The organism is Gordonia alkanivorans NBRC 16433 (genome assembly GCF_000225505.1).
GTDB lineage: Bacteria > Actinomycetota > Actinomycetes > Mycobacteriales > Mycobacteriaceae > Gordonia > Gordonia alkanivorans.
This window is the reverse complement of the sequence record NZ_BACI01000038.1, coordinates 57672-106055: the sequence shown is the minus strand read 5'-3', so window position 1 is coordinate 106055 and position 48384 is coordinate 57672. Positions and strand designations below refer to the sequence as shown.

Below are 48384 nucleotides of genomic sequence, written 5' to 3'. Positions count from 1 at the left end.
CTTAGGCACCCGCCATCCGCCGCGTCTCCGACGGCGCGACCCCGTACTTGCGTCGATACGCGGCGGCGAAGCGGCCGGTGTGCATGACGCCCCACCGGGTGGCGATGTCGGTGACGGTCGAGGTCCCGCCGCGAGTCAGCAGGTCGTTGTGGATGCACTCGAGCCGAACGTCGAGCACGTACTCCATGGGACTCATCCCCACGCACTCGCGGAAGCTCTGCTGCAGGCGTCGAGCGCTGACCGCCCCGATCTCCGCCAGCTCACCCACGGTCCACGGTCGCGCCGGGTCGGCGTGGATGGCGTGGATGGCGTCGATGACGCGCTTTACCATGCGCGGGCGGGTTCCGGCCATCGGCTCATCACTCTCGGGCAGTGCGGCCAGCACCAGGGCCGTGGTGAGCATGCCGCCCAGCTGCTCCGCCATTCGCGGGTTGCGCAACAGGATGCCCTCGCACTGCGCGACCTGCTGACGCGCCGACCTCAACAGCCCCAGCCATTCGGCGCCGGCACCGGTGCGCAGATCGAGCTGGCGGGTCAATGACCGGCCCGGGCGGCCGGCGATCCGGTCGATCTCGCGCTGCAGGTAGTCCCGCTCGACCTTGAAACCGATGATCTCGCAGGTCTTGCTCCAGTTGGTGATGACCGTCGAGGTGTCCGGCGGGTTGAGCGTCGCCTGACCTGGTTCGGAGACGATCTCCCGGCCGTCGGTGACCGACGCGATGCTGCCGGACAACGGAACGTTGATGGCCCATGCCCCTGGATGGTCGGTGTCGATCGACACGTCTGCGCCGAAACCGATCCGCGCGAGCACCGTCGGACCGATCGCCGTCGACTCCAGGCGGTAGTGGGAGGCGTCGTCACGGGACAGCGGCCGCAGCTCATGGGGGAAGTACGCGTCCGCGACGACTTCGTGGACCTCATCCCAGTCCGCGATCCCCGACCCCACGACACGACGGGGCGGCGGCGTCACCTGCGACACCGACACCCGCGGTTGGTTGGTCCCCGAAATGGGCGGCCCTGCGCTCACGTCGTCCAGCGTAACTGTGACCGCTGTCACTAACTGCCGTCGGGAGCGATCCAGATCGCAACGTTGCGCACATCGGATCGACGGTTCGCAATGCGGATCGACGGGATGTGATCGCGGTCATACGTTTGGTCGCACCGTCACACCAGACACCCCACCAGCCACTGCCAGAGCAAAGGAGCTGATCCCCATGGACCAACGCACGATGCGCAACATCTTCGGACAGTTCGCCACCGGCGTCACCGTCATCACCTGCGCGAACGACCAGGGCACCCCGCACGGCGCGACGGTCACCGCGTTCACCCCGATCTCGATCGAGCCCCGCCTCTGCCAGGTCACGCTGACCCGCAAGTCGAAGGCCTGCGGCTACCTCGACGACGCGCCGTTCGCGGTCAACATCCTCAAGTCGGATCAGCTCGACACCGCCATGCACTTCGCCGGCAAGCCGCAGGAACACGGGCCCGAATGGAGCTCGGAGTGGCTCGTCCCCGCGCTGGCCGGCAACGCCGCGACCCTCATCTGCAACCCCTGGGCGTCCTACGACGGCGGCGACCACGTCATCTACGTCGGCGAGATCGTCGGCGCCCACGTCGACACCGAGGCGGAGCCGCTCCTGTTCTACCGCAGCAAGTTCCACGACCTCGGCGAGACCTCCGGCGCCGCCGCCTACTGCGGCAGCCTCGACGATCCGCACAGCCGCTGGTTCGACGCGACCGCGCGGTTCACGCCGAGCTGCGTACCGCTATCCGCAGTCTCTTGACCGACCATCCGTCCACCGATCAACTCTACTGTCGCACAACCGAAGTGAGGATAACCATGACCGCAACCGACATCGCCCCCGACACCGAGACCACCGAAGCGACGATCGTCGACCGCTCGAAGGTGAACGTCGCCGCCGACAGCGAGGCGAACCGCACCGAGAACTTCGCCTCCAAGCCGATGACCGGCGACGAGTACATCGAGTCGCTGCGCGACGACCGCGAGATCTGGCTCAACGGCGAGCGCGTCAAGGACGTGACCACCCACGAGGCATTCCGTAACCCGATCCGGATGACCGCCCGCCTCTACGACGCCATGCACGACCCGGCGACCAAGGACAAGGTCACCGCCCCCACTGACACCGGCAACGGCGGCGTGACCATGCCGTTCTTCCGCGCACCGAAGTCTGCCGACGACCTGCGCGCCGACCGCGACGCCATCGCCACCTGGGCGCGGATGACCTACGGCTGGATGGGCCGCAGCCCCGACTACAAGGCCAGCTTCCTCGGCACCCTGCACGCCAACTCCGAGCTGTACGCACCGTTCCAGGCCAACGCCGAACGCTGGTACAAGGAGTCGCAGGAAAAGGTTCTGTACTGGAACCACGCGATCATCAAACTTCATCTCCCACTACGGACTCCCGATCAAGAAGAAGCAGTTCGCCCTGATCTGCACCGTCCCGATGGACGCCCCGGGCGTGAAGCTCATCTGCCGCTCGTCGTACACCCAGCAGGCCGCTGTGATGGGCACGCCGTTCGACTACCCGCTGTCGAGCCGCATGGACGAGAACGACACCATCTTCGTCTTCGACAAGGTGCTCGTGCCCTGGGAGAACGTCTTCATGTACGGCGACGTCGACAAGATCAACGCCTTCTTCCCGCAGTCCGGCTTCCTGCCCCGCTTCACCCTCCAGGGCTGCACCCGTCTCGCGGTCAAGCTCGACTTCATCGCCGGCCTGCTGATGAAGGCCCTCGACTGCACCGGCGCCGGCGGGTTCCGCGGCGTGCAGACCCGCGTCGGCGAGGTCATCGGCTGGCGAAACCTGTTCTGGTCGTTGAGCGATGCCATGGTCAACAACCCCGAGCCGTGGATCGGTGACACCGTCATCCCGAAGCTCGAGTACGGCCTGACCTACCGGATGTTCGCCCAGCAGGGCTACCCGCGCGTGAAGGAGATCATCGAGCAGGACGTCGCCTCCGGCCTGATCTACCTGCCGTCGAGCTCGGCGGACTTCAAGAGCCCCGACGTCCGTCCGTACCTGGACAAGTACGTCCGCGGTTCCGACGGCATCCTCGCCGTCGATCGCGTGAAGGTGATGAAGGCGCTGTGGGATTCGATCGGCAGCGAGTTCGGCGGCCGCCACGAGCTGTACGAGCGCAACTACGCCGGCAACCACGAGGGCGTGAAGGCCGAGCTTCTCATGTTCGCCGACGCCCGCGGCACCGTCGGGGAGATGAAGGGTCTCGCCGAGCAGTGCCTGTCCGAGTACGACCTGGACGGCTGGACCGTGCCGGACCTCATCGGCAACGACGACGTCAGCTTCTTCCGGAACCGCTGACCGACCCTCTCGCACAGCCCTTTCGAACAGGAGACATCATGACCACCATCGAGCGGCCCGCCCCGGTCGCATCAGCGACCACCGTCGAATCCCCGACCGCCGCCGGTTCCGGAAGTGCGGCCACCGCAGCGTTTGCGGGCCATCGGTTCACCGCCGACACCTCACCGGAACGTCTGTCGGCCATCGCATCCGAGGCCTTCGCCGGTTTCAGCGCGCTCATCGACAAGTACGAGATCACCTACGACGAGTACCGGGTCCTCAAGCAGTGGCTCATCGACGTCGGTGAGGGTGGTGAGTGGCCGCTGCTCCTCGACGTGTTCGTCGAACACGACATCGAGGAGGTCAACTCACGGAAGTACCAGGGCACCAAGGGAAGCATCGAGGGTCCGTACTATCTGCCGGATTCCCCGCTGCTGCCCGCACGCTGCACACTGCCGATGCGCAGCGTCGACGCCCGCGAGACACCGTTCGTGATGCACGGCCAGGTCACCGATCTCGACGGCAACCCGATGGCCGGCGCGACGATCGAGATCTGGCACGCCGACGCCGAGGGCTACTACTCGGGATTCGCGCCGCACATCCCCGACTGGAACCTGCGGGGCACGATCGTCACCGACGGTCAGGGCCGCTACGAGATCACCACCATCCAACCCGCGCCGTATCAGATCCCGACCGACGGTCCGACCGGCAAGTTCATCGAGGCCGCCGGGTGGCACCCGTGGCGACCTGCGCACCTGCATCTGCGCGTGGCGGCGAAGGGCCGGCATCCGATCGTCACCCAGCTGTACTTCACGGGTGGGGACTGGCTCGACAGCGACGTCGCCTCGGCGACCAAGCCGGACCTGCTCCTCGACCCGAAGCCGGACGCCGACGGCCGGAACGTCGTGCAGTACGACTTCGCACTCGACCCCGAGTAGCGATCCCCCGCGGAACGGGTACGCGAGCGGTCCGGGTTCTCCCCCTCTGGGGCCCGGGCCGCTTTGCGCTGGGTACGGTGTCTTCGTGGACGCGACGATCTATCACAACCCGAAGTGCTCGACCTCGCGCAAGGCGCTGCAGGCTCTGCGCGACGCCGGCATCGAGCCGACCGTCGTCAAGTACCTCGACGAGCCGTACACCCGTGAGCAGCTGGTGCAGCTGTTCGCCGACGCCGGGCTCACCCCCGCGCAGGCCGTGCGCAAGCGTGAGGCCCTCTACAAAGAGCTCGACCTCGCGTCGGCCACCGATGAGGCGATCCTCGACGCGATGGTCGAACACCCCATCCTCGTCGAGCGTCCGATCGTGGTGACCCCCAAGGGGACCCGCATCCCGCGGCCGTTCGAGAAGCTCGACGAGATCCTCTGAAGGGGCGTCGGTCCCCCGACACCCGGGACTTTGGTCGCGCCGATCGGCAGACCGATGACCGATGGGTACAGCTGTGTGCCAGAACGCGTTTCAGACGCTTCGGTCACCGGCGATCGCGACTAGCATCATGCACATGAGCTACGAAGCCAAGATGATCATCCTGTCCACCGAGAACCTGGACGAGTCCATCGAGTTCTACACCGAGACGCTGGGCATGTCGCTGAAGTTCCGCGACGGCGCCCACTTCGCCGCCCTCGACGGGGGGCCGGTGACGATCGCTCTCGCCACTGCGGTCGACCACCCGATCCCCGGCAAGGTCGTCGTCGGTATCAAGACCGCCGACGTCGACGCCGCGGCGAAGGCGATCGAGGCCGACGGCGGCGCCATCGTGAAGGGCCCGTACGACGACGCGCACGAGCGTCGTGCCGTGGTGTACGACAACCAGGGCAACGGACTCGTGTTCTACAGCCCGCTGAACCGCTAGGCCGCAGCCGGCAGCGGTTTCTGCACCGACGGCAGGGCCAGTGCCGCGATACCGCGCAGCAGCCCCTTCGTCATGTCGAAGTAGTCGAAGTAGTCGCGCCACACCACGATCCGTCCCTCACGGATCTCGAAGCGGCCGCACACCCAGAACTGCAGATGCAGCCGCCCGAAACGCAACTCGTCGACGCGTTCGGTGAGCACGACACCCGCCTCGTCGGAACTCACGTTGAGCATCCGGTAGTTGAAGCCCACCCACGACTTCTTCGCGACACCGCCGAGCACACCGGCCACCTTGCGCTTGCCGTTGATGGTCGGCAGCGAGACGTTGGTGTACGCGATGTCGTCGTCGATGGTCTCCAGCGCGCCTGCGATGTCCTCGCGCGCGAATGCGTCGAGCAGGGCCGTCACGATCTCGATCGGGGTCTGTGAGGTCATGGCAGCCCAGTATGCCGGGACCGCACCCGGCGAGGGGTGCGATGTGACATCTCGGCAGGTCCTCGACTATCCTTGCCACCGTTGTCTCGGCGAGGGTGACCCAGTCACCGTGATCGGCGCGACCATCGCAGTCTCCTCGGGTGCCCACGTGTGGCCCGGTGGGTGTCCGCGGTCGGAATGCGTGCCCGTTGCTCGTCGCGACGGACGAACGACCGCAACCACCGATCAGAGGAGATCCTCATGGCTACTCAGACCTCCAAGCTGTCTGTCAGCACCCGCACCGAGAAGGGCAAGGGCGCCGCTCGCCGCGCTCGCCGCGAGGGCAAGGTTCCCGCCGTGCTCTACGGCCACGGCACCGACCCGCAGCACCTGCACCTCCCGGCCCGCGACTTCGCCGCGATCCTGCGTAACAACGGCCTCAACGCCATCATCGAGCTCGACATCGAGGGCACCAGCCAGCTCGCGCTCACCAAGCAGGTCGACGTCCACCCGATCCGCAACTACATCGAGCACGCCGACCTGCTCCTCGTCCGTCGCGGTGAGAAGGTGACCATCGAGGTCGCCATCGTCGTCGAGGGTGACGCCGCCCCGGGCACCCTGGTCGTCTCCGACGCCAGCGTCGTCGAGGTCGAGGCCGACGCCCTGTCGATCCCCGAGCAGATCGCCGTCAGCGTCGAGGGTGCCACCGCCGGCACCGCCATCCACGCCTCCGATCTGGACCTGCCGGAGGGCGTCACCCTGATCGCCGATCCGGAGACCCTGATCGTCGCCGTGAACGAGGCCCAGGCCGCGGCCACCGAATCCGACGCCGACGCCACCGAAGGTGCCGAGGGTGAGGCTGCCGAGGCTCCCGTGGAGTCGGAGTGATCCGACCCCCGACTGCTCTACTCGAGTGGTGAAAATCGTTGTCGGACTCGGTAATCCCGGGTCCAAGTACGAGAAGACGAGGCACAACGTCGGCGCGATGGTCGCCGACGGCCTCGTCGACTCGGCAGGCGAGCGCTGGAAGGTTCACAAGAAATCCGGTGCGGAGGTCGCCGAGGTTCGCCTCGGCGGCCAGTCTGTTCTCGTGGCCAAGCCACGCGTCTACATGAACGAGTCCGGCCGGCAGATCGGCCCGCTGGCCAAGTTCTATTCGGTCGCGCCCGCCGATCTCATCGTCGTGCACGACGAACTCGACATCGACTTCGGTCTCGTACGCCTCAAACGCGGCGGCGGCGAGGGCGGCCACAACGGGCTGCGTTCGATCAGTCAGGCCATCGGCACCCGCGACTACCTGCGCGTGCGGATGGGTATCGGCCGTCCGCCGGGGCGTCAGGATCCCGCCGACTTCGTGCTCAAGCCGTTCCCGTCCGCGGACCGGGCCGAGGTCGAGCTGATGATCCGCAACGGCTGCGACGCCATCGAACTCCTGGTCTCCCAGGATCTGGAGAGCGCACAGAACACCGTGCACGCCTGGTAACCCGACAATCGATCGGTAACGATGTGCCACGGGAATGCGGTACTTCCCAGTAAGTGGCCGGGTGAGTACCGTCGTATGTCGGGTCACATAATCGGAAGGAAGACCATGGCAGTCATCGCGGACACCTCAGGGATCAACAACATCGGCATGCTCGGGATCGGCGCCTATCGCCCTGAGCGTGTGGTCACCAACGACGAGATCTGCGAGCACATCGACTCCTCCGACGAGTGGATCTACACCCGCACCGGCATCAAGACCCGCCGCTTCGCGCGCCGCGACGAGAGCGTCATGGAGATGTCGGTCAACGCCGGACGCAAGGCCATCGCCAACGCGCTGCTGCAAGGCTCCGACATCGACGCGGTCATCCTCGCCACCAACACGCACCTGCTCCTGACCCCGGCCGGCGCGACCAAGGTGGCCACCGAACTCGGCTGCAACGGCGTCCCCGCCTTCGACGTCACCGTCGGCTGCGCGGGCTTCGGTTACGGCATGGCCCTCGCGTCGGACATGATCCGCGGCGGCAGCGCCACCAACGTGCTGGTCATCGGCGCCGAGCAGCTCTCGGTGGCCCTCGACATGACCGACCGCACCAACTGCTTCATCTTCGGCGACGGCGCGGGCGCCGTGGTCGTCGGACCCACCGAGGAGCAGGAACTCGGCCCGGTGGTCTGGGGTTCGGACGGCTCGCAGTTCAACGCCATCCGCCAGGACTTCGACTGGGTGACCTTCCTCGACGGTGACCGCGTCCAGCGCCCCTACCTCCGCATGGAGGGCACCGCGGTGTTCCGCTGGGCCGCCTTCGAGATGGGCAAGGTCGCCGTCCGCGCCCTCGAGGCCGCCAAGATCGGCTCCGAGGACCTCGACGTCTTCGTCCCCCACCAGGCCAACGCGCGCATCAACGAGCTGCTCGCCAAGAACCTCAAGCTCCGCGACGGCGCCGTCGTCGCCAACGACATCGAGTACACCGGCAACACCTCCGCCGCGTCGATCCCGCTGGCCATGGAGGATCTCCTCTCCACCGGCAAGGCGCAGCCGGGCCAGACCGCCCTCCTCCTCGGCTTCGGTGCCGGACTCTCCTACGCCTCCCAGGTCGTCAAGCTTCCGCCGGTGCCGTTCGAGTAAGTCTCCTTCTTCCAGTTGCGGCAGTTGGTTCCGGTTTCCGGAACCAGCTGCCGCATCTGTTTTCAGGCACCGAGCGCCTGACGTACGCGCTCGACGACGTAAGCCGGACGTTCCCTGAGGTCCGCCCAGGTGTAGTTGAGGACCGTCCACCCGAGCGCGATGAGGTCGTTGCGACGACGCCGGTCACGCTGGAAGGTCTCGGCGTCGCGATGAAAGGCCATGCCATCGATCTCGACGGCGAGCATCCTCTCCGGGAACGCGACGTCAACGTAGTAGCCGCCGACCGGATGGTTGCACACGAAGCCGTCGACTCCGCCCTGCCGCAACAGGTCGACCGCGAGCCGCTCGGCCTCGGACCGCGCTCCGGCCTCGACCCCGGCAACCAACGCCGCGATCTCCGTCGCGTCCTCCTTCCTGCGACGACGCTCGGCAGCGGTCCGCAACTGCTCGATCGACACCCGACGCAACAGCAGCGCGGCGTCGAGGATGCTGCTGCCGCTCTCGACCGAGGCCTCCAGCACCGACAGGGGCAGCGAGGTGACGACGAGGTGGTCACGGGTGACCGTCTCGGCATCTGCGAGAGCCCGGTAGCGCACCTGGACTCCATCGACAGGCGATCCGTGCCGAGATCGCGGCGCAGTGACAGTGAACCTCTTGGGTGGCTCGTCGACGATGCCGTGCCACCACGCGGCACCGACGCCGGACAGCGCCGCGTCGTTGCCGACCGCGGCCACCGCGAGTCGGGCCCGGGTCCGCGGCGTAAGCGGATGATCAGCCAGCGTGTACACACCACGCGATTGCGGCGTCCACACGCCGGCCCCCACACGTCGGTGGATACCCGACTTGGTCAGCCCGAACTCCAGAGCTTCGGCGATCGTCACGACCCCGTCGCGCGTGAGCGCGTGGCGTCGGAGGCGGGGTGGCGTCTGCACGTCGATTGGACGCGACGACCCTCCCGCCGGTTCCCAGATCGTGGGTTTGCGGCAGTTGGTGCCGACTACCGGCACCAACTGCCGCATAGTCCGAACGCCATCAGTTTGGAGCCCCCCGACCAGCCGAGTAGCCTCGGATCTCGTGAGTTCTGACGTCGCAACCGAGGTCAAGCGCCGACGTACCTTCGCGATCATCTCCCATCCGGACGCCGGTAAGTCGACGATGACCGAGGCCTTGGCGCTGCATGCGCGCATGATCAGCGAGGCGGGTGCGATCCACGGCAAGGCAGGACGCAAGTCCACCGTCTCCGACTGGATGGAGATGGAGAAGGCCCGCGGCATCTCGGTCAGCTCCACCGCGCTGCAGTTCAACTATGCCGCCGAGCACAGCGACGACGGCATCCCGAGCGTGATCAACCTGGTGGACACCCCCGGTCACGCCGACTTCTCCGAGGACACCTATCGCGTGCTGACCGCGGTCGACGCGGCGGTGATGCTCATCGACGCCGCGAAGGGCCTCGAGCCGCAGACGCTCAAGCTGTTCCAGGTCTGTCGCCACCGCGGCATCCCGGTGATCACGGTCATCAACAAGTGGGACCGTCCCGGCCAGACGCCGCTCGAACTGATCGACGAGATCACCGAGCGCATCGGCCTCACCCCCACCCCGTTGTTCTTCCCGGTCGGCATCGCCGGCGACTTCCGCGGCCTGCTCGACCGCCGCACCGGCGAGTACGTGCACTTCACCCGCACCGCCGGCGGCGCCAAGATCGCCCCCGAGGAGATCATGAGCGCCGACGACGCGGCCGCGCGTGAGGGCGACGAGTGGACGGCCGCCGTCGAAGAGAGCGAACTGCTCTCCGAGATGGGCCAGGACCACGACCAGGAGATGTTCCTCGCCGGCCAGACCTCGCCGATGATCTTCGCCTCGGCGATGCTGAACTTCGGTGTGCGGCAACTGCTCGAGGTGCTCGTCGAGCTCGCTCCCCCGCCCGCCGGCCGCGTCGACGTCGAGGGCAGGGAACGTCCGGTCACCGACCCGTTCAGCGCCGTCGTGTTCAAGGTGCAGGCCGGAATGGACTCGAGCCACCGAGATCGCCTGGCGTACATGCGGATCGTGTCCGGCGAGTTCGAGCGCGGCATGGTCGTCACCCACGCGCAGACCGGAAAGCCGTTCGCCACCAAGTACGCCCAGGCCGTCTTCGGCCGGGACCGTTCCACCGTCGACACCGCCTACCCGGGCGACGTCGTCGGCCTCGTCAACGCGACCGCGCTGGCCCCCGGCGACACCCTCTTCGACGGCCCGAAGGTGCAGTTCCCGCCGATCCCGTCGTTCGCGCCGGAGCACTTCTCGACGCTGCGCGCGACCACCGCCGACAAGTACAAGCAGTTCCGCAAGGCGATGGACCAGCTCGACAGCGAAGGTGTGGTGCAGGTACTGCGCAATGACACCCGCGGCGACATGTCGCCGGTGCTGGCCGCGGTCGGCCCCATGCAGTTCGAGGTCGTCACCGCCCGCATGAAGGCCGAGTTCAACGTCGACACCATCATCGAACCGCTCGGCTACACACTGGCCCGACGCACCGACGCCGAGAGCGCACCCGAACTCGACCGGCAGCGCGGCGTCGAGGTGTTCACCCGCACCGACGGTGCGATCCTGGCGCTCTTCAGCGACAAGTGGCGCCTGCAGTACATCGAGAAGGAACACCCCGACCTGACGCTGCAACCCCTTGTCGCCGCGGCGGATTGAGCCGATGAGGCGTCCCCTCGTGCGCACCTCCGGTGTCGGCGCGCTTGCCGCGGTGTCCGCGGCTGCGCTCCTGATGTCGGGTTGCGCCGGAAATCCGGCACCGGCACCGACGTCGACAAGCACAGCCCCCACCCCGACCGCGCGCCCGATCGATCCCGCGAAATGCGCGGAGAAGCCGCCGCAGGGCAAGGTCGACCGCGGCGGGCACGACCTCCGATTCCGTTCCGGCGACATCCGGATCGCGATCACCGAGCCGGCGGCCACGACGTCCGGACTCCCGGCCGCCGGAAGCGGCGCGAGCGCCGACAAGGCGACGAGCTGCTACGAGTTCAACCGCTGGGGCCCGGAACGACCCGACGTCCCGCCGGACTCATTGTTGTTAGTGTTCAAGGGAATCGGGACCGACGGCGCCCAGATCGAGTTTCCCATCAGCGAATTGACCGGCGGCACGGTGCCACCCGTGGGCGGCGGACCGCGCCCCACCGCGGGTCCGCTGACCAAGCCGATCAACGCGCAGATCGGCGTCTCCGTCGACGGTGTCTACCACCAGTCCTCGGCGTGCCAGCTCAGCATCAGCGGGATGTCGGGCAAGCTCGCGGCCGGGTCGTTCACCTGCTCGGAGGCCTCCCGCGTCGACGCCAACCCGTTCGCCCCCGACGACGACGTGGCCTACGACGCCGACGAGTCGTCGACGAGCCCGCGGCCCGACACCGGCACCCCGCCGACCGTCGTACTGTCCGGGCGGTTCCAGCTCACGCCGTAGGTTTCGACACGGCTCGTCGCACGCGCTCACGCACCCACGATCCGCGCGACGACCGCCGGATCGACGTCGTCGATCGCGGCGGGGTCGAAGACCGGGTTGCGGTCCTTGTCGACCAGCACCGCCCGCACTCCTTCACGGAAGTCGTGGGTGGCGGTGATCTGTTCTGCCGCATGCAGTTCGCGGTCGAAGCACTCGTCGATCCCGGACTGCGCGCCGGCGTTGATCATCGCGGCCGTCACCCAGAGGCTAGTGGGTGAGGCCTTCTCGAGCAGGCCGATCATCTCCTCGGCCCACTCGTCGCCGATCGCTCCGCGCAGACCGCCGACGATGGCGTTGATGTTGTCGTCGGCGAAGTACTCCCCGACCTTGCGGAGGGGGACGTCGCTGGTTTCCGTGGTCCCCGAAGTCGCCAGCGCATCGGCCAGCGGATCTCCGGAACGGATCGACTCGGCGACGCCGGCGATATCGGCCGATGCCACGAAATGCGTTGCCAGGCCGACGGCCACCGCGTCGATGCCACGGATGCGCGCACCGGTGAGACCGAGCCACATGCCGACGCCCTCGGGCAGCCGCGGCAGGAAGTAGGTGGAACCGATGTCGGGGAAGAAGCCGATCGCGGTCTCGGGCATCGCGATCATCGCCTTCTCGGTGACCACGCGGATCTCGCCGTGCACGCTGATGCCGAGTCCGCCGCCCATGGCCGCGCCGTCGATGAGGCTCACGTACGGCTTGGGATAGTCGGCGACCATCTGATCCAGCCGGTACTCACTGCTGAAGTAACGGGTGATGGCCGCGGTGTCGCCGTCGAGCGAATGCTCGCGGATCGCCCGGATGTCGCCGCCCGCGCAGAAGGCGCGGTCGCTCGCGGAGGTGACGAGGACGGTCTCGATCGAGTCGTCGTCACCCCAGTCGCCGAGCGCGGCGTACATGTCGTCGATCATGGACTGGTCCAGCGCGTTCAGGGCTTTCGGCCGGTCGAGGACGATCTCGCCGACACCGTTGGACACCGAGGTGCGAATGAAGGACATGCCCCCAACCGTAGCGGTGAGGGAAGACAAGCCGGAGAAAACCCGTTGGCAGACCCGGACGCGTCCACTACCGTGGACCCCGCACACGCAGCCGACCCGAGGAGTGATCCCGCACGATGAAGAACTGAAGTGGCCCCGGCCGGCGCGCGATGTCGTTGCGACACCCGTCGGTGAACCCGAACCACTTCAGGAGATCTCGTGTCTACTCCCCTGCCCCTTTCTTCCCAGCCGTCGGTGGTGCTGTCCGATGTCTCATTCGTCTGGCCCGACGGCACCGCGGTCTTCGATCGCCTCAATCTCGCGCTGGGAGCGTCCACCTATTCGCTGATCGGCGCCAACGGCGCAGGTAAGTCGACGTTGCTCGGCCTGATCTCGCAGCGTCTCCGCCCGGCGTCGGGCAGTGTCAGCATCTCCGGGGCCACGTCCGCGCCGGAGGTGGGGATCGTTCCGCAGGACCCGCAGTCGGATCCGGAGTCGACGGTGTCGGCAGCTCTCGGCATCGACGGCATCCGCAGTGCGATCGGTCTCATCGAGGGCGGCTCGGTCGACGCCGACGACTTCGATGCCGTCGGTGACGACTGGGATGTCGAGGAGCGGGCGATCGGACTCCTCGCCCAGATGGGTCTCCCCACCGACCTCGACCGTCGGGTCGGCGCCATGTCCGGCGGCGAGGCGACGCTGCTGTCGATCGTCGCCGCACTCATGCGCCGACCCTCGGTCCTGCTGCTCGACGAGCCGACGAACAACCTCGACACCAGCTCACGGGCAAGGCTTTTCGACGCCATCGGCGCCTTCGCCGGCACGGTGATCGTCGTGAGTCACGATCTCGAACTTCTCGAACGCGTCGACGCGACGCTCGAGTTGTACCGGGGCCGGGTCCGGGTGTTCGGCGGCCCCTACTCGCATTACCGCGAGATCGTGGACGCCGAGCAGGAGGCGGCCGAGGCCGCGGTGGCAACTGCGGCCGGCGATCTCCGCAAGCAGCGTCGGGAGCTGGTCGACGCCCAGATCAAACTCGACCGGCGCGCCCGCACCGCGTCGACCGCTGAACGGGAGAAGCGGGTGCCGAAGATCATCGCGCACTTGCGTCGCGGTGAGGCGCAGGTGTCGGCGGGGAAGCTGCGCAACGCCCATCAGGACGACGTGGCTGCGGCCGCCTCCCGCCTCGACGGGGCGCGCGAGGAGGTTCGGAAAGATCGCACCGCCCGGATCGTGGTGCCGGAGGCCGACCTGGCCTCGCGGACCCAGGTCGTCACCGACGACCGGCTGCGCATCAACGGCCCGGAACGGATCGCGCTGGTGGGGCCCAACGGTTCCGGGAAGTCGACACTCATCGCCGACCTCGTCGCGCGCGAGGCGATCGTGGTGCCGTATGCGTATGTGCCGCAACAGATCGTCTTCGACAACCCGTCGATGTCGATCGCCGGCCTGGTGTCGGCACATCATCCGGACATCAGCACGCAGGAGGTGCGTTCACATCTGGCCCGGTTCCTGTTCCGGGGTGCACGTGCCGACCGCGCGCTCGAGGAGCTCTCCGGCGGCGAGCGTCTGCGTGTGGGTCTCGCAGACGCACTACTCGGCGATCCCACCCCGAAGCTGCTGATCCTCGACGAGCCGACCAACAACCTGGATCTCGACACGGTCAGCCAACTGGTCGCCGCGCTGGAGCTTTGGAGTGGCGCGCTGCTCGTCGTCTCCCACGACGCGGGATTCCTGGATCGGATCGGGATCGACCGTCGCGTCGAGGTGGGCGGGTCGTCACCAGAGCTGGCCCCCGACACATAGGCAGTTCCTCAGGGCGCCTGAGCCGCCCCCACTTTGAGCATGACGGGGCTCGCATGATCGGATGACTGTTGCGCGTCGCAACTCTTCGTCCGATGCGCCGGGAACGATGACGGCTCAGGAGGTCAAGGATGGCCACGATCGAGGTGACCGGTCGGCGTCAGCAGCAGGCTTGGGCCGACAAGGTGCTCCCCCCTGTCGAGGAGGTGCGCCCGGGTCTGTGGTCGATCCCGGTGCCGATGGGCCCCAACCCGTTGCGCTACGTCCTGGTCTACGCCCTCGCGCTGCCCGACGGCGGCCTGGCGCTCATCGACGTCGGGTGGCCGTCGGACGAGTCCTGGCGAGCCCTTGTCGACGGCATCCGCAGCACCGGTCACGACGTCACCGACGTGCGATCGGCGGCCATCACCCACTTCCATCCCGACCACTTCGGCTTGGTCCCGCGCCTGCTCGAACAGACCGACGTGGAACTGTTGATGCACCGCGCCGACGCGTGTCACCTCCGCTATCACTCCGACGACGAGGTGGAGAGTCAGCTCGACGACGCCCGGTGGGAGTTGCGGGTGCTGGGTGCACCGGCCGACGTCGCCGGGCTCGGGCTCGTCGACTTCGTGCGGCTGCCCGACGGCCGGACCGTCGACCGGGAGCTGACCGCCGACGCCCCGCTCGACATCCCCGGCTGGAATCTGCGCGCCATCTGGACGCCCGGTCACACACCTGGCCATCTGTGTTTCGCCGACGACGACGCGGGGATCATCTTCACCGGCGATCACCTGCTGCCGCGCATCAGCCCCAATGTCTCCACGAGTCCGATGCAGACGGAGAGCCCACTCGCGGACTATCTGGTGTCGCTGGCCAACACCGAGAAGATGCGGGACCACGAGGCCCTGCCATCGCATGAATACCGCTTCCGCGGTCTGGGCGCCCGGGTGACCGGACTCCTGTCGCATCACGAGGATCGTCTCACCGAGATCACCGAGGCGGTCGCGGCCCGGCCCGAGTCCACGGCGTGGGAGATCACCCAGGCCGTGAGCTGGTCCCGGCCGTTCAGCGACCTCAACCTCACGATGAAGCGGCTCGCGCTGCGCGAGACCGACGCTCACCTGCTGGTCTTGAGCGAGCGCGGAATACTCGCCTCGACACCCGCCCCCACCCTGGCCGATCTCGCCGACGTCACCGTCGAGCCGGTCCGGTGGTCGCTCTCGCCGGTGTCCGAACACCGCACCGCGTCGAGCCTGTCGCTACCGAACTGACCGCGACCCGTGTCCCCGCCGGTGGACGTCCCACCGGCGTTCCCCACCGATCAGAGGAGGATCCCCCATGAGCGCCGTGCTCACCGAGTTCGCCGACGGAGTCGCCGTCATCACGATCAACCGGCCCGAGGCGAAGAACGCCGTCAACCTCGAGGTGTCCGAGGGAATCGCGGCCGCCATCGACGAGCTCGAGTCGCGCGACGACCTCACCATCGGCATCCTCACCGGCGCCGGCGGCACGTTCTGTGCGGGCATGGACCTCAAGGCGTTCTCGCGCGGCGAGCAGGTGTCGCTGAAGGACCGCGGTTTCGGCGGTCTCACCGAGGCCCCGCCGAGCAAGCCGCTGATCGCGGCGGTCGAGGGCTGGGCTCTGGCCGGTGGCTGCGAGCTCGCACTGTCCGCCGACCTCGTCGTCGCCGCCGAGAACTCCAAGTTCGGCATCCCCGAGGTCAAGCGCGGTCTCGCCGCGGCCGCAGGCGGCCTACTGCGTCTGCCGAAGATCCTCCCCTACCAGGTCGCGATGGAACTGGCCCTGACCGGAGACCCGCTGACCGCCGCGCGCGCCCACCAGTTCGGCCTGGTCAACAAGGTCACCGCGCCCGGCGAGGCCCTCGCCGGTGCTCGTGAGCTCGCCGCGAAGATCGCCGCCAACGGCCCCCTCGCCGTCAAGGCCACCAAGCAGGTCACCTCGATGGCGATCAACTACACCGACAAAAACCTGATCAAGAAGCAGTGGGAGTACCTCACCCCGGTCTTCGCCTCCGAGGACGCGCAGGAGGGCGCCAAGGCGTTCGCCGAGAAGCGCGCACCGCAGTGGAAGGGCCGCTGATCAGCGCAGTGGAAGCACCACTGATCTCCGGAAAGGGCGATCACTAGAGTGACTGGGGTGGATCTGCACCTCGTGACCTACTTCGTCGCAGTCGTCGACCACGGTGGGATCACGAAGGCCGCCCAGTCGCTCTACATCTCCCAGCCCTCCCTGTCGCAGGCCATCCGGACGCTCGAGAAGCGTCTCGGCGTCACACTGTTCGACCGGACCGGACGCCGCCTCGAACTCACCGAGGCCGGACGCAAGCTCGACGACGCGGCGCGGCGCATCCTCGCCGACGTCGAGCGCGCCAGGCGCAAGGTCGATGCGGTCCGGGAACTGCAATCCGGACGGGTCGACGTGGTGACGTACGCGGCGTTCAGCATCGACCCGCTCGTCGACGTCGTCCGCCTGTTCCGGGAGCGCTTTCCCCGTCTCGCGGTACGTGTCCTCGCCGCCGACGGCCCGGCCGGCGTGCTCTCCGCGTTGCGGTCCGGCGACGCGGAGATCGGGGTCATCGACTCCTCGGCCGAGCACGCGACGTTCTCGGCCATCCCGATGACGGAGCAGGAGCTCGTGGTGGCGGCTCCCGACGCACTGGTCGCCGGACTCCCGGACACGGTGCCGCGCAGCGCCATTCGCTCGGTCCCGCTGGTCATCGATCACAGCGATCAGCACACCGCGGCCCTGCTCGCCGATCTCCTCGACGACGCCGCGGGCAATGTGGTCGTCGACTGTCCGTTGCCGGCGGCGGTCTGGAACCTCGTCGAACGCGGTACGGCCGCAACGGTTGTCCCGCGCACCGTGGCCGACAAGCAGCTGGCCGGTGCCCGGCAGCTCGTGCTCGATCCGCCGATGACGCGACCGTGGGGACTCGTGCTGCGTTCGGGGCTCCCCTCGCCGGCGGCGCTCGCCTTCATCTCCGCAGCCCGGGCCCACTCCGGTCTGAGCCAGGAGCCGACCGAGATCCCGGACTGGTAGGACACCATGGAATTACGCCAGGTCGAATACTTCCTCGCGGTCGTCGAGAACCAGGGCATCGGCGGTGCCGCCACCGCGCTGGGCGTCGCGCAGCCGACGGTTTCGCAGGCACTGCGTGCGCTCGAACGCGAACTCGGTGTGCAGCTGTTCCACCGCATCGGTCGCGGCATGGTGCTGTCGGCGGCCGGCCGCACGATGGTCGGTCCGGCCCGCCAGATCATCCGCGACGTCGACGCCGTCGGCGATCTCCTTGCCGCCGAGGAGGATGAACTCACCGGGCACCTCGACCTGCTCGCGTCCCCGGCCACGGCCGTCGGCCCGGTTGTCGACCTCATCGCCCGCTTCCGTGCCACCTATCCGCGAGTGTCGGTGCGCCTCGGCGAGTTACGCGATGAGACGCGGGCGGCGTCGTCCATCGAGGACGGACACTGCGAGTTCGCCGTCGCCCATCTGCCGATCGCCGGTGACGCGCTCGAGGTCATCGAACTCGGCGAACACGAGTACGTCCTCGTCTACCCCGAGGGCGCCGAGGTCCCCGACGGGCCGATCCCGCTGGGCAATCTCCCGACGTACCCGATGGTCTTCGTGCCGCGTGGGCAGTCGGTGGCCGACGAACTCGAGGAGGCCATCCGCGTCGGCGGGATCCGACCGCCCCTCGCCGTATTGTCCGAACATCGCGAGGAGCGACTCCCCATGGTGCTGGCGGGAATCGGCGGCACCCTGCTGGAACGTTCGATGGCCGACACCGCCGTCGACCGCGTCGTCATCCGCGAGACCGAACCCCGCTTCGTACGACCGTTCGCGATCGCCTTCGACCCCGCCTCCCTGTCCCCGGTGGGCCAGGCCTTCGTAGAACTCATTCGCGCGCAGGTGGGTTAGCGGTTTCGATACGGCTCGTCGCAAGCTCCTCGCCTACTCAACCAGCAGAAGGTACGCCCGCGCCGGCCGAGCAACACGACGCCCCCACCCCGCCAGCCGAAGAAAGACACCCAGAAAACAAGGCGACGCCCCACCCCGCCGGCCGAGTAGCGTCGACCGAGCGGAGCGAGGGCGCCGCGTATCGAGGTCCGTCAGGCAACCCGCTCGAAGACCGCGGCGAGTCCCTGGCCGCCGCCGATGCACATCGTCTCGAGGCCGTAGCGACCCTCGCGGCGCTGCAGTTCACGGGCCAGTGAGGCCAGCATGCGACCGCCGGTCGCGCCGACCGGGTGACCCAGCGAGATACCCGAGCCGTGGACGTTGGTGCGGTCGAAGTCGCCTCCGGAACCGAACCGCCCGAAACCCCATTCGCGGGTGACGGCGAGCGCCTGGGCGGCGAAGGCCTCGTTGAGTTCGATGAGGTCGATGTCGGCGAGGGTCAGACCGGCCTTGGCCAGCGCCTTCTCGGTGGCCGGCACCGGGCCGATACCCATGGTGCGGGGCGGGACGCCGGCGAGACCCCAGGACACGAGCTTGACGAGCGGGCGGAGGCCCAGCTTCTCGGCGACCTCGGTGGTGGTGACGATCGCCATCGATGCGGCGTCGTTCTGTCCGCTGGCGTTGCCGGCGGTCACGGTGGCCTCCGGATCGGCCTTGCCCATGATCGGCTTGAGCTTGGCCAGCGACTCCAGCGAGACGTCCGGGCGGGGATGCTCGTCGGTGTCGATGATCTGGTCGCCGCCGCGGCCGGGAACGGTCACCGGGATGATCTCCTCGGCGAGGACTCCGTCCTTCTGGGCACGCACTGCGCGCGTGTGGGATTCGACGGCGAGCTCGTCCTGCTCCTCGCGCGAGATCTCGTACTCCTTGCGGAGGTTCTCGGCGGTCTCGATCATGCCGCCGGGCACCGGGTAGTTCTTGCCGCCTGCGGTCGAGCGGGCGCGGACGAGGCTGTCGTGCATGGCGATTCCGGTGCGCGCACCGCCCCAGCGCATGTCGACGGAGTAGAAGGAGGCGTTGCTCATCGACTCGGCACCGCCGGCGACGACGAGATCGTTGTCGCCCGAGGACACCTGGTAAGCGGCCTGGATGACGGCCTGCAGACCCGAGCCGCAGCGACGGTCGATGTGCATGCCGCCCACTGTGATCGGCAACCCGGCGTCGAGTGCGATGACGCGGCCGAGGGCCGGCGCCTCACTGTTGCCGTTGCAGTGCCCGAGGATCACGTCCTCGACCTTCTCCGGGTCGATGCCGGTGCGCTCGAGCAGTCCCTTGAGCGCGGTGACACCCAGGTCGACTGCGGTGAGGCTCTTGAACATCCCGCCGTAGCGGCCGATCGGGGTACGTACCGGCTCACAGATGACGACGTCTCGCATGGTTGACCTTTCGCGAAAATCGGGGTGGAAGAGTTTGGGTGAGAACAGGTCTCACATGAAGCGGCCGCCGGTCACCTCGAGCACGGTGCCGGTCATGTACGACGACATGTCCGAAGCGAGGAACAGTGCGACACTGGCGACCTCGCCGACCTCGCCTGCACGGTGCATGGGGATCTCCGACATCTTCTGGTCCCAGGCCTTCTGCGGCATCGCCTCGGTCATCGCCGAGCGGATCAGGCCGGGCTGGATCGCGTTGACGCGCACGCCGTGGTGGGCCATCTCCTTGGCCGCGGCCTTGGTCATGCCGACGATGCCCGCCTTGGCGGCGGAGTAGTTGGTCTGGCCGACCATGCCGACCTTGCCCGACAGCGACGAGATGTTGACGATCGCTCCGCGCTTGGCCTCGCGCATGATGGCGGCGGCCTTGCGGGTGCCGTTCCAGGTGCCCTTGAGGTGGACCGAGATGACCAGGTCGAAGTCCTCTTCGGTCATGGTGCGCATGGTGGCGTCGCGGGTGATGCCGGCGTTGTTGACCAGGACGTCGAGCGAGCCGAAGCCGTCGACCGCCTCGGCGAGAAGCGCGTCGACCTCGTCACCGTTGACCACATTGCATTTCACGGCGCGGGCGACGTCGCGGCCGCCGAGCTTGTCGGCGGCGGCCTGCGCGGCGTCGAGGTTGAGATCACCCAGGACCACCTTGGCGCCCGCGTCCACGAAGGACCGGGCGATCTCGAAGCCGATGCCCTGGGCGCCACCGGTCACGACGGCGGTACGTCCCTCGAGGAGCGGCTGGGCGGTGGTGGATGACATCTTCGGGTCCTTCCCATGGGGGGTTCTGGTGCAGACACCAGCGGCTGGAGGCGCCGGGTGATGTCAGTAATCTAACCCGCGAATACGGCGTCGAACGCGTTCGTTTCATACGCAACGGCTATCGGAGCGATCCCGGTTTCGTATTGGACCCCTCACCGTGGACGCGCAAGAGTGGCACCATGACCGGAGTGATGCAACAACCGACCGCCACCTCTCAGGTGAGCGCGGAAGACTTCGCCGACATCCTGGCGGCGACTCGAGAATTCGTGCGTGAGGTCGTCGTGCCCCGCGAACAGGAAATCCTCGACACTGACGCGATTCCCGAGGATATCCGCCAAACCGCCAAGGACATGGGCCTTTTCGGTTACGCGATCCCGCAGGAATGGGGCGGGCTCGGACTCGACCTGACCCAGGACGCCGAACTCGCCATGGAACTCGGCTACACCTCGCTCGCACTGCGCTCGATGTTCGGCACCAACAACGGCATCGCCGGCCAGGTGCTGGTGAACTTCGGCACCGACGAGCAGAAGGCCGCCTGGCTGGAGAGGATCGCCTCCGGTGAGGTCGTCGCCTCCTTCGCACTGACCGAACCGGGCGCCGGTTCGGACCCCGCGGGCCTCCGCACCAAGGCCGTTCGCGACGGCGACGACTGGGTCATCTCCGGCGAGAAGCGCTTCATCACCAACGCCCCGCTGGCCGATCTGTTCGTCGTGTTCGCCCGCACCCGCCCGGCAGACGAGAACGGCACCGGCATCGCGGTGTTCCTCGTCCCGGCCGACTCAGCCGGACTCACGGTCGGTGCCAAGGACCGCAAGATGGGACAGGAGGGCGCCTGGACCGCCGACGTCCACTTCGATGGCGTGCGTGTCCCGAACGCCGCGCTCATCGGCGGCAGCGAGGACGTCGGTTACAAGGCCGCGATGATGTCCCTCGCCCGCGGTCGCGTGCACATCGCCGCACTGTCGGTCGGCACCGCCCAGCGTGCGCTCGACGAATCGATCGCCTGGGCCGCGACCGCCACCCAGGGCGGCCGCCCGATCGGCGAGTTCCAGCTGGTCCAGGCCATGCTGGCCGACCAGCAGACCGGCGTGATGGCCGGCCGCGCCCTGGTGCGCGAGGCCGCCCGGGCCTGGGTCGACAACACCGACCGGCGCGTCGCCCCGTCGGCCGCGAAGCTGTACTGCACCGAGATGGTGGGCAAGGTCGCCGACCTTGCCGTCCAGATCCACGGCGGCAGCGGCTACATGCGCGACGTCCCAGTGGAGCGCATCTACCGCGAGGTCCGCCTGCTGCGTCTCTACGAGGGCACCAGCGAGATCCAGCGCCTCATCATCGGCCGCAACCTCTACAAGCAGGGCACCAAGAACGCCCAGCGCTGAGCTACGGAGAGATATAGCCCGAAACCGCGGTGAGCGCGGTTTCGGGCTATAAAACGGTCCGGGTCAGGCGTGCGTCAGACGCTCGCGCAGGGCGACCTTCTGGATCTTCCCGGCTGCCGAGGTCGGCAGTTCCTCCACGACGACGACGTCGCGGATCTTCTTGTAGGGCAACACCTGTTCGGCGACGAACGCGGTCACCGCGTCCTCGTCGATGACGTGGCCGCCCTTGGGGACCAGGAACGCGACCGGTTCCTGACCGATCGGTCCGGCCTCGCGTCCGACCACCGCGGCGGCCGCGACGTCGGGGTGGGTCACCAGGATCTCTTCCAGCTCACGCGGATACACGTTGTAGCCCTTGTAGATCAGCATGTCCTTGGCGCGGTCGCAGATGTAGATGTAGCCGTCGGCGTCGCGGAAGGCGATGTCGCCGGTGTCGAGCCAGCCGTCGACGAACTGTTCCGCGGTCTTCTCGGGATGTCCGAGATAACCGTCGGTGACCTGCGGCCCGCGGACCCAGAGCTGTCCCCGCTCCCCGGCCGGCAGGACGACGGCCGGGTCGTGGGCGGCACGGATCTCCACCTCGGTGTCGAAAGTCGGGAGTCCGACGCTGCCGAGCCGGTACTGGCCTTTCGCGGTGAGCGGCGCCGAGGAGACCAGGCACGTCGCCTCGGTGAGGCCGTAACCCTCGACGATCGCCGCCGCGGGAAACGCCTTCTCGAGCTGCTCGAGCGTCACCAGGTCGATCGGGGCGGCGCCCGAGGAGACCACCCGCACCGAGGTCAGATCGCGCGACTCGACGTCGGGGTGGACGGCCAGTGCATGCCACATCGCCGGGCTGCCGGTCACATACGACGCCCGGTGCTGCTCGATCAGCGCGAGCATCCGCCCGGGTTCGAATCGTCCGGCGAACACATGCGTTGCGCCGCACAGCAACAGGAACGTCATGTTGATCAGCGCGTGGGCGTGGAACAGCGGTGACACGACGACGGTCGCGGCATCACCCGGGACCACTCCGCGATCGGAGCCCGCACGCGGTGTCAATCGCAGCAGACCGTGGTCGCCGACCTCGATCGCGTGCCCGGCACGCCACCCGATCATCTGGGTGGCGTTGCCCAGAACGTTGCGATGAAGAACCCGAACGCCTTTCGAGACGCCGGTGGTCCCACCGGTGAACGCCAGATGCGCGACGTCCTCGGAGGTCACGGTGACGGCGGGAGCTTCAGCGTGCCCGGCGACGAACTCGTCGAGCGAGGTTACCCGCACGCCCTCGGCCCCCAGGCCCTCGACCGCCGCGGCCGAACCGTCGACGACCACCACGGTGGACAGCGGCGAGTCGGCGGCGGCCGACAGGAGCCGACCGGACTGTTCGAACTGCGTGAAGCCGGCCACCGCACCCGTTTCGACGATCTGACGATGCAAGCCGGGTACCGGCTGCAACGGGTTGACGAGGGTGACCGTGGCACCGGCGCGCAACGAACCGTAGTAGGAGACAACGAATTCGATGCTGTTGGTGAGGTAGATCAGCACCACGTCTCGTTCGGCGACACCCGCCGACCGGAGCGCCGACGCCACCGCCGCCGACCGCGCGTCGAGATCGGTGTAGGTCAGCGTCGTCTCGCCGTCGACCACCGCCGCACGGTCGCCGTACAGCGCGGCCATGCTGGCGGGGACGACCGCCATGCTCGTGTCCGGGTAGTTGAGCGTCGTCGGCGTGCCGCCGCTCATCGCGGTGCCATGCGGATCGCGCCGTCGAGTCGGATGGTCTCGCCGTTGAGGTACGCGTTCTCCAGGATGTTGGCCGCGAGCTGGCCGAACTCCTCGGGGCGGCCGAGACGCGACGGGTTGGGGATGCTCGCCGCGAGGGATTCGCGCACGTCGTCACGTAAGCGGGCCAGCAGCGGGGTGTCCATGGTGCCGGGCGCGATGGTGTTGACGCGGATCAGCTTGCTGGCCAGGTCGCGGGCGGCCACGAGGGTCATGCCGACGATGCCGGCCTTCGAGGCCGAGTAGTTGATCTGGCCGATCTGGCCCTCGAACGCGGCGACCGAGGCGGTCATGACGATGGCGCCACGCTCGCCGTCGATGGGTTCGAGGCGCGCGATGCGCTCGGCACCCAGCGACAGAGCGTGGAACGAGCCGACGAGGTTGAGCTTGATGACGAACTCGAAGTCCTCCGCCGATCCGGCCTTGCCCTCCTTGTCGAGGATGCGCATACGACGCCCCGCGCCTGCGCAGTGCACGAGTCCACGCAGTCCACCGCGCTCGTCGGCGACATCGAGTGCGGCCGCGAACTGTTCGGCGTCGGTGATGTCGGCGGCGGCGAAGGACGCCGCCGAACCCAGACCGTCGGCGACGGACTGGCCGTCGGAGGACGGGAGGTCGATCAGGGTGACCAGGCCGCCGGCGTCGACGACGCGCTTGGCGGTGGCGAGGCCCAGACCGGAGGCGCCACCGGTGATCGCGACCGAGAGTCCCTTGAGTTCCATTGTGCTGTTGTGCCTTTCGAAGTGGGGTGACCCGGATCAGGGGTGTAGGTCAGAGGAGTTCGAGGATGGTGGTGTTGGCCATGCCGCCGGCCTCACACATCGACTGGAGGCCGTAGCGGATCCCGTTGTCGCGCATGTGGTGCACGAGGCGGGTCATCAGGATGGCACCCGAACCGCCGAGCGGGTGGCCGACGGCGATCGCGCCGCCGAGCGGGTTGAGTCGCTCGATGTCGGCGCCGGTCTCGGCCTGCCAGGCCAGCGGCACCGGCGCGAAGGCCTCATTGATCTCGAAGGCCCCGATGTCGTCGATCGACAGACCGGAACGCTTGAGCGCCTTGGCCGTCGACGGGATGGGGCCGGTCAGCATGATGACCGGGTCGTCGGCGGCGACGACCGCGGTGTGGATTCGGGCGATCGGCGTCAGGCCATGCGATTTCGCCGTCTCCGACGACATGATCAGCAGTGCACCCGAGCCGTCGGAGATCTGCGAGGAGTTGCCGGCGTGGATGACGCCGTCCTCGGCGAACGCGGGCTTGAGCTTGCCGAGCGACTCCAGGGTGCCGCCGCGGCGGATGCCCTCGTCACCTTCGAGCACACCGGGGATCGGGGCGAGCTGACCGTCGAATGCACCGCGGTCGACGGCGGCGGCCGCGAGTTCGTGTGAGCGCAGGGAGTACTCGTCGAGGCGGGTGCGGTCGAAACCCCACTTCGAGGCGATGGTCTCCGCGCCCAGGCCCTGGCTGAACTTGTCGATGCCGTAGCGGTCGAGGACGGTGGCCGGCTGGTGCTCGCCGTTGGGGGCCGAGCTGCCCATCGCGACCCGGCTCATCGACTCCACGCCACCGGCGATGACGACGTCCTGCTGGCCCGAGATCACCGCGGCGGCGGCCTGGCTGACGGCCTGCTGACTCGATCCGCACGCACGAGTGACGGTGGTGCCGGGGACCGATTCCGGCCATCCGGCCGCGAGGATCGCGGTACGCGCGATGTTGCCGGCCTGCTCCGACGACTGGCTGACGCAACCCCACACGACGTCGTCGACGATCGCGGGTTCGACCCCGGTCCGCTCGACGAGAGCCTCGAGGACATGGGCGGACAGGTCGGCCGGGTGGATTCCGGACAGGGCTCCGCGGCGGCGTCCGATCGGGGCGCGGACGGCGTCGACGATCACTGCATCGCGCATGAGGTCTCCTAAGAATGTCGGGCAGTGGATGTGCGTTGTGGGTGGAACCGAGGACGTCCGTGAGCGGAAGTCACCCGTCCTATCGAGCCGACCACGAACGGGTCTGGCGGACAAGTCGATTCCCGCTCACGGACGATGAGGCGCTGCCTATGGGCGAGGTGCTTCCTCAGGCGGTCAGGACCGCATGCGGGCGCAGACGCTTGCGGTCGCGCACCGGGTTGGCGAAGACCAGCGTCAGCACGGCACAGACCGAGGCGACCAGTCCGAGCACCTGGAACGCGGTGGCATAGCCCTCGGCCGGGGTGGCCGCGGCGTCGACGATGACACCCGTGGCGTACGGCGCAACGAGGCCGCCGATGGCCATGATCGCCAGGAAGACACCGAGGGTGCCGGCGGTCTGGCGCGGCGGACAGATCTCCGCAACAGCTGCGTTGAACAGCGGGAACACCATGGCGGCGAACCCGTAGCCGACCGACAGGATCAGGACACAGATGATCGGGGTGCTGATCGACGGCAGCAGGAAAAGCATCACACCGGAGATCAGGACGCCCACCGACGGGACGACGATGCGGAGCACCCGCGGTGACGCGCCCTTGGTGATCATGCGGTCGCTGGTGACCGAGCTCAGCAGCATCAGGGCGAGGCCGACGATCGACGGGAACGCGAACATCGAACCGGACTGCAGCTGGCTGTATCCGAGGCCGTCCTCGAAGTACGACGGCAGCCAGGTCAGCACGACGGACACCAGTGCATAGACACTCATGACGAGCAGGGCTCCGGTGATGAAGGTCGGCGCGAGGAAGATCTTGATCCACGGGGTGGCCGGCTCGGCGTCGGCCGGGGAATCCTCACCCTTCTCACTGTCGTCGACCTTCTTGGTCTTGCCGCTCGCGATGTAGGGTCCAGGGCGCCAGACCGAGAGCCACACGACGGCCCAGACGACACCGGCGGCGGCCAGCGCGAACAGTGCCCAACGCCAGCCGAAGCTGACGGTGATCACGGTGAGCAGCGGCGCGATGGCGATCTTGGAGATCGACGCGGAACCGGCCAGGAGTGCACCGGGCAGCGCGCGGCGGGCGGGCGGGTGCCAGGCATAGGCGGCCGTGTGCAGCAACGCCGACGACGGCCCCTCGGCGAGGCCGAGGAACAGCCGGCTGATGAGGAGGACCGCAAAGCCCGCGACCGCGATCATCGGGAGCATCGCGGCGGCCCAGCACAGTCCGAGGAGGACCAGCGACCAGCGCAGCGTCATCCAGCGGTTGAGCAGGCCGGCGAAGAACCCGCCGATGGTGAAGGTGAGGAAGAACAGGCTGCCGACGAGGCCGATCTGCGAGGCGCTGAGGCCCAGTTCCTCACGCAGCGGCTTGGCGATGATGCCGAGCACGGCCTTGTCGGCATAGTTGATGACGTACAGGCTGACCAGCAAGGAGGTCAGGCTCCAGGCGGTGAGCCGGGATTCGCCGAGCGGGCCGACGCCGCCGCGCTGGGCGGCGAGCGTCTCGAAGTCGGAGGTGGTGGGAGCGTCGGCAGCGGCGGAGGCCGAGGGCTTCCTGCCGGGGCCGGATCCGGAGGCGGTCGTGACCGTCATAGGGGTGTACCTCTTCCAGGGGGAATGGAATCGGGGGTCTGGGGGACGATGCGAATCAAGTGTGGTGGATCACATCTGCACCCGATTGAACGGGGCGTGTTCCCATCGCCGCAACAGGCGCTCGATGAAGGCTCCGACTGTCGCAGCCTATGTGTCAGGGGTCACAACGCCGTGAACAGGCCACATTGGTCAGCCCTATCGGAGGGTTAGGCGCGAACACTGTCCGATCCGCTTCCGGAGACGGTCGTGGGTCATTGGCCCGCGCTATCGCACCCTTAGCGCATCGCGTCTACTTCCGCCGGACGCCGGACGGCATGCTTGGGTATGTTGCGTCCCACATCCGCCCGTCGGTGCGACCCGCACCGCCCACTCACGGGAGAGAACTCACCACCATGACCCGTCTCGCGCAGACCCTGGGCCTCACCGAGATCCAGACGGAGATCGTCGCCAACGTGCGATCTTTCGTCGACAAACAGATCATCCCGAATGCGCAGGAACTCGAGCATGCGGACGAGTACCCGCAGGCCATCGTCGACGGCATGAGCGAGATGGGCCTGTTCGGCCTGATGATCCCCGAGGAGTACGGCGGCCTCGGCGAATCGCTGCTCACCTACGCACTGTGCGTCGAGGAACTGGCCCGCGGCTGGATGAGCGTCTCGGGCGTCATCAACACCCATTTCATCGTCGCGTACATGCTGCGCCAGCACGGAACCGACGAGCAGAAGCAGCGGTTCCTGCCGCGGATGGCCACCGGCGAGGTGCGCGGCGCGTTCTCCATGTCGGAACCCGAACTCGGCTCCGACGTCGCGGCGATCAAGACGACCGCCAAGCGCGACGGTGACGACAATTACGTGATCAACGGTCAGAAGATGTGGCTGACCAACGGCGGGTCGTCGACTCTGGTTGCGGCCCTTGTCCGTACCGAGGAGGGCGAGGAGCGCCCGCACAAGAACCTGACCACGTTCCTGGTGGAGAAGCCCGCCGGTTTCGGCGAGGTGGTCCCGGGCGTGACCATCCCCCGCAAGCTGGACAAGATGGGCTACAAGGGAATCGACACCACCGAACTCGTCTTCGACGGCTACCGCGCGCCGGCCACCGACATCCTCGGCGGCGTGCCCGGCAAGGGTTTCGCGCACATGATGGACGGGGTCGAGGTCGGCCGCGTGAACGTGTCCGCGCGGGCGTGCGGAATCGCCCAGCGCGCCTTTGAACTCGGCGTGAAGTACGCCCAGCAGCGCTCCACCTTCGGCAAGCCCATCGCCGAGCATCAGGCCATCGCCTTCTCGCTCGCCGAGATGGCGACCAAGGTCGAGGCCGCGCACCTGATGATGGTCAACGCTGCGCGGCTCAAAGACTCCGGCGAACGCAACGACGTCGCCGCCGGGATGGCCAAGTACCTGTGCAGCGAGTACTGCGCCGAGGTCACCCAGGCGTCGTTCCGCATCCACGGCGGCTACGGCTACTCCAAGGAGTTCGAGATCGAACGCCTGATGCGCGACGCCCCGTTCCTGCTCATCGGCGAGGGCACCAGCGAGATCCAGAAGCAGATCATCTCCAAGGGACTCCTGCGCGAGTACCGCGAGCAGTAATCAATCCCCCTCTTCCCCAACACCTTTAGGAACTGACCATGCAGCGTCGCATCTTCACCGAGGACCACGAGGCCTTCCGCAAGACGATCCGCGATTTCATCGCCAAGGAAGTCACGCCCGTCTACCACGACTGGGAGAAGCAGGGGCACCCCCCGCGCGAGTTCTACAACCGGCTCGGCGATCTCGGCGTCCTGGGCATCGAGGCCCCCGAGGAGTTCGGCGGCGGTGGCGTCAGCGACTTCACCTACTCACTGGTGATCGCCGAGGAGACCTCCGCGGCCGGCGTCACCTTCGGCAGCTATTCGGTGCACTCGAACCTGATCCTGCCCTACCTGATGGAGTACGGGACCCAGGAGCAGAAGGAGCGCTGGATCCCCGGATTCTGTTCCGGCGAACTCATGTTCGCGATCGCGATGACCGAGCCCGGCACCGGTTCGGACCTCGCGAACATCGCGACCACCGCGAAGCTGTCCGAGGACGGCTCGCACTACGTACTCGACGGCGCGAAGACCTTCATCACCGGCGGCGCCCTCGCCGACCGCATCCTCGTCGTCGCCCGCACCACGCCGTTCGATCCCGAGAACCGTCGTGCGGGACTGTCGATCCTGGTGGTGGACACCAAATCCGAGGGCTTCGCGGTGGGCCGCAAGATCGAGAAGATCGGGCTCAAGGCGTCCGACACCGCCGAGCTGTCCTTCGACTCGGTGAAGGTGCCGGTGGAGGATCTGCTCGGCGAGGAGGGCGCCGGCTTCACGTACCTGAGCCACAACCTCGCGCAGGAGCGTCTGACCATCGCGATCGGGGCGTCGGCCACCGCCGCCGCGGCCGTCCAGCACGCCATCGCCTACACCAAGGAACGCGAGGTCTTCGGCAGGCCGGTCGCGGCGTTCCAGAACACCAAGTTCGTGCTCGCCGAGTGCTCGGCCGAGGTCGAGGCCATCCGCGCCATCGTCGACCGTGCACTCGAGCTGCACAACGAGGGCGAACTGACCGTCCCCGATGCCGCGCGCGCCAAGCTGTTCGCGACCGAGACCGCGGGCAAGGTCATCGACAAGTGCCTGCAGCTGCACGGTGGTTACGGCTACGTCCTCGAGTACCCGATCGCCCGCCTGTACGCCGACACCCGCGTCACGCGCATCTACGGTGGCACCAGCGAGGTCATGAAGACGATCATCGCGAAGGATCTGGGGCTCTAGGTTCCCGCTCTCGCCCAGAGTGCGGGATGAGTGCTGGATTCCAGCACTCATCCCGCACTCTGTGTTTGGCGTAGAGCGTATTCGACCTGCGCCGCAACGTACCCCGGCTTCTCCAGCAGGTCCGCCCAGGTGAAGTTGAGAACCGTCCACCCGGCGGTGATCAGGACGTTGCGTCGGGTGCGGTCGGATTGGAAGACCTCAGTGTCGCGGTGGTAGGCCATCCCGTCGATCTCGACGGCCACCTTCTCGGCAAGGAAGGCAAAGTCGATGACGTAGCCTGCGGCGGGATGATTGGCGACCCACCCGGTGATGCGGTGCTCCTCGAACACGTCGACGGCGAGTCGCTCCGCAGCAGATCGGGCACCCGACCCGACCAGGACGAGCATCTTTCCCATCTCGGCAGCGCCCTGGCACTTGCGTCGACGTTGATACACCGCGACCAACGCCTCGACCGTCACCTTCTCGCGCTGGAGTGCCCGATCGATCACGTCCATGCTGTCTTCGACAGCGCCCTCGAGGACGGACAGTGGAAGCGCCGTCACGCGAAGGCCCTTGTGAACGACGACGTCCGCGCCGCTCAGGGTTCGCCGGATGACCTTTCTGCCCTTCACTGCCGTGCCCTTCCAACTCTTGGGACCGGTGACCGTGACGACGGCGGGCCGCTTGGTCGCCACACCGTGCCACCAGGCCGCTGCCAGCCCGCTGAGTACCGCGTCCTGAGACACCGACAACGTCGCGACCCGGGTTCGGGAGCGGTTGGTGACCGGATGATCAGCCAGGCGGTAGAGCCCGTGCGCCTCACGAACCCACTCCCCGGACTTCACCCGACGCGCGATCGCGCCGTTGCTCAGGCCGTGCTCGTGAGCCTCGTCGACGGTGACCAAGCCGTCATGGGCGAGGGCGAGGGTGCGGAGCGCCGTCGGTATCACCATGCTTCGTTGGACGCATATGGGCCGTTGCTGGTTCCGAAGTAACGCCGTCCCCACATAATGCGAAATCAGTGCCGAGAGGCAGCACCAATGACGCACTCTGCGTACGGGCGTGATCTGCTTGCCTTAATATTCGCTGAGCGAAGCAGTGGGTCGGGACGTGGGAAAGTGCGGGAAACAGTTGGTGCGGGAGTCTAAGCGCGGGGTACGTCTGCTGGCGGCGGTCTTGATCACCGCATTCGTGACAGCACTGGTGGCCGCAACGGCATCCCCCGCGCAGGCGGCGCCCGCCCGCTACACCGGCGGCCCGTACATCGCCATGGGCGACTCGCGCGCGTCGGGCGGGTTCTTCACACCGACTCCGGGCTACTTCGACGGCTGCAAACGGTCGGCGCTCAACTATCCGAAGTACGTGGCGGCGATGACGCTGCCGCGGCGCTTCGTCGACATCTCGTGTGCCGGGGCGCAGTCCGCGCATCTCTATCGCGCCGCGCAGCACACCCCGCGCGGGGCGAAGACGGCCCAGCTGAACCTGGTTCCCCGCGATGCGCAGCTCATCACCGTCAGCATCGGCGGCAACGACATGCAGTGGGCCGCGATCCTCTCGCAGTGCAAGATCCGCCAGCCGCTCACCGACCGACGCTGCCGGAACAATCCGCGCCTCGAGAACGAGGTCCGGTGGCGCGTGCAGCGCATGGAGGACCGCGTCACCCCGGCGCTGCGGGCGATCCGCAAGAAGGCACCCCGCGCACAGATCATCGTCGTCGGCCTCGGCGGGTTCATCGGCAACAGCGGTTGCTGGCCGCTGATCCCGCTCAGCGATCCCGACGCCCGGTGGATGCGGCAGGTGTTCCACCGCGCCAACGACGCCCTGCTGCGCGCGACGACCAAGGTCGAGGGCCGTTTCGTCGACGCCAATCGCGGGTCGCTCGGGCACGATCCGTGCAATCTGATCACGCCCTGGTACGAGAGCGCGCTGTCGAACCGGATCGCGATGCCCTATCACGTCAACCAGGCGGGAGCATTCGCGATCGCCATGATGATCAACGGCGCGATCCGCCGGTAGCTCGCACATGACCGGTCACTAACCTGGTCGGCGTGGCTCATCTTCTCGGCGCGGAAACCCTAGGTCTGGAATACCCGACGACCAAGGTCTTCGACTCGGTGTCCCTCGGCGTCAACGAGGGCGACCGGATCGGCATCGTCGGGCGCAACGGCGACGGCAAGTCGAGCCTGCTGGCGATGCTCGCGGGCCGCAAGCAACCCGACTCCGGCCGCGTCACGGTGCGCGGCGGGGTGCGCGTCGGCGTCCTGGACCAGGTCGACCGCTTCGACGACGACGAGACCGTCGGACACGCCGTCGTCGGCGACCGTCCCGAACACGAATGGGCAGGCGACGCGAAGGTCCGCGACGTGATCGGTGGACTGCTCGGCGACGTCGACTGGAATGCCACGACGGGTTCCCTGTCCGGCGGTCAGCGCCGCCGCGTGTCGCTCGCCCGGCTCCTGGCCGGCGAACACGACGTCCTCGCGCTCGACGAGCCGACCAACCACCTCGACGTCGAGGCCATCACGTGGCTCGCCGACCACCTCAAGCGCCGCTGGCCCGCCAACGCCGGCGGACTGCTGGTCGTCACCCACGACCGCTGGTTCCTCGACGAGGTCTGCACGGTCACCTGGGAGGTGCACGACCGGATCGTCGAACCGTTCGAAGGCGGATACGCCGCCTACATCCTCCAGCGTGTGGAACGTGACCGGCAGGCCGCGACCATCGAGGCGCGGCGGCAGAACCTGGCACGGAAAGAACTCGCGTGGCTGCGCCGCGGCGCACCGGCCCGCACCTCCAAGCCGAAGTTCCGCATCGACGCGGCCAACGCCCTCATCGCCGACGTCCCGCCCGTCCGCGACAAGGTCGCCCTCCAGTCGCTGGCCACCGCACGCCTCGGCAAGGATGTCGTCGACCTCCTCGACGTGTCGGTCTCCTACGGCGACCGCGACGTCCTCGACGGAGTCGAATGGCGCCTCGCCCCGGGTGAACGGACCGGCATCCTCGGGGTGAACGGTGCAGGAAAGTCGACGCTGCTCGGGCTCATCGCGGGCACGGTCGAAGCGACCGGCGGAAAGGTCAAGCGCGGCAAGACCGTCAAGGTCGCCACCCTCACCCAGCGCCTCGACGACCTCGACCGCTTCCTCGACGACCCGGTCCGGAAGGTGATCGCCGACCTCCAGACCACCTACACCTTCGGCTCCGGCTCGAAGGCGCAGGAGCTCTCCCCCTCGCAGCTGCTCGAACGCCTCGGCTTCGACAGTGCCCAGCTGTCCACCCCGGTCAAGGACCTGTCCGGTGGTCAGAAGCGTCGTCTGCAGTTGCTGCTCATCCTGCTCGATGCCCCGAACGTGCTGATCCTCGACGAGCCGACCAACGACCTCGACACCGACATGTTGGCCGCCCTCGAGGATCTCCTGGACTCCTGGCCCGGCACCCTCATCGTCGTGTCGCACGACCGGTACTTCCTCGAGCGTGTCACCGATCAGCAGTTCGCCGTGATGCACGGCAAGCTGCGCCATCTCCCCGGCGGTGTCGACGAGTTCCTGAAACTCCGTGCAGCACAGCAGAAGGAATCTGCGTCCGCGACGCCGTCGGGCTCAAGCGGCTCGTCGAGCGAATCCACCTCTGCACTCAGCGGCGCGGAACTGCGGGCAGCGAACAAGGAGCTGGCGGCACTGGAGCGCCGGATCGACAAGCTGCACAGCAAGATCGACGAGGCCCGCACCGCTCTCGCCGACCACGACCAGTCCGACTATCAGGGTCTGGCCGCCGAGACCGAACGCATCCGGGAGATGGAGTCCGAACTCGCCGAGATCGAGGAACGCTGGATGGAGCTCGGCGAAGCCCTCGAGTGATCAGCCGAACCCGCCTAACGACCGAAGGCCTCTCGGACGGCCGCCATGACATCGGGCAGTGACCCGTCGACGACGCTGCTGTGGTCGGCGCGGGCATAGGTCTTCAGGTCGACGCTCGTGCCGTTGCGCTCCATCGCCGACCGCAGCGAACGGCTCAGCGGATACGGCAGGACCGGGTCGAGGATGCCGTGGGCGATGGTGACCTTGGCCGGGTAGCCGGCGGTCGGGACCTCGGCATAGGCACGCAGCGCGTCACGGAACCTCTGATCCTCGGTGAACGACGACGCGACAAGCGATCCCGGCGACACCGACCGCAGCGCGGCGACGACGTCACCGTTGCAGCGGGCGCGGGACCGGTCCAGGAACCGTTTGCCGCTGTCGGTGAGAAAGTCTTCGATCTTCAATTCCGGCTGCGAATGGTCGAGGCCCGCAAGGGTGTAGAGGAACGGCGCGCTCAGGACGTTGAGGGCACCGAGTCCTGGAATCCGGGGTCCGAAGAGACCGAACAGGTTCTCCAGAGACGACACCGGGGCGATCGCGACCGCACCCTTGACCGGGAGCTCCGGGGCATACGCCGGTTGACGGTGCGCCGCATGCAGAGCCGCGTGGCCACCCTGGGAATGTCCGACCGACACCCAGGAATCGCCGAGCGCGGCGTCGACCGACCGTGCAGCGCGGATCATGTCGATGACCGAGTACGCCGCGGCGGCACCGCCGAGATAGTCGGTCTCCCCGGCCGATCCGAGTCCGGCATAGTCGGTGGCGGTCACCGCGTAACCGGCGTCGAGCGCGGCCCGCACGGGTGCTTCGACCCCGTCCCCCAGCCGGTGCTTCGTGGGCGCACAATCGTCGGCGATACCGACGGTGCCGTGTGCCCAGGAGACCACCGGCCATCCCCCGGCCGGCGGTGTGCCGCGCGGGACCCAGAAGACACCGGTCGCCATCGCCGGACGTCCACGCTGATCCCGCGTCGCATAGGTCAGACGGGTGCCGGCAGCCGCTGCCGACGGGAGCTGATCGTCGGAGACGTCGGTGGTGGCGAAGACGAATCCGTTGTCGGGGGCCGCGGCCGACGACAGCGGCGTCGATACGAACGACCCGAGGCCGACGAGCACGGCGACGAAAAACGTCAACACGGCGGTCAGGAGTCTGCGGAGCACCCGCACTACTGTAGTGACTCGCCCGAGAAGACGAGGTCAGGGAGTTGTGCCGGTCTCAGTCCGTGCCGAGGACGCGGGTTCCCGGTGCGGGACCACTCGCGGTGCGGACCGCGCGCGCGACGCCCGCTCCCGACAGCTCGGCGGCGACGTTCACCGCGGATTGCTCGTCCGCACACAGGAACGCACACGTCGGGCCCGATCCCGACACGATCCCGTTGAGGGCACCCGCGTCCACCCCGGCACGCAGCGTGCGACGCAGCGTCGGCTGCAGACTCAGCGCGGCCGGTTGGAGGTCGTTGTGCAGCAACGGTGCCACCGCGCGGGGATCACCGGAGGCGAGCGCCTGCATCAGGTCGTCGGGGGAACGCAGGAAGTCGCCCTCCTCGTCGACGTCACCAGACCTGGTGTCGCGCAACCGGTCCAGCTCCTTGTACACCGCGGGCGTCGACAAACCCTCGCGCGCGAGGGCGAGCACCCAGTGGAACTCGCCGCGGGAGAGCACCTGCATCAGCTGCTCACCGCGGCCGGTGCCCAGCGCCGTGTTGCCGTGGAGGGCGAACGGGACGTCGCTCCCGAGACCGGCTGCGATCTCGGCGAGTTCGTCACGCGAGATGTCGAGCTTCCACAGATGCGCGAGCGCCACGAGAGCCCCGGCCGCATCCGCGCTGCCGCCCGCCATGCCCCCGGCGACCGGGATCGTCTTCTCGATCCCGATCGCGACGTACCCCGCACGGTCCGCCCACCCGGCCAGGGCCTGAGCCGCACGGGCCGCGAGGTTGGAGGCGTCGGCGGGCACCGAACCGGCGCCCTCACCACGAACTGTCACGGACAGCTCGTTGGCACGCGCGACCCGGATGTCGTCGTGCAACGAGAGCGCTTGGAACACGGTGACCAGATCGTGGTACCCGTCATCCCGGCGCGGGCCCACACCCAGGTGGAGGTTCACCTTCGACGGGGCGCGCGCGGTGACCGAGTCGGTAACCACCGACAGCGACGTTCGCGACACAGTGAGTCAGACTAGTCGGGCCGATACGGATACGCGCTCAGGGCTGCTCCGCGGCGATCTCAGGGCCGCCATCCGCGGCGCGCGAGTTCACCGACGTGGTCGACGACCAGGACGGCCCCGGCATCGCGGAGCTCGGCCTCGGCGAATCCCCCGGACCGGACCGCGACACACTCGGCGGGGAGCCGATGTGCGGAGGCGACATCCCACACCGTGTCCCCGACCACGATCGCCCGGCCGCCGCCGGCCTCCGTCAGCGCCACTTCGAGAATGTCGGGTGCGGGTTTCGAATCGTCCGCATCGTCCGACGAGGTGACCGCCGCCAGGTCGTCCCGCTCGAAGCCCATCACTTCCAGTGCGGCATCGGTGAATTCGGCCTTCCCCGACGATGCCAGCGCCACCCGGTAACCGGCATCGAGCAGGCCCCGGACGAAGTCGACGGCACCGGGCAACGGCCGGACGTCGGGTACCAGCTTCCGATAGTGGCGCTCCCAGTCGTCGCGCAGCGTGTCGCCCAGCGACTCCTCGACCTCGTCGCCGCAGATCTCGCCGACGAGGCGGTCGCCACCCATTCCGATGGCGCGGTGGACCTCCCACCACTGCGGGGTGAGATCGTGCGCGGTGAAGGCCTGCATCCAGGCGAGCGCGTGGAGATACGTCGAGTCGATCAGTGTCCCGTCGACGTCGAGCAACACGGTGTCAACAGAACCGCTCTCGTTGGCCTGGGTCATCTGCACCTGCTTTCCGGGTCGGAGCACTGCGAGCCGTCCGTTTACCCGAACGGCTCGCCGGCTACACCGGAGCGACCGATCTCGACGAGAGACCCGCAGAGGAGTTCTGATGACAACCCGATTCGGGTACACCCTGATGACCGAGCAGGCCGGCCCCAAGGACCTCGTCCGCTATGCCATCGGAGCCGAGGGCGCCGGCTTCGACTTCGAGGTGTCCAGCGATCACTACTTCCCGTGGTTGTCCTCGCAGGGGCACGCCCCGTACGCGTGGTCGGTCCTGGGGGCGGTGGCCCACGCGACCGAACGCGTCGAGCTGATGACCTACGTCACCTGTCCGACGATCCGCTACCACCCGGCCGTCGTCGCGCAGAAGGCCGCGACCCTGCAGATCCTCGCCGACGGCCGCTTCACTCTCGGGCTGGGCTCGGGTGAGAACCTCAACGAGCACGTCGTCGGCGCGGGCTGGCCCGCGGTCACCGACCGCCAGGACATGCTGGCCGAGGCCATCGAGATCATCCGCAAACTGCACACCGGCGACCTCGTCGATTTCCGCGGCGAGTTCTTCCAGGTCGACGCCGCGCGCATCTGGGATCTCCCCGATCAGCCGGTGCCGATCGGCGTCGCCGTGGCCGGCGACTCCGGGATCGAGACCTTCGGACCGCTGGCCGATCATCTGATCGCGGTCGAGCCGAACGCCGACCTCATCTCCGCATGGAACGCGCAGGCGGCCACGGGGACGGTCGACGGCACGGGCACCCGCGCCATCGGGCAGATCCCGATCAGCTGGGGCCCGGACCGCGATGCCGCCGTCGAACGGGCCCACGACCAGTTCCGCTGGTTCGCCGGCGGCTGGGACGTCAACGCCGACCTCCGCACCACCGCGGGCTTCGCCGCCGCGACCCAGTACGTCACCCCCGACGACGTCGCGGCCAACATCGCGTGCGGCCCCGACCTCGATCAGATCGTCGACGCCGTGAAGCCGTTCCGGGAGGCGGGATTCACCGACATCGCACTGGTGCAGATCGGCGGCGAGACGCAGGACGACTTTCTTCGAGACGCCGCCCCGGAACTGCTGGAGAAGCTGCGCGCGGCGTCGAACTGAGAACTCAGACGGTCCGGGCCAGGCGCACGAAGTCGTCGACGTCGAGTTTCTCGCCGCGGATGCCGGGATCGATGTCGGCGGCGCGCAACCGGCGCTCGGCCTCCGCCGGGGAGCCCGCCCAGCCGGCCAGTGCCGACCGCATCGTCTTGCGGCGCTGGGCGAACGCGGCGTCGATCACGGCGAACACCGTCCGCCGGAACACCGTGTCGATCGGATAGTCGTCGGTGCGCTCGATGCGCACGAGACCGGACTCGACCTTGGGTTCGGGCCAGAACACGTTGCGCCCCACCGCACCTGCGCGACTCACGCGGCCGTGGTACCGGGCCTTCACGCTCGGCACGCCGTAGGTGCGGCTGCCGGGCGGGGCGGCGAGCCGGTCGGCCACCTCCGCCTGGACCATCACCAGGGCGGTCGTGATCTCGGGGAACAGTCCGAGCAGGTGCAGCAGGACCGGGACCGACACGTTGTACGGGAGGTTGGCGACGAGGGCGGTCGGCACGACGGGCAGGTCGTCGCGGGTGACCTGCAGGGCGTCGGCGAGCACGACGTCGAAGTTGCCGCTCTGCGCCGGTGCGTATTCGGCAACGGTCTGCGGAATCCGTTGCGCCAGAATCGGATCGATTTCGATGGCGACGACCCGGCCGGCGGTGCCGAGAAGGGCGAGGGTCAGCGACCCGAGTCCGGGGCCGACCTCGAGGACGACGTCGTCAGAACCGACGCCGGAGGCCGTGACGATCCGGCGAACGGTGTTCGCGTCGTGGACGAAGTTCTGACCGAGTGTCTTGGTCGGCCGTACACCGACTTCGGCGGCGAGATCGCGGATCTGCGCGGGGCCGAGGAGCCGCGGTGCGTCGCCTGTCGTGTCGTCGTTCAGCGCAGACCCAACTTGGACGTGCACGACGGCCATGCGCCCCAGCCCTGTACGGCCTGGGTCTTCTTGGCGATCGCGATCTGCTCTTCGCGGGTGGCGAGGTCGGCGCGCGGTGCGTACTCGAGGCCGCCCCAGCGCTCCCAGGTGTTCTGGTCGAACTGCACGCCGCCGTAGAACCCGTTGCCGGTGTTGATCGCCCAGTTGCCGGTGGCCTCGCACTGCGCGAGGGCGTCCCAGACGGAGCCCGGCGGGACGTACGGCGCACCGGGCTTGGTGCCGATACGGACGGTGGCGGCGACGGGCTCACTGAGCACCTCGCTCGTCAGCTTGTCGCGCTTGACGACTCGTCCGTTCACCTTGGTGACCTTATACGTCACACGGGCCTCGCCGGGGGCGCCCTTCTTCTCGACGACCTTGCGGTCGCGGACGAGGGTGGGATCTTCCTTCTTGATCTCCGGCGGGGCGACCGGCTCGGTGACGGTGACGTCCTCGGTCTTGATGCGCGTGACGATGATCTTCAGGTCGGGGGTGACCTCGGTGTCCGCGGCCGGGACGACCTTGTCCTCCGCACCGAGCGGCGTACCGAGGGCCTTCAGCAGATCCTCGACCGTGTGGGCGGCGACGACCGGGCGCTTCTTGGCCGGGCCGTCGACCAGCTGCACCGGCTTGGGAAGCGCGACGTCGATCTTGCCGCCGTCGACGGGCAGTTCGTCGCTACCGAAGTCGGCTTCCTCGGCAGCGTGCTCCAGGCCCCGCTCCTCGAGCAGCTGGTCCACGGTGGAGGCGTTGGTGATGATGGTCTCGCGCTGGCCCTCGATGTCGAGGGTGAGCTTCTTCAGACGGTTGACCTTGATGGTCTGTCCCTCGCCGAAACCGGAGTCGAGCGACGGGCTCACCTTGTCACCGTCGGCCGGGGCGAGACCCTCGGATTCGAGCAGGCTTTCCACCGACATCGCCATCGTGGACACCTGGCGGGTCTGGCCGTCGACGTCGATGGTGACGGTCTTGTGCATCGCGACGCCCATGACACCACCGGCGGCGACGGTGGCGCAGACGGCTCCCACCGCCAGGCGGGCACGCAGGGAATCGGTCCCGTTGATCTTGGAGAAGACCGACGTGGGCGACACTGAGGGAGGCAGAGAAGGCAAGGCACAACAATCTGGTCGGGAACAAGGCGCCGCGGCGACCGGAGGACCCATCCGAGCTGTCGGGATGCATGTGCATCACAAGCGGGAACCGCTGATCGCCGGATGTATCGCTCTGGCCGAGCGGATCACAGTACGATAACGAACCGGCCAGATTATGGCAAAGGGATGTTGTAGGCGCGCCGCGCATTGGCGCCTGACAGACGCGCGATCTCCTCCTCGGACACCCCTCTGACCTCGGCGATCGCCCGCGCCGTGTACGGCAGGCAGTACGACTGATTCGGCTGGCCACGGTAGGGATGCGGGGTGAGGAACGGCGCATCGGTCTCGACCAGGATCTGTTCGTCGGGCACGAGTTCGGCCGCGACGCGCAGCTCGTCGGCATTGGCGAAGCTCACAGTTCCGGCGAAGCTCAGGATGTACCCGCGGTCGACGCATTCGCGGGCAACGTTCCGGTCACCGGAGAAGCAATGCATGATCACGGTCTCGGGCGCGCCCTCGGCGGCCAGGATGTCGAGCAGATCCCGGTCGGCCTCGCGATTGTGGATCATCAACGGCTTGCCGACCCGCTTGGCGAGGTCGATGTGCCAGCGGAACGTCTCGTGCTGGACCTCCGGCGACGCGCAGTCGTCGGACTTACCGGGCCAGTAGTAGTCCAAACCCGTCTCACCCACCGCGACGACCCGTGGATGACGGACCATCTGCTCGAGTTCGGCGGCGGTCTCGTCGTCCAGATCACCCGCATGCATCGGATGCAGCGCGACGGCCGCATAGACCCGGTGGTCCCACTCCGCCGCCGCGACTGCCCAGCGGGCGTCGACCATGTCGTCGGCGACAGTCACCACCTGATCGACGCCGACCGCCTGCGCATGGCCGAGGATGGCGCGGACCGACTCGGCGTCCCGCCCACCACACGCCGCGAGGTGGGTGTGGGCGTCGACGAGGCCCGGCAACGGCGTCGGGTCCGGCGGCGGCTCGCGCCGGCGACGCTTCTTGGCCGCCTTGTTGCTCAGGGTCTCGGCAGGCGCGTCGGCTGAGGCGTCGCTGGCGTCGCTCATGGCAAACACCTTGGCACAGCCCGGCGACGCCGCGTGCCCGGCTACAGCGCGACTGTGCCCTCGATCACGGTGGCGGTGTCACCACCCACCCAGATGTCCTGGCCGTCGTCGTGGATGTGGACGCGTCCGGCGCGACCGATGGCCCCACCCTGCGCGGCGACATAACTCTCCGGTGCCTGTCCGGTGGACCGCAACCAGGTCGCGATCCCCGCGTTGAGGCTGCCGGTGACCGGGTCCTCGGGGACTCCGATCCCCGGGACGAAGGCCCGGACCTCGGCAAAGACGTCGCCCGCATCGTAGAGGCCGAGCAATCCGACCTTGTGGTCGCCGAGCGCGGCGATGTCGGGACGGACCTCGAGCACCCGCTCCCCCGAACCCAGCTGGATCACCATCCACTCGGGACCGTTGTCGACCCATTCGGCCGCGACCACCGCATCCCGATCGACGGCGAGTGCCGCGACGACCTCGTCGACGACATCGGGATCGACCGGACCCGACCGGCGCAACGGCGGCGCGGCGAAGGCCAGTCGAGGACCCGATCGGCGGATGTGGACGAGCCCGACGCCGCACTCCTGCACGACGTCCTCACCCTTCGGCCGGCCACCCGTGGTCAACCAGGCGTGCGCCGAGCCCAAGGTCGGGTGGCCGGCGAACGGCAGCTCCCCGTCGGGAGTGAAGATCCTCAGCTGGTAATCGGCGGCCGGATCGGTCGGCGGCAGTACGAACGTGGTCTCCGAGAGGTTGGTCCAGCGGGCGAAGGCCGCCATCCGGTCCTCCGCGATAGGAGCACCGGGGCCACCGCCGTCGACGACCACCGCCACGGGATTGCCCTCGGTGCCGGTGGACGAGAACACATCGACCTGAGCGAAACGACGAGTCATGTCGCCATCGTCTCATCGGGGTTCGCCCGTCGGCCACGAAGTTTTCCGGCGGCGGGGACCGGCCAGTAGGGGTCCGCGCCGGTTAAGGTCGATTGACCGACACAAACGGACGGATGATCGATGACCCCCGGACCCCTACACAGGACACAGCTGGCCGTCGAGGTGGCCGACTACCTGCGCACCCGCATCATGACCGGTGTCCTGCGCCCGGGAGACTTCGTCCGGCTCGACGAGACCGCATCGGCCCTCGGGTGCAGCGTCACCCCGGTCCGCGAGGCGCTCGCGACCCTCCGCGGCGAGGGACTCGTCAAGCAGGCCCTGCATCGCGGGTTCATCGTCGAGACGCTCACCCGCGGCGACATCGTCGACATCTTCTGGATGCAGGCCGAGCTCTCCGCGCGCCTCGCGAGTCATGCCGCCGAGAACCCGGACCTGGACGAACGTCTGGGCGAACTGGCTGCACTCGTCGACGACCTCGAGACGGCCGTGGGCTCCGGCCGGGCCGACCAGGTGCTGACCGCGGAGTTCGCCTTCCACCGCAAGGTGCACCTGATGGCCGAGAGCAAGAAGCTCGCCTGGTTCCAGTACTCGGCGAGCAAATACAATCCGCTGCAGCTGTATTCGAGCGACACGGAGTGGGGTCTGTCCGCCGCGGCCAGCCACCGACGACTCATCGAACTGCTGCGCAAGGGCGACACCGAAGGCATCAAGGCCGAGATCGTCGCCGCCTTCGAGGACGCACGCGACCGCCTGATCGCGCAGCTGGAATCGATCGGTTTCTGGGACGACGGCCGTTCACCGACAACCGATGCCCACTCGGTCAGCTCCGCCTGACGCGCGCTATCGCGCTTCATCGCGCCTTACCCGACTCAGGCGGGTAGCGTTGCGCATCGTGTTGGGATTGCCAGAAGTGATCACTGTCGCGCTCTTCGATCTCGACGGGGTCCTCACCGAAACCGCGGTACTCCACCGCAAGGCCTGGAAGAAGACGTTCGACGCCTTCCTCGCCGATCGCGCGGGCGGCGTCGACGCGCCCGGCTTCGTGGAGTTCACCGACCAGGACTACCTCGACTACGTCGACGGACGTCCCCGTGAGGACGGGGTACGAGCCTTCCTGGCGTCGCGCGGGATCACCGACGTCGACCCCGCGACCGTGACCGCGATCGGAAACGGCAAGAACGACATGTTCCTCGTCAGCCTCGCCGAAGACGGCGGCCAGGCCTACCCAGGGTCGGTGCGGTACCTCAACGCGGCACGCGATGCCGGTCTCCGGATCGCGGTCGTGACGTCGTCGAAGAATGGAGGACCAGTGCTCGAAGCTGCCGACCTGTCGGGTTTCGTCGAGGTCCGCGTCGACGGTCTCGAGATCGCCGCACGTGGACTCAACGGCAAACCCGCTCCCGACTCTTATCTGCTGGGAGCCGAACTGATGGGCGTCGAGCCCGCTGCGGCCGCGGTCTTCGAGGACGCCATCTCCGGCGTACAGGCCGGTAGCGCAGGCGAGTTCGGCTTCGTCGTGGGCGTCGATCGTGTCGGCGGAGGTCAGGCCGAGGCGATGCGCGCCGCCGGCGCCGACGTCGTCGTCAACGATCTCGACGAATTGCTGCCCGCATGAGCGCGGACAAGCCACACGGGTTCGAGATCCACCCGTGGCAGCTGAAGTGGAGCGGCGGAGTCGATCTCGACATGCTCGGCCGCACCGAGACGTTGTTCGCGTTGTCCAACGGGCACATCGGCTTACGCGGCACCTTCGAGGAGGGTGAACCGGTCGACCATCCGGGCACCTACCTCAACGGCTTCTACGAGTTGCGCGGCCTCCCCTACGCGGAGAGCGGCTACGGTTACCCCGAATCGGGCCAGACGGTCGTGAACGTGACCGACGGCAAGATCATCCGCCTGCTCGTCGAGGACGAGCCGATGGACCTTCGGTACGGCCGTACCGAAGAGCACGAACGGACGCTGGACTTCCGCACCGGCACGCTGCGTCGTCACACCCTGTGGACGTCGCCGACCGGGCGCACCGTGCGCATCAAGTCCGAACGTCTCGTCTCGTTCACCAAGCGCACCATCGCGGCCATCCGCTACGAGGTGGAACCCGTCGACGAGGACATGAAGCTCGTCCTGCAGTCCGACCTGCTGGCCAACGAGCCGGTCCCGGCCCCCGGCAACGACCCGCGTCTCGCGGCTGCGCTCGACGCCCCGCTGGTGTCGGATCTGGCGACCTGCCGCAACTACTGGGGCATGCTGGTCCACCACACCAAGCAGTCCGGTCTGCACATCGCCGCCGGCATGGACCACGAGATCTACTTCCCGGACAAGGCCGACACCTTCATCCGCGCCGATGGCGACCTCGCCCGCCTCACGATCGCGGCGAACGTGCCGAAGGGCAAGAGCCTGACCCTCACCAAGTACATGGGTTACGGCTGGTCGGCCCGGCGCTCGGTACCGGCGCTGCGCGCACAGGTCGACGCCGCGCTGGCGATGGCGATGGAGACCGGCTGGGACTCCCTGAAAGCCGACCAGGTCCGCTACCTGGAGGACTTCTGGCGCGACGCCGACATCGAACTCGACGGGGATCCCGAACTCCAGCAAGCGGTTCGGTTCGCACTGTTCCACGTGCTACAGGCCGGCGCGCGCGGCCAGTCGCGCGCGATCCCGGCCAAGGGGCTCACCGGTCCCGGCTACGACGGTCACACCTTCTGGGACACCGAGAGTTTCATCCTGCCGATGCTCACCTACACGGTGCCCGCCGCGGCCGGCGAGGAACTCCGCTGGCGTCACGCCACCATGGACAAGGCGAAGGCCCGCGCCGCCGAACTCGGCCAGCGCGGCGCGATGTTCCCGTGGCGATCGATCAACGGGGACGAGTGTTCGGGCTACTGGCCCGCGGGCACGGCCGGGGTGCACGTGTCCGCCGACATCGCCAACGCCACCGCCCGCTACCTGCGCGCCACCGACGACGAACAGTTCGAAACCGAGTGCGGCGTCGAACTTCTCGTCGAGACCGCCCGTTTGTTCGCGGGTCTCGGCCATCACGACGTCAACGGGAAGTTCCGCATCGACGGCGTGACCGGGCCGGACGAGTACACGGCCGTGGTGAACAACAACGTCTTCACCAACCTCGCGGCACAGCAGAACCTGCGCGACGCGGTGGCCGCGGTGCACCGTCGTCCCGACCTCGCCGAACAATTCGGGGTGACGACAGCCGAAGCGGCGCACTGGGAGTCGTGCGCCGACGACATGTCCATCCCCTACGACGAGGCGCTCGGGGTACACCAGCAGTGTGAGTCGTTCACGCTGCTCGGGGCGTGGGATTTCGAGTCCTCGGTCGGCCGGTACCCACTGTTGCTGAACTATCCGTACTACGACCTCTACCGCAAACAGGTCGTCAAGCAGGCCGACCTGGTCTATGCGACCTACCTGTTCGGCGACTCGTTCACCGCCGAACAGAAGCTCCGCAACTTCGACTACTACTACCCGATCACCGTGCGCGACTCGTCGCTCTCGGCGTGCTGCGAAGCGGTCACGGCCGCCGAGGTCGGCTACCTCGACCTCGCCTACGATCTGTTGGCCGAGTCGGTGTTCACCGATCTGCACGACCTGCACAGCAACGTCAACAGCGGCTTGCACATCGCCGCACTGGCCGGGGCGTGGACGGACTGCGTGGCCGGTTTCGGCGGCATGCGCGACTTCAGCGGAAAGATCACCTTCGCGCCACGGCTGCCCAGCCGGTTGACGTACATGTCCTTCCGCATGATCGTGCGGGAGTCGAAGTTCGTGGTCGCGGTGGACAAGGAGCACGCCACCTACCGGTTGCTGTCCGGACCGCCGATCGATCTCTCCCACCACGGCGAGCAGTTCACCCTCACGTCGGCACCGGTGAGCATGAAGATCCCCGACCTCGAGTATCGGGAACCGCCCAAGGCGCCTCCGGGGTGCGAGCCCTACCGTCGCGAGATCTGAGCGACCCCTCACCCTCCTCGGCATCACGCTTCTTGACCTTGACACCGTGACAGGGTCTGTAGTGGGTGTACGAGGAGGTGTTGACGATGACTCAGACGATCACGACCGCACTGCACGCACCCGACCCGTCGACGCGTCTACGCGCGGCGATGGCGGCGGGAACCGAACCCGACCCGCTCCTGGTCGACGACCTGATCGCACGCTGCGCCGTCGAACCGGACTTCTTCGTCCGGGACATGCTGACGTGGGCGCTGACGAGGCTTCCCGCGCAGGTGACGGTGCCGCGACTCGTCGATGAACTGGTCTCGGATGCGCCGCAGGCCCGCAGCCAGGCGCTGCATACATTGTCGAAGGTCGGCGACCGGTCCGCGTGGCCGGCCGTCACCGCCGATCTGTTGCACGACGCCGATCCCGAGGTCGCGCGGACCGCATGGCGCGCCGCGGTGGCCCTCGTTCCGGCGGGCGAGGAGCTCGCACTCGCAGGAGAACTGGCCCGGGAGCTCGGGCGAGGCCCGATCGATGTGCAGCGCAGCCTGAGTCGTGCGCTGGCCGCGCTCGGCGAGGCGTCCCTCGACGCTCTCGCCACGGCTCGTCGTCACCGGACTCCCCGGGTTCGCGCGCACGCCGCGGCCACCACCCGGATCCTCGACGACCCGGACAGCGACTTCGCGTACGAGCTCGAACGGGCCGCCAAGTTGACGAACCCCGTTGTGCCCGAGCATGATTCGAGTACGCCGTGCTGATCGGCGAGGTGGCGCGGCGTTCGGGTGTCAGCACCCGGATGCTGCGCCACTACGACGCCCTCGGCCTCGTCCGTCCGACCGGCCGCACGACGGGCGGCTATCGCGAGTACTCCGACCCCGACATCGAACGTCTACTGCACGTGGAAAGCCTTCGGTCGCTCGGGTTGTCGCTGCGCGACGTGGGCCGCGCCCTCGACGATCCGTCCTTCGCGCCGGACGCGTTGCTGGAGAGGTTGATCCAGGACACGCAGGACCGGATGGCCGCCGACGCCCGGCTGCTGGACCGACTCCGACAGATCCAGGTGACCGGCGCCGACGACTGGCCGGCCGTCCTCGACGTGGTCGGCTTGCTCCGTGCGGTGCACTCCGAGCATGCCGCCCACCGCCAGCGCGCGGCGTTGCGCGCGGGAGACGCCGGACTGTCCGCCGAGTCGCTGACCGATGCCCTGCTCGCCGAATCCGACGAGAACGTCGCCGGCACGCTCCGCTGGGCGCTGGCGCAGACCCCGGGTGCACTCGACCAGCTCGCCGCCCGGGTGACCGACCCCGACGCGACGGTCCGGCGCCGCGCGACCACCGCCCTCTCCGCGATCGACGACGCCCGGGCCACCGCGGTGCTCGAGGCGTCGCTGACCGACCCGGACCACGAGGTCCGGCGGACGGCCGCGCTCTCCCTGGGCCGTCGCGGCGCCGAAGCTGCGCTGAACGTCCTCGTCGAACTCGTCGCCGTCGGTGACCGCGATGTCGAGGCGGCCGAGATCCTGGCCACCCATGACGTCGACGGCCGGATCGTCGAGCGGCTCGTCGACCGCCTCGGCGCCGACCCGGACCCGTCGGTGCGGTTGCGGCTGGTCCAGGCGCTGGCGGAGATCACCGGCGACGCCGCGTCGAAGGCCCTGACCGGCCTCGGCGACGACGCCGACGAGACGGTCGCCCGTACCGCGCGGGCGATCGGGTCGTTGCGATCCCGCTGAGCGGGGCCGACCCGCGATTGGCTGTCGGCGGCTGCCGGTCGGTACTCTGTGGAGCACTATGGCACCCGATCTGACCAGCCCTGATCTGTCCGGCACGGCCGAGGACGGCACCTCGTACGGTGCGGGGCGGCCGTACTACCTCACCACCGCGATCGCGTATCCCAACGGTGCGCCGCACATCGGGCACGCCTACGAGTACATCTCCGCAGATGCCCTCGCACGGTTCAAGCGCCTCGACGGTTTCGACGTCCGGTTCCTGACCGGCACCGACGTCCACGGTCAGAAGATGCAGCAGACCGCACAGACCGAGGGCATCCCCACCGCCGAACTCGCGAACCGCAACTCCGATCGATTCCAGTCGTTGCAGGAACGTCTCGGCTCGAGCTTCGACCGTTTCATCCGCACGTCCGACGAGGACCACAAGCGGGCGTCGGAGGAACTGTGGAAGCGGATGAGCGACCGCGGTGACATCTACCTCGACAAGTATTCCGGCTGGTACGACGTCCGCGACGAGACCTTCTACGCCGAGTCCGACACCGAGGTCGACGACGCCGGTGAGCGCATCGCCTCCGACACCGGGCACGTGGTGACCTGGACCGAGGAGGAGACCTACTTCTTCCGCCTCTCGGCCTACCAGGACAAGCTCCTCGAGCTCTACGAGGCACAGCCCGACTTCATCGGGCCCGACGTGCGACGCAACGAGGTCATCAGCTTCGTCAAGGGCGGGCTCACCGACCTGTCGGTGTCGCGGACGACCTTCGACTGGGGCGTCCCGGTCCCCGACCATCCCGAGCACGTCATGTACGTGTGGGTCGACGCGCTGACCAACTACCTCACCGGTGTCGGCTTCCCCGACGACGCCGCGACCTTCGAGCGTTTCTGGCCCGCCGACCTGCACATCATCGGCAAGGACA

44 protein-coding genes and 1 pseudogene (1 of these 45 cut by a window edge) are annotated in these 48384 nt (G+C 68.1%); 27 read left to right on the top strand and 18 right to left on the bottom strand.

Annotated features, from left to right (window positions below):
- Nucleotide 1: 1 nt before the first annotated feature.
- Nucleotides 2–985 carry an AraC family transcriptional regulator gene (locus tag GOALK_RS05955; protein ID WP_081474321.1) on the bottom strand — a complete coding sequence of 328 codons (984 nt, stop codon included), beginning with the start codon at nt 983–985 and terminating at the stop codon, nt 2–4.
- A 229-nt stretch (nt 986–1214) separates the two neighbouring features.
- Here GOALK_RS05955 and GOALK_RS05950 point away from each other — a divergent pair, with 229 nt between their 5' ends.
- The 5 genes and pseudogenes from GOALK_RS05950 to GOALK_RS05930 all read left to right on the top strand — a co-directional run bounded on the left by GOALK_RS05950 (nt 1215) and on the right by GOALK_RS05930 (nt 5169).
- The gene (locus GOALK_RS05950; protein ID WP_035750394.1) at nt 1215–1784 is read left to right on the top strand and encodes a flavin reductase family protein; all 570 of its coding nucleotides are present in this window, start codon (nt 1215–1217) and stop codon (nt 1782–1784) included.
- A gap of 56 nt (nt 1785–1840) precedes the next feature.
- A pseudogene (locus tag GOALK_RS05945) lies at nt 1841–3341 on the top strand (4-hydroxyphenylacetate 3-hydroxylase family protein).
- A 38-nt stretch (nt 3342–3379) separates the two neighbouring features.
- Complete coding sequence (gene catA, locus GOALK_RS05940; protein WP_006357897.1) at nt 3380–4258, top strand: catechol 1,2-dioxygenase; 879 nt, start codon at nt 3380–3382, stop codon at nt 4256–4258.
- Nucleotides 4259–4343: 85 nt separating this feature from the next.
- Nucleotides 4344–4685, top strand: coding sequence for an arsenate reductase (glutaredoxin) (arsC, locus tag GOALK_RS05935; RefSeq protein WP_006357896.1), 342 nt, complete (start codon nt 4344–4346; stop codon nt 4683–4685).
- Nucleotides 4686–4818: 133 nt separating this feature from the next.
- Complete coding sequence (locus GOALK_RS05930; RefSeq protein ID WP_035750874.1) at nt 4819–5169, top strand: VOC family protein; 351 nt, start codon at nt 4819–4821, stop codon at nt 5167–5169.
- Here the strand turns inward: GOALK_RS05930 and GOALK_RS05925 are convergent.
- The gene (locus GOALK_RS05925; RefSeq protein ID WP_006357894.1) at nt 5166–5603 is read right to left on the bottom strand and encodes a limonene-1,2-epoxide hydrolase family protein; all 438 of its coding nucleotides are present in this window, start codon (nt 5601–5603) and stop codon (nt 5166–5168) included. The two genes, GOALK_RS05930 and GOALK_RS05925, sit on opposite strands and share 4 nt — an antisense overlap.
- Before the next feature lie 240 nt (nt 5604–5843).
- Here GOALK_RS05925 and GOALK_RS05920 point away from each other — a divergent pair, with 240 nt between their 5' ends.
- From GOALK_RS05920 to GOALK_RS05910, 3 genes are all read left to right on the top strand, one after another.
- A complete protein-coding gene (locus tag GOALK_RS05920) occupies nt 5844–6470 on the top strand; it encodes a 50S ribosomal protein L25/general stress protein Ctc (RefSeq protein ID WP_006357893.1) in 627 nt (208 codons plus the stop codon).
- A 28-nt stretch (nt 6471–6498) separates the two neighbouring features.
- On the top strand, nt 6499–7065 hold the full coding sequence (pth, locus tag GOALK_RS05915; protein WP_040004037.1) for an aminoacyl-tRNA hydrolase: 567 nt from the start codon (nt 6499–6501) through the stop codon (nt 7063–7065).
- A 105-nt stretch (nt 7066–7170) separates the two neighbouring features.
- Nucleotides 7171–8187: a beta-ketoacyl-ACP synthase III gene (locus GOALK_RS05910; protein ID WP_006357891.1), complete on the top strand. Its 1017-nt coding sequence runs from the start codon at nt 7171–7173 to the stop codon at nt 8185–8187.
- A gap of 62 nt (nt 8188–8249) precedes the next feature.
- Here GOALK_RS05910 and GOALK_RS05905 read toward each other — a convergent pair whose 3' ends face one another.
- A complete protein-coding gene (locus tag GOALK_RS05905) occupies nt 8250–9119 on the bottom strand; it encodes a type IV toxin-antitoxin system AbiEi family antitoxin domain-containing protein (RefSeq protein WP_035750870.1) in 870 nt (289 codons plus the stop codon).
- Between the two features lie 142 nt (nt 9120–9261).
- Here GOALK_RS05905 and GOALK_RS05900 point away from each other — a divergent pair, with 142 nt between their 5' ends.
- Nucleotides 9262–10866: a peptide chain release factor 3 gene (locus tag GOALK_RS05900; protein ID WP_035750387.1), complete on the top strand. Its 1605-nt coding sequence runs from the start codon at nt 9262–9264 to the stop codon at nt 10864–10866.
- A gap of 19 nt (nt 10867–10885) precedes the next feature.
- The gene (locus tag GOALK_RS05895; protein WP_006357888.1) at nt 10886–11629 is read left to right on the top strand and encodes a hypothetical protein; all 744 of its coding nucleotides are present in this window, start codon (nt 10886–10888) and stop codon (nt 11627–11629) included.
- A 26-nt stretch (nt 11630–11655) separates the two neighbouring features.
- On the opposite strand, the gene GOALK_RS05890 is transcribed toward GOALK_RS05895, so the two are convergent.
- Nucleotides 11656–12657, bottom strand: coding sequence for an enoyl-CoA hydratase/isomerase family protein (locus GOALK_RS05890; RefSeq protein ID WP_035750385.1), 1002 nt, complete (start codon nt 12655–12657; stop codon nt 11656–11658).
- Nucleotides 12658–12855: 198 nt separating this feature from the next.
- Here GOALK_RS05890 and GOALK_RS05885 point away from each other — a divergent pair, with 198 nt between their 5' ends.
- The 5 genes from GOALK_RS05885 (at nt 12856) to GOALK_RS05865 (ending at nt 18360) form a co-directional block, all read left to right on the top strand.
- Entirely contained in the window at nt 12856–14442 is a 1587-nt protein-coding gene (locus GOALK_RS05885) for an ATP-binding cassette domain-containing protein (protein ID WP_040004031.1), read from the top strand.
- 128 nt (nt 14443–14570) lie between these two features.
- Nucleotides 14571–15692, top strand: a complete 1122-nt coding sequence (locus tag GOALK_RS05880; protein ID WP_006357885.1) for an MBL fold metallo-hydrolase — start codon at nt 14571–14573, stop codon at nt 15690–15692.
- Between the two features lie 67 nt (nt 15693–15759).
- Nucleotides 15760–16521 (top strand): crotonase/enoyl-CoA hydratase family protein, encoded by a 762-nt coding sequence (locus GOALK_RS05875; RefSeq protein WP_006357884.1) that lies wholly within the window; start codon nt 15760–15762, stop codon nt 16519–16521.
- 57 nt (nt 16522–16578) lie between these two features.
- Nucleotides 16579–17481: a LysR family transcriptional regulator gene (locus tag GOALK_RS05870; protein WP_040004030.1), complete on the top strand. Its 903-nt coding sequence runs from the start codon at nt 16579–16581 to the stop codon at nt 17479–17481.
- A 6-nt stretch (nt 17482–17487) separates the two neighbouring features.
- Nucleotides 17488–18360 carry a LysR family transcriptional regulator gene (locus GOALK_RS05865; protein WP_006357882.1) on the top strand — a complete coding sequence of 291 codons (873 nt, stop codon included), beginning with the start codon at nt 17488–17490 and terminating at the stop codon, nt 18358–18360.
- 191 nt (nt 18361–18551) lie between these two features.
- Here the strand turns inward: GOALK_RS05865 and GOALK_RS05860 are convergent, their stop codons facing one another.
- On the bottom strand, nt 18552–19775 hold the full coding sequence (locus GOALK_RS05860; protein ID WP_006357881.1) for an acetyl-CoA C-acetyltransferase: 1224 nt from the start codon (nt 19773–19775) through the stop codon (nt 18552–18554).
- Nucleotides 19776–19826: 51 nt separating this feature from the next.
- Nucleotides 19827–20585, bottom strand: coding sequence for a 3-oxoacyl-ACP reductase FabG (fabG, locus tag GOALK_RS05855; RefSeq protein ID WP_006357880.1), 759 nt, complete (start codon nt 20583–20585; stop codon nt 19827–19829).
- Nucleotides 20586–20764: 179 nt separating this feature from the next.
- Here fabG and GOALK_RS05850 point away from each other — a divergent pair, with 179 nt between their 5' ends.
- Nucleotides 20765–21964 (top strand): acyl-CoA dehydrogenase family protein, encoded by a 1200-nt coding sequence (locus GOALK_RS05850; RefSeq protein WP_006357879.1) that lies wholly within the window; start codon nt 20765–20767, stop codon nt 21962–21964.
- A 63-nt stretch (nt 21965–22027) separates the two neighbouring features.
- Here GOALK_RS05850 and GOALK_RS05845 read toward each other — a convergent pair whose 3' ends face one another.
- The 4 genes from GOALK_RS05845 to GOALK_RS05830 form a co-directional block, all read right to left on the bottom strand.
- Nucleotides 22028–23689 carry a class I adenylate-forming enzyme family protein gene (locus GOALK_RS05845; RefSeq protein WP_006357878.1) on the bottom strand — a complete coding sequence of 554 codons (1662 nt, stop codon included), beginning with the start codon at nt 23687–23689 and terminating at the stop codon, nt 22028–22030.
- Nucleotides 23686–24450, bottom strand: a complete 765-nt coding sequence (locus GOALK_RS05840) for an SDR family NAD(P)-dependent oxidoreductase (protein ID WP_006357877.1) — start codon at nt 24448–24450, stop codon at nt 23686–23688. Before GOALK_RS05840 ends, GOALK_RS05845 begins: the two co-directional genes overlap by 4 nt.
- A 49-nt stretch (nt 24451–24499) precedes the next feature.
- Nucleotides 24500–25633: a thiolase family protein gene (locus tag GOALK_RS05835; RefSeq protein ID WP_006357876.1), complete on the bottom strand. Its 1134-nt coding sequence runs from the start codon at nt 25631–25633 to the stop codon at nt 24500–24502.
- Nucleotides 25634–25799: 166 nt separating this feature from the next.
- Entirely contained in the window at nt 25800–27221 is a 1422-nt protein-coding gene (locus GOALK_RS05830; protein ID WP_006357875.1) for an MFS transporter, read from the bottom strand.
- 392 nt (nt 27222–27613) lie between these two features.
- Here GOALK_RS05830 and GOALK_RS05825 point away from each other — a divergent pair, with 392 nt between their 5' ends.
- Together GOALK_RS05825 and GOALK_RS05820 are read left to right on the top strand one after the other, a co-directional pair.
- Entirely contained in the window at nt 27614–28810 is a 1197-nt protein-coding gene (locus GOALK_RS05825; RefSeq protein ID WP_040004029.1) for an acyl-CoA dehydrogenase family protein, read from the top strand.
- 38 nt (nt 28811–28848) lie between these two features.
- Nucleotides 28849–30006 carry an acyl-CoA dehydrogenase family protein gene (locus GOALK_RS05820; protein WP_006357873.1) on the top strand — a complete coding sequence of 386 codons (1158 nt, stop codon included), beginning with the start codon at nt 28849–28851 and terminating at the stop codon, nt 30004–30006.
- A gap of 47 nt (nt 30007–30053) precedes the next feature.
- Here the strand turns inward: GOALK_RS05820 and GOALK_RS05815 are convergent, their stop codons facing one another.
- A complete protein-coding gene (locus GOALK_RS05815; protein ID WP_006357872.1) occupies nt 30054–30938 on the bottom strand; it encodes a type IV toxin-antitoxin system AbiEi family antitoxin domain-containing protein in 885 nt (294 codons plus the stop codon).
- Nucleotides 30939–31116: 178 nt separating this feature from the next.
- Here GOALK_RS05815 and GOALK_RS05810 point away from each other — a divergent pair, with 178 nt between their 5' ends.
- Together GOALK_RS05810 and GOALK_RS05805 are read left to right on the top strand one after the other, a co-directional pair.
- Nucleotides 31117–32001, top strand: a complete 885-nt coding sequence (locus tag GOALK_RS05810; RefSeq protein WP_006357871.1) for an SGNH/GDSL hydrolase family protein — start codon at nt 31117–31119, stop codon at nt 31999–32001.
- Nucleotides 32002–32033: 32 nt separating this feature from the next.
- Nucleotides 32034–33839, top strand: a complete 1806-nt coding sequence (locus tag GOALK_RS05805; RefSeq protein ID WP_006357870.1) for an ABC-F family ATP-binding cassette domain-containing protein — start codon at nt 32034–32036, stop codon at nt 33837–33839.
- Nucleotides 33840–33853: 14 nt separating this feature from the next.
- Here GOALK_RS05805 and GOALK_RS05800 read toward each other — a convergent pair whose 3' ends face one another.
- The 3 genes from GOALK_RS05800 to GOALK_RS05790 are packed head-to-tail and all read right to left on the bottom strand — an operon-like array spanning nt 33854 to nt 36733.
- A complete protein-coding gene (locus GOALK_RS05800) occupies nt 33854–34999 on the bottom strand; it encodes an alpha/beta fold hydrolase (protein WP_414538642.1) in 1146 nt (381 codons plus the stop codon).
- 55 nt (nt 35000–35054) lie between these two features.
- On the bottom strand, nt 35055–36005 hold the full coding sequence (locus GOALK_RS05795) for a 4-(cytidine 5'-diphospho)-2-C-methyl-D-erythritol kinase (RefSeq protein ID WP_006357868.1): 951 nt from the start codon (nt 36003–36005) through the stop codon (nt 35055–35057).
- Nucleotides 36006–36064: 59 nt separating this feature from the next.
- The gene (locus GOALK_RS05790) at nt 36065–36733 is read right to left on the bottom strand and encodes an HAD family hydrolase (RefSeq protein ID WP_035750868.1); all 669 of its coding nucleotides are present in this window, start codon (nt 36731–36733) and stop codon (nt 36065–36067) included.
- A gap of 109 nt (nt 36734–36842) precedes the next feature.
- On the opposite strand from GOALK_RS05790, the gene GOALK_RS05785 reads away from it, so the two are divergent.
- Nucleotides 36843–37835, top strand: a complete 993-nt coding sequence (locus GOALK_RS05785) for an LLM class F420-dependent oxidoreductase (RefSeq protein WP_040004036.1) — start codon at nt 36843–36845, stop codon at nt 37833–37835.
- 4 nt (nt 37836–37839) lie between these two features.
- On the opposite strand, the gene rsmA is transcribed toward GOALK_RS05785, so the two are convergent.
- From rsmA to GOALK_RS05765, 4 genes are all read right to left on the bottom strand, one after another.
- Nucleotides 37840–38742 (bottom strand): 16S rRNA (adenine(1518)-N(6)/adenine(1519)-N(6))-dimethyltransferase RsmA, encoded by a 903-nt coding sequence (gene rsmA / locus GOALK_RS05780; RefSeq protein ID WP_006357865.1) that lies wholly within the window; start codon nt 38740–38742, stop codon nt 37840–37842.
- The gene (locus tag GOALK_RS05775; RefSeq protein WP_006357864.1) at nt 38706–39833 is read right to left on the bottom strand and encodes a resuscitation-promoting factor; all 1128 of its coding nucleotides are present in this window, start codon (nt 39831–39833) and stop codon (nt 38706–38708) included. Before GOALK_RS05775 ends, rsmA begins: the two co-directional genes overlap by 37 nt.
- A 173-nt stretch (nt 39834–40006) precedes the next feature.
- Nucleotides 40007–40909, bottom strand: coding sequence for a TatD family hydrolase (locus GOALK_RS05770; RefSeq protein WP_006357863.1), 903 nt, complete (start codon nt 40907–40909; stop codon nt 40007–40009).
- 41 nt (nt 40910–40950) lie between these two features.
- Nucleotides 40951–41790, bottom strand: coding sequence for a PhzF family phenazine biosynthesis protein (locus GOALK_RS05765; protein ID WP_006357862.1), 840 nt, complete (start codon nt 41788–41790; stop codon nt 40951–40953).
- 120 nt (nt 41791–41910) lie between these two features.
- Between GOALK_RS05765 and GOALK_RS05760 the strand changes: the two genes are divergently transcribed.
- The 6 genes from GOALK_RS05760 to metG all read left to right on the top strand — a co-directional run.
- A complete protein-coding gene (locus tag GOALK_RS05760; RefSeq protein WP_006357861.1) occupies nt 41911–42624 on the top strand; it encodes a GntR family transcriptional regulator in 714 nt (237 codons plus the stop codon).
- Nucleotides 42625–42682: 58 nt separating this feature from the next.
- Entirely contained in the window at nt 42683–43405 is a 723-nt protein-coding gene (locus tag GOALK_RS05755; RefSeq protein WP_040004034.1) for a beta-phosphoglucomutase family hydrolase, read from the top strand.
- On the top strand, nt 43402–45753 hold the full coding sequence (locus GOALK_RS05750; RefSeq protein WP_006357859.1) for a glycoside hydrolase family 65 protein: 2352 nt from the start codon (nt 43402–43404) through the stop codon (nt 45751–45753). Before GOALK_RS05755 ends, GOALK_RS05750 begins: the two co-directional genes overlap by 4 nt.
- Before the next feature lie 86 nt (nt 45754–45839).
- Nucleotides 45840–46496, top strand: a complete 657-nt coding sequence (locus tag GOALK_RS05745; protein ID WP_040004033.1) for a HEAT repeat domain-containing protein — start codon at nt 45840–45842, stop codon at nt 46494–46496.
- Nucleotides 46490–47470, top strand: a complete 981-nt coding sequence (locus tag GOALK_RS05740) for a HEAT repeat domain-containing protein (RefSeq protein ID WP_006357857.1) — start codon at nt 46490–46492, stop codon at nt 47468–47470. Before GOALK_RS05745 ends, GOALK_RS05740 begins: the two co-directional genes overlap by 7 nt.
- A 58-nt stretch (nt 47471–47528) precedes the next feature.
- Nucleotides 47529–48384, top strand: the 5' portion of a protein-coding gene (gene metG / locus GOALK_RS05735; RefSeq protein WP_006357856.1) for a methionine--tRNA ligase. It continues 734 nt past the right edge of the window; 856 of the gene's 1590 nt are visible here — the first part of the coding sequence; the start codon lies at nt 47529–47531; its stop codon lies off the right edge, out of view.

Bases quoted from the DNA above. Each gene is read 5' to 3' on its own strand.
- GOALK_RS05950 (WP_035750394.1), top strand. From the start codon at position 1,215: ATGGACCAACGCACGATGCGCAACATCTTCGGACAGTTCGCCACCGGC.
- catA (WP_006357897.1), top strand. From the start codon at position 3,380: ATGACCACCATCGAGCGGCCCGCCCCGGTCGCATCAGCGACCACCGTC.
- GOALK_RS05930 (WP_035750874.1), top strand. From the start codon at position 4,819: ATGAGCTACGAAGCCAAGATGATCATCCTGTCCACCGAGAACCTGGAC.
- GOALK_RS05925 (WP_006357894.1), bottom strand. From the start codon at position 5,603: ATGACCTCACAGACCCCGATCGAGATCGTGACGGCCCTGCTCGACGCA.
- GOALK_RS05920 (WP_006357893.1), top strand. From the start codon at position 5,844: ATGGCTACTCAGACCTCCAAGCTGTCTGTCAGCACCCGCACCGAGAAG.
- GOALK_RS05910 (WP_006357891.1), top strand. From the start codon at position 7,171: ATGGCAGTCATCGCGGACACCTCAGGGATCAACAACATCGGCATGCTC.
- GOALK_RS05890 (WP_035750385.1), bottom strand. From the start codon at position 12,657: ATGTCCTTCATTCGCACCTCGGTGTCCAACGGTGTCGGCGAGATCGTC.
- GOALK_RS05880 (WP_006357885.1), top strand. From the start codon at position 14,571: ATGGCCACGATCGAGGTGACCGGTCGGCGTCAGCAGCAGGCTTGGGCC.
- GOALK_RS05875 (WP_006357884.1), top strand. From the start codon at position 15,760: ATGAGCGCCGTGCTCACCGAGTTCGCCGACGGAGTCGCCGTCATCACG.
- GOALK_RS05865 (WP_006357882.1), top strand. From the start codon at position 17,488: ATGGAATTACGCCAGGTCGAATACTTCCTCGCGGTCGTCGAGAACCAG.
- GOALK_RS05860 (WP_006357881.1), bottom strand. From the start codon at position 19,775: ATGCGAGACGTCGTCATCTGTGAGCCGGTACGTACCCCGATCGGCCGC.
- fabG (WP_006357880.1), bottom strand. From the start codon at position 20,585: ATGTCATCCACCACCGCCCAGCCGCTCCTCGAGGGACGTACCGCCGTC.
- GOALK_RS05850 (WP_006357879.1), top strand. From the start codon at position 20,765: ATGACCGGAGTGATGCAACAACCGACCGCCACCTCTCAGGTGAGCGCG.
- GOALK_RS05845 (WP_006357878.1), bottom strand. From the start codon at position 23,689: ATGAGCGGCGGCACGCCGACGACGCTCAACTACCCGGACACGAGCATG.
- GOALK_RS05840 (WP_006357877.1), bottom strand. From the start codon at position 24,450: ATGGAACTCAAGGGACTCTCGGTCGCGATCACCGGTGGCGCCTCCGGT.
- GOALK_RS05835 (WP_006357876.1), bottom strand. From the start codon at position 25,633: ATGCGCGATGCAGTGATCGTCGACGCCGTCCGCGCCCCGATCGGACGC.
- GOALK_RS05830 (WP_006357875.1), bottom strand. From the start codon at position 27,221: ATGACGGTCACGACCGCCTCCGGATCCGGCCCCGGCAGGAAGCCCTCG.
- GOALK_RS05825 (WP_040004029.1), top strand. From the start codon at position 27,614: ATGACCCGTCTCGCGCAGACCCTGGGCCTCACCGAGATCCAGACGGAG.
- GOALK_RS05820 (WP_006357873.1), top strand. From the start codon at position 28,849: ATGCAGCGTCGCATCTTCACCGAGGACCACGAGGCCTTCCGCAAGACG.
- GOALK_RS05815 (WP_006357872.1), bottom strand. From the start codon at position 30,938: ATGGTGATACCGACGGCGCTCCGCACCCTCGCCCTCGCCCATGACGGC.
- GOALK_RS05790 (WP_035750868.1), bottom strand. From the start codon at position 36,733: ATGACCCAGGCCAACGAGAGCGGTTCTGTTGACACCGTGTTGCTCGAC.
- GOALK_RS05785 (WP_040004036.1), top strand. From the start codon at position 36,843: ATGACAACCCGATTCGGGTACACCCTGATGACCGAGCAGGCCGGCCCC.
- rsmA (WP_006357865.1), bottom strand. From the start codon at position 38,742: ATGGCCGTCGTGCACGTCCAAGTTGGGTCTGCGCTGAACGACGACACG.
- GOALK_RS05770 (WP_006357863.1), bottom strand. From the start codon at position 40,909: ATGAGCGACGCCAGCGACGCCTCAGCCGACGCGCCTGCCGAGACCCTG.
- GOALK_RS05765 (WP_006357862.1), bottom strand. From the start codon at position 41,790: ATGACTCGTCGTTTCGCTCAGGTCGATGTGTTCTCGTCCACCGGCACC.
- GOALK_RS05760 (WP_006357861.1), top strand. From the start codon at position 41,911: ATGACCCCCGGACCCCTACACAGGACACAGCTGGCCGTCGAGGTGGCC.
- GOALK_RS05750 (WP_006357859.1), top strand. From the start codon at position 43,402: ATGAGCGCGGACAAGCCACACGGGTTCGAGATCCACCCGTGGCAGCTG.
- GOALK_RS05745 (WP_040004033.1), top strand. From the start codon at position 45,840: ATGACTCAGACGATCACGACCGCACTGCACGCACCCGACCCGTCGACG.